General features: G+C 69.9%; 58 protein-coding genes, 1 rRNA gene and 1 pseudogene. 31 read left to right on the top strand and 29 right to left on the bottom strand.

The window, feature by feature from the left end; translation table 11 throughout:
* The first annotated feature begins 1 nt into the window (after position 1).
* Positions 2 to 553 carry a dihydrofolate reductase family protein gene (locus OU415_RS13700; RefSeq protein WP_270949094.1) on the top strand — a complete coding sequence of 184 codons (552 nt, stop codon included), beginning with the start codon at positions 2 to 4 and terminating at the stop codon, positions 551 to 553.
* A gap of 13 nt (positions 554 to 566) precedes the next feature.
* Here OU415_RS13700 and OU415_RS13695 read toward each other — a convergent pair whose 3' ends face one another.
* On the bottom strand, positions 567 to 1,205 hold the full coding sequence (locus OU415_RS13695) for a hypothetical protein (RefSeq protein WP_270949092.1): 639 nt from the start codon (positions 1,203 to 1,205) through the stop codon (positions 567 to 569).
* 193 nt (positions 1,206 to 1,398) lie between these two features.
* Here OU415_RS13695 and OU415_RS13690 point away from each other — a divergent pair, with 193 nt between their 5' ends.
* The 6 genes from OU415_RS13690 to OU415_RS13665 all read left to right on the top strand — a co-directional run bounded on the left by OU415_RS13690 (position 1,399) and on the right by OU415_RS13665 (position 7,221).
* Entirely contained in the window at positions 1,399 to 1,695 is a 297-nt protein-coding gene (locus OU415_RS13690) for a hypothetical protein (protein WP_270949091.1), read from the top strand.
* Positions 1,695 to 3,395, top strand: coding sequence for an alpha/beta hydrolase (locus OU415_RS13685; protein WP_270949090.1), 1,701 nt, complete (start codon positions 1,695 to 1,697; stop codon positions 3,393 to 3,395). The genes OU415_RS13690 and OU415_RS13685 overlap by 1 nt, the downstream gene beginning before the upstream one ends.
* A gap of 92 nt (positions 3,396 to 3,487) precedes the next feature.
* Complete coding sequence (locus OU415_RS13680) at positions 3,488 to 3,973, top strand: LppA family lipoprotein (RefSeq protein ID WP_270949088.1); 486 nt, start codon at positions 3,488 to 3,490, stop codon at positions 3,971 to 3,973.
* A 124-nt stretch (positions 3,974 to 4,097) separates the two neighbouring features.
* Positions 4,098 to 5,138 carry an L-threonine 3-dehydrogenase gene (tdh, locus tag OU415_RS13675; RefSeq protein ID WP_270949087.1) on the top strand — a complete coding sequence of 347 codons (1,041 nt, stop codon included), beginning with the start codon at positions 4,098 to 4,100 and terminating at the stop codon, positions 5,136 to 5,138.
* Positions 5,138 to 6,325, top strand: a complete 1,188-nt coding sequence (locus tag OU415_RS13670) for a glycine C-acetyltransferase (protein WP_270949086.1) — start codon at positions 5,138 to 5,140, stop codon at positions 6,323 to 6,325. The genes tdh and OU415_RS13670 overlap by 1 nt, the downstream gene beginning before the upstream one ends.
* Positions 6,322 to 7,221, top strand: coding sequence for a LysR family transcriptional regulator (locus OU415_RS13665; RefSeq protein WP_270949085.1), 900 nt, complete (start codon positions 6,322 to 6,324; stop codon positions 7,219 to 7,221). The genes OU415_RS13670 and OU415_RS13665 overlap by 4 nt, the downstream gene beginning before the upstream one ends.
* 1 nt (position 7,222) lies before the next feature.
* On the opposite strand, the gene OU415_RS13660 is transcribed toward OU415_RS13665, so the two are convergent.
* The 3 genes from OU415_RS13660 to OU415_RS13650 form a co-directional block, all read right to left on the bottom strand.
* Positions 7,223 to 7,903, bottom strand: a complete 681-nt coding sequence (locus tag OU415_RS13660; protein WP_270949084.1) for a DUF1028 domain-containing protein — start codon at positions 7,901 to 7,903, stop codon at positions 7,223 to 7,225.
* Between the two features lie 10 nt (positions 7,904 to 7,913).
* Positions 7,914 to 8,357: a GreA/GreB family elongation factor gene (locus OU415_RS13655; protein WP_270949083.1), complete on the bottom strand. Its 444-nt coding sequence runs from the start codon at positions 8,355 to 8,357 to the stop codon at positions 7,914 to 7,916.
* 367 nt (positions 8,358 to 8,724) lie between these two features.
* Positions 8,725 to 9,087: a DoxX family protein gene (locus tag OU415_RS13650; protein ID WP_270949082.1), complete on the bottom strand. Its 363-nt coding sequence runs from the start codon at positions 9,085 to 9,087 to the stop codon at positions 8,725 to 8,727.
* A gap of 157 nt (positions 9,088 to 9,244) precedes the next feature.
* Between OU415_RS13650 and OU415_RS13645 the strand changes: the two genes are divergently transcribed.
* The 3 genes from OU415_RS13645 (at position 9,245) to OU415_RS13635 (ending at position 12,219) form a co-directional block, all read left to right on the top strand.
* Positions 9,245 to 10,111, top strand: coding sequence for a hypothetical protein (locus OU415_RS13645; protein WP_270949081.1), 867 nt, complete (start codon positions 9,245 to 9,247; stop codon positions 10,109 to 10,111).
* Positions 10,112 to 10,215: 104 nt separating this feature from the next.
* Positions 10,216 to 11,058 carry a hypothetical protein gene (locus OU415_RS13640; protein WP_270949080.1) on the top strand — a complete coding sequence of 281 codons (843 nt, stop codon included), beginning with the start codon at positions 10,216 to 10,218 and terminating at the stop codon, positions 11,056 to 11,058.
* A 168-nt stretch (positions 11,059 to 11,226) separates the two neighbouring features.
* Positions 11,227 to 12,219, top strand: a complete 993-nt coding sequence (locus OU415_RS13635) for a hypothetical protein (protein ID WP_270949079.1) — start codon at positions 11,227 to 11,229, stop codon at positions 12,217 to 12,219.
* A 56-nt stretch (positions 12,220 to 12,275) separates the two neighbouring features.
* On the opposite strand, the gene hutI is transcribed toward OU415_RS13635, so the two are convergent.
* From hutI to hutU, 4 genes are all read right to left on the bottom strand, one after another.
* Positions 12,276 to 13,433 (bottom strand): imidazolonepropionase, encoded by a 1,158-nt coding sequence (gene hutI, locus OU415_RS13630; RefSeq protein WP_270949078.1) that lies wholly within the window; start codon positions 13,431 to 13,433, stop codon positions 12,276 to 12,278.
* 33 nt (positions 13,434 to 13,466) lie between these two features.
* Positions 13,467 to 14,780: a formimidoylglutamate deiminase gene (locus tag OU415_RS13625; RefSeq protein WP_270949076.1), complete on the bottom strand. Its 1,314-nt coding sequence runs from the start codon at positions 14,778 to 14,780 to the stop codon at positions 13,467 to 13,469.
* Between the two features lie 4 nt (positions 14,781 to 14,784).
* Complete coding sequence (locus OU415_RS13620; RefSeq protein ID WP_408641846.1) at positions 14,785 to 15,987, bottom strand: allantoate amidohydrolase; 1,203 nt, start codon at positions 15,985 to 15,987, stop codon at positions 14,785 to 14,787.
* A 135-nt stretch (positions 15,988 to 16,122) separates the two neighbouring features.
* Entirely contained in the window at positions 16,123 to 17,775 is a 1,653-nt protein-coding gene (hutU, locus tag OU415_RS13615) for a urocanate hydratase (RefSeq protein ID WP_270949074.1), read from the bottom strand.
* A 209-nt stretch (positions 17,776 to 17,984) separates the two neighbouring features.
* Between hutU and OU415_RS13610 the strand changes: the two genes are divergently transcribed.
* Positions 17,985 to 18,767: an IclR family transcriptional regulator gene (locus OU415_RS13610; protein ID WP_270949073.1), complete on the top strand. Its 783-nt coding sequence runs from the start codon at positions 17,985 to 17,987 to the stop codon at positions 18,765 to 18,767.
* Between the two features lie 71 nt (positions 18,768 to 18,838).
* On the opposite strand, the gene OU415_RS13605 is transcribed toward OU415_RS13610, so the two are convergent.
* The 4 genes from OU415_RS13605 to OU415_RS13590 are packed head-to-tail and all read right to left on the bottom strand — an operon-like array spanning position 18,839 to position 22,138.
* Positions 18,839 to 19,717: an ABC transporter substrate-binding protein gene (locus OU415_RS13605; protein WP_270949072.1), complete on the bottom strand. Its 879-nt coding sequence runs from the start codon at positions 19,715 to 19,717 to the stop codon at positions 18,839 to 18,841.
* Complete coding sequence (locus tag OU415_RS13600; RefSeq protein WP_270949071.1) at positions 19,717 to 20,397, bottom strand: ABC transporter permease; 681 nt, start codon at positions 20,395 to 20,397, stop codon at positions 19,717 to 19,719. Before OU415_RS13600 ends, OU415_RS13605 begins: the two co-directional genes overlap by 1 nt.
* Complete coding sequence (locus OU415_RS13595; protein WP_270949070.1) at positions 20,394 to 21,050, bottom strand: ABC transporter permease; 657 nt, start codon at positions 21,048 to 21,050, stop codon at positions 20,394 to 20,396. Before OU415_RS13595 ends, OU415_RS13600 begins: the two co-directional genes overlap by 4 nt.
* Entirely contained in the window at positions 21,047 to 22,138 is a 1,092-nt protein-coding gene (locus OU415_RS13590) for an ABC transporter ATP-binding protein (RefSeq protein WP_270949069.1), read from the bottom strand. Before OU415_RS13590 ends, OU415_RS13595 begins: the two co-directional genes overlap by 4 nt.
* Positions 22,139 to 22,289: 151 nt before the next feature.
* Here OU415_RS13590 and OU415_RS13585 point away from each other — a divergent pair, with 151 nt between their 5' ends.
* Entirely contained in the window at positions 22,290 to 23,831 is a 1,542-nt protein-coding gene (locus tag OU415_RS13585) for a bis-aminopropyl spermidine synthase family protein (RefSeq protein WP_270949068.1), read from the top strand.
* Here the strand turns inward: OU415_RS13585 and yczE are convergent.
* From yczE to OU415_RS13570, 3 genes are all read right to left on the bottom strand, one after another.
* Positions 23,814 to 24,434, bottom strand: coding sequence for a membrane protein YczE (yczE, locus tag OU415_RS13580; protein ID WP_270949067.1), 621 nt, complete (start codon positions 24,432 to 24,434; stop codon positions 23,814 to 23,816). The two genes, OU415_RS13585 and yczE, sit on opposite strands and share 18 nt — an antisense overlap.
* 150 nt (positions 24,435 to 24,584) lie before the next feature.
* Positions 24,585 to 27,407: a sensor domain-containing protein gene (locus tag OU415_RS13575; protein ID WP_270949066.1), complete on the bottom strand. Its 2,823-nt coding sequence runs from the start codon at positions 27,405 to 27,407 to the stop codon at positions 24,585 to 24,587.
* Between the two features lie 409 nt (positions 27,408 to 27,816).
* Positions 27,817 to 29,010 (bottom strand): NAD(P)-dependent malic enzyme, encoded by a 1,194-nt coding sequence (locus tag OU415_RS13570; protein WP_270949065.1) that lies wholly within the window; start codon positions 29,008 to 29,010, stop codon positions 27,817 to 27,819.
* Positions 29,011 to 29,443: 433 nt separating this feature from the next.
* Between OU415_RS13570 and OU415_RS13565 the strand changes: the two genes are divergently transcribed.
* The gene (locus OU415_RS13565) at positions 29,444 to 30,046 is read left to right on the top strand and encodes a dTDP-4-dehydrorhamnose 3,5-epimerase family protein (protein ID WP_270949064.1); all 603 of its coding nucleotides are present in this window, start codon (positions 29,444 to 29,446) and stop codon (positions 30,044 to 30,046) included.
* A 4-nt stretch (positions 30,047 to 30,050) separates the two neighbouring features.
* On the opposite strand, the gene OU415_RS13560 is transcribed toward OU415_RS13565, so the two are convergent.
* Positions 30,051 to 30,311 (bottom strand): S24/S26 family peptidase, encoded by a 261-nt coding sequence (locus OU415_RS13560; protein ID WP_270949063.1) that lies wholly within the window; start codon positions 30,309 to 30,311, stop codon positions 30,051 to 30,053.
* A gap of 133 nt (positions 30,312 to 30,444) precedes the next feature.
* Between OU415_RS13560 and sodN the strand changes: the two genes are divergently transcribed.
* Together sodN and OU415_RS13550 are read left to right on the top strand one after the other, a co-directional pair.
* Positions 30,445 to 30,852, top strand: coding sequence for a superoxide dismutase, Ni (gene sodN, locus OU415_RS13555; protein ID WP_270949062.1), 408 nt, complete (start codon positions 30,445 to 30,447; stop codon positions 30,850 to 30,852).
* Positions 30,853 to 31,473: 621 nt separating this feature from the next.
* Positions 31,474 to 32,337, top strand: a complete 864-nt coding sequence (locus OU415_RS13550; protein ID WP_270949061.1) for a P63C domain-containing protein — start codon at positions 31,474 to 31,476, stop codon at positions 32,335 to 32,337.
* A 613-nt stretch (positions 32,338 to 32,950) separates the two neighbouring features.
* Here OU415_RS13550 and OU415_RS13545 read toward each other — a convergent pair.
* Positions 32,951 to 33,382 (bottom strand): annotated as a pseudogene (locus OU415_RS13545) (NAD(P)H-dependent oxidoreductase); the annotation flags it as partial.
* A gap of 134 nt (positions 33,383 to 33,516) precedes the next feature.
* Between OU415_RS13545 and OU415_RS13540 the strand changes: the two are divergent.
* Positions 33,517 to 33,858 (top strand): hypothetical protein, encoded by a 342-nt coding sequence (locus OU415_RS13540; RefSeq protein ID WP_270949060.1) that lies wholly within the window; start codon positions 33,517 to 33,519, stop codon positions 33,856 to 33,858.
* A gap of 38 nt (positions 33,859 to 33,896) precedes the next feature.
* Here the strand turns inward: OU415_RS13540 and OU415_RS13535 are convergent, their stop codons facing one another.
* Both OU415_RS13535 and OU415_RS13530 read right to left on the bottom strand, forming a co-directional pair.
* Entirely contained in the window at positions 33,897 to 34,622 is a 726-nt protein-coding gene (locus OU415_RS13535) for a maleylpyruvate isomerase family mycothiol-dependent enzyme (protein ID WP_270949059.1), read from the bottom strand.
* On the bottom strand, positions 34,622 to 35,617 hold the full coding sequence (locus tag OU415_RS13530; protein WP_270949058.1) for an EamA family transporter: 996 nt from the start codon (positions 35,615 to 35,617) through the stop codon (positions 34,622 to 34,624). Before OU415_RS13530 ends, OU415_RS13535 begins: the two co-directional genes overlap by 1 nt.
* Before the next feature lie 81 nt (positions 35,618 to 35,698).
* Here OU415_RS13530 and OU415_RS13525 point away from each other — a divergent pair, with 81 nt between their 5' ends.
* The 6 genes from OU415_RS13525 to OU415_RS13500 all read left to right on the top strand — a co-directional run bounded on the left by OU415_RS13525 (position 35,699) and on the right by OU415_RS13500 (position 40,064).
* On the top strand, positions 35,699 to 36,172 hold the full coding sequence (locus OU415_RS13525; protein WP_270949057.1) for an Lrp/AsnC family transcriptional regulator: 474 nt from the start codon (positions 35,699 to 35,701) through the stop codon (positions 36,170 to 36,172).
* A 39-nt stretch (positions 36,173 to 36,211) separates the two neighbouring features.
* The gene (locus OU415_RS13520) at positions 36,212 to 37,246 is read left to right on the top strand and encodes an alpha/beta hydrolase (RefSeq protein WP_270949056.1); all 1,035 of its coding nucleotides are present in this window, start codon (positions 36,212 to 36,214) and stop codon (positions 37,244 to 37,246) included.
* A gap of 73 nt (positions 37,247 to 37,319) precedes the next feature.
* Complete coding sequence (locus OU415_RS13515) at positions 37,320 to 38,279, top strand: GlxA family transcriptional regulator (protein WP_270949055.1); 960 nt, start codon at positions 37,320 to 37,322, stop codon at positions 38,277 to 38,279.
* Between the two features lie 10 nt (positions 38,280 to 38,289).
* Entirely contained in the window at positions 38,290 to 38,916 is a 627-nt protein-coding gene (locus OU415_RS13510) for a DJ-1/PfpI family protein (RefSeq protein WP_270949054.1), read from the top strand.
* Between the two features lie 18 nt (positions 38,917 to 38,934).
* On the top strand, positions 38,935 to 39,531 hold the full coding sequence (locus OU415_RS13505) for an acid phosphatase (protein WP_270949053.1): 597 nt from the start codon (positions 38,935 to 38,937) through the stop codon (positions 39,529 to 39,531).
* Between the two features lie 65 nt (positions 39,532 to 39,596).
* Positions 39,597 to 40,064, top strand: coding sequence for a GNAT family N-acetyltransferase (locus tag OU415_RS13500; RefSeq protein WP_270949052.1), 468 nt, complete (start codon positions 39,597 to 39,599; stop codon positions 40,062 to 40,064).
* A 10-nt stretch (positions 40,065 to 40,074) separates the two neighbouring features.
* Here OU415_RS13500 and OU415_RS13495 read toward each other — a convergent pair whose 3' ends face one another.
* A complete protein-coding gene (locus tag OU415_RS13495) occupies positions 40,075 to 40,506 on the bottom strand; it encodes a hypothetical protein (protein ID WP_270949051.1) in 432 nt (143 codons plus the stop codon).
* Positions 40,507 to 40,920: 414 nt separating this feature from the next.
* Between OU415_RS13495 and OU415_RS13490 the strand changes: the two genes are divergently transcribed.
* Positions 40,921 to 41,847, top strand: coding sequence for a diacylglycerol/lipid kinase family protein (locus OU415_RS13490; protein ID WP_270949050.1), 927 nt, complete (start codon positions 40,921 to 40,923; stop codon positions 41,845 to 41,847).
* Between the two features lie 247 nt (positions 41,848 to 42,094).
* Positions 42,095 to 42,349: a WhiB family transcriptional regulator gene (locus tag OU415_RS13485; RefSeq protein ID WP_093157940.1), complete on the top strand. Its 255-nt coding sequence runs from the start codon at positions 42,095 to 42,097 to the stop codon at positions 42,347 to 42,349.
* 282 nt (positions 42,350 to 42,631) lie between these two features.
* On the opposite strand, the gene OU415_RS13480 is transcribed toward OU415_RS13485, so the two are convergent.
* Positions 42,632 to 44,125, bottom strand: coding sequence for a PAS domain-containing sensor histidine kinase (locus OU415_RS13480; protein ID WP_270949049.1), 1,494 nt, complete (start codon positions 44,123 to 44,125; stop codon positions 42,632 to 42,634).
* Between the two features lie 186 nt (positions 44,126 to 44,311).
* On the opposite strand from OU415_RS13480, the gene OU415_RS38355 reads away from it, so the two are divergent.
* Positions 44,312 to 44,386, top strand: a complete 75-nt coding sequence (locus OU415_RS38355) for a 50S ribosomal protein bL37 (protein WP_103908190.1) — start codon at positions 44,312 to 44,314, stop codon at positions 44,384 to 44,386.
* 79 nt (positions 44,387 to 44,465) lie between these two features.
* Here the strand turns inward: OU415_RS38355 and rsrA are convergent, their stop codons facing one another.
* Both rsrA and OU415_RS13470 read right to left on the bottom strand, forming a co-directional pair.
* Positions 44,466 to 44,798, bottom strand: coding sequence for a mycothiol system anti-sigma-R factor (gene rsrA, locus OU415_RS13475; RefSeq protein WP_270949048.1), 333 nt, complete (start codon positions 44,796 to 44,798; stop codon positions 44,466 to 44,468).
* On the bottom strand, positions 44,795 to 45,442 hold the full coding sequence (locus tag OU415_RS13470; protein WP_408641845.1) for a sigma-70 family RNA polymerase sigma factor: 648 nt from the start codon (positions 45,440 to 45,442) through the stop codon (positions 44,795 to 44,797). Before OU415_RS13470 ends, rsrA begins: the two co-directional genes overlap by 4 nt.
* Positions 45,443 to 45,668: 226 nt before the next feature.
* Between OU415_RS13470 and ybaK the strand changes: the two genes are divergently transcribed.
* Positions 45,669 to 46,145, top strand: a complete 477-nt coding sequence (gene ybaK, locus OU415_RS13465; protein ID WP_270949046.1) for a Cys-tRNA(Pro) deacylase — start codon at positions 45,669 to 45,671, stop codon at positions 46,143 to 46,145.
* A 293-nt stretch (positions 46,146 to 46,438) separates the two neighbouring features.
* Here ybaK and OU415_RS13460 read toward each other — a convergent pair whose 3' ends face one another.
* Genes OU415_RS13460 through OU415_RS13450 form a run of 3 tightly spaced genes read right to left on the bottom strand, consistent with a single transcriptional unit; the run spans position 46,439 to position 48,550 of the window.
* A complete protein-coding gene (locus OU415_RS13460; protein WP_270949045.1) occupies positions 46,439 to 47,050 on the bottom strand; it encodes an alpha/beta hydrolase family protein in 612 nt (203 codons plus the stop codon).
* Positions 47,047 to 47,763 carry an SOS response-associated peptidase gene (locus OU415_RS13455; protein WP_270949044.1) on the bottom strand — a complete coding sequence of 239 codons (717 nt, stop codon included), beginning with the start codon at positions 47,761 to 47,763 and terminating at the stop codon, positions 47,047 to 47,049. Before OU415_RS13455 ends, OU415_RS13460 begins: the two co-directional genes overlap by 4 nt.
* 22 nt (positions 47,764 to 47,785) lie before the next feature.
* Positions 47,786 to 48,550 (bottom strand): SOS response-associated peptidase, encoded by a 765-nt coding sequence (locus OU415_RS13450; RefSeq protein WP_270949151.1) that lies wholly within the window; start codon positions 48,548 to 48,550, stop codon positions 47,786 to 47,788.
* 177 nt (positions 48,551 to 48,727) lie between these two features.
* On the opposite strand from OU415_RS13450, the gene aroA reads away from it, so the two are divergent.
* From aroA to OU415_RS13430, 4 genes are all read left to right on the top strand, one after another.
* Positions 48,728 to 49,996 carry a 3-phosphoshikimate 1-carboxyvinyltransferase gene (gene aroA, locus OU415_RS13445; protein ID WP_270949043.1) on the top strand — a complete coding sequence of 423 codons (1,269 nt, stop codon included), beginning with the start codon at positions 48,728 to 48,730 and terminating at the stop codon, positions 49,994 to 49,996.
* A gap of 16 nt (positions 49,997 to 50,012) precedes the next feature.
* Complete coding sequence (gene rsgA, locus OU415_RS13440) at positions 50,013 to 51,017, top strand: ribosome small subunit-dependent GTPase A (RefSeq protein WP_270949042.1); 1,005 nt, start codon at positions 50,013 to 50,015, stop codon at positions 51,015 to 51,017.
* A 195-nt stretch (positions 51,018 to 51,212) separates the two neighbouring features.
* Entirely contained in the window at positions 51,213 to 52,073 is an 861-nt protein-coding gene (locus OU415_RS13435; protein ID WP_270949041.1) for a hypothetical protein, read from the top strand.
* A gap of 98 nt (positions 52,074 to 52,171) precedes the next feature.
* On the top strand, positions 52,172 to 52,981 hold the full coding sequence (locus tag OU415_RS13430) for a hypothetical protein (RefSeq protein ID WP_270949040.1): 810 nt from the start codon (positions 52,172 to 52,174) through the stop codon (positions 52,979 to 52,981).
* Between the two features lie 52 nt (positions 52,982 to 53,033).
* On the opposite strand, the gene OU415_RS13425 is transcribed toward OU415_RS13430, so the two are convergent.
* Entirely contained in the window at positions 53,034 to 53,537 is a 504-nt protein-coding gene (locus OU415_RS13425) for a DUF6912 family protein (protein ID WP_270949039.1), read from the bottom strand.
* 80 nt (positions 53,538 to 53,617) lie between these two features.
* Positions 53,618 to 55,054, bottom strand: a complete 1,437-nt coding sequence (locus tag OU415_RS13420) for a WS/DGAT/MGAT family O-acyltransferase (RefSeq protein WP_270949038.1) — start codon at positions 55,052 to 55,054, stop codon at positions 53,618 to 53,620.
* A gap of 84 nt (positions 55,055 to 55,138) precedes the next feature.
* Between OU415_RS13420 and OU415_RS13415 the strand changes: the two genes are divergently transcribed.
* Complete coding sequence (locus OU415_RS13415) at positions 55,139 to 55,900, top strand: TrmH family RNA methyltransferase (protein WP_270949037.1); 762 nt, start codon at positions 55,139 to 55,141, stop codon at positions 55,898 to 55,900.
* A 138-nt stretch (positions 55,901 to 56,038) separates the two neighbouring features.
* Here OU415_RS13415 and rrf read toward each other — a convergent pair.
* Positions 56,039 to 56,149: ribosomal RNA gene (gene rrf, locus OU415_RS13410) — 5S ribosomal RNA — on the bottom strand; the annotation flags it as partial.

Below are 56,149 nucleotides of genomic sequence, written 5' to 3'. Positions count from 1 at the left end.
CATGCGCAAGCTCATCTCGTTCACCGGCATCAGCCTCGACGGCTACTACAAGCGCACCAGCGGGGAGTTCGACTTCCCCCACGTCGACGAGGAGTTCTTCGACTTCTCCAACCGGCAGGACGCCTACCTCGACGCGCTGGTGTTCGGGCGCGAGACCTACGAGCACATGGCCGCGCACTGGCCGAACGCCACCGAGGGCGACCCCGAGATCATCGACTTCATGAATGGCGTCCCCAAGCTCGCGGTGTCCGACACCTTGGAGCGGGCCGACTGGAACAACACCACGCTGGTCCGCCGCGACGACATCGCCGGGACGATCAAGGACCTCAAGCAGCAGCCGGGCAAGGAGATCGCGCTGTTCGGCAGCGTGCAGCTGACCGCGAGCCTGCTCGAGCTCGGCCTGGTGGACGAGCTGCGGGTGATCGTGTTCCCGGTCCTCCTCGGAGAAGGTGTCTCGGCGTTCTCGACGCTCAGCGGGCAGGTCCAGCTCGAGCTGTGGCGGACCACGACCTTCCGCTCCGGCAACGTCCTGCTGGTCTACCGCCCCGCCTGACCCCGCGCGACGGTCAGCGCTGGTGGCGGGTGAGGCTGCGGCGCAGGCGGTAGAGGTTGCCCGTGGTCCCGTGCACGTCGTGGTGGGGACTGCTGGCCGCGGCGGTCTCGTCCGACCACTCCTCGTAGATCAGGACCCGGGTGCCGTCGGCGCTGATGTGGAAGTGGGCCGCGCGCAGGCCAGGCGGCAGATCGGGCGGAGTTCCGATCCGGGCCTGCGCGTCGGCCACCAGCCGACTCGCGTGCTCGAACCCGTCGCTGTCCGAGACGAACACCGCGACGACCTCACCGCGCGGCCGGTCCTCGGCGACGACGCTGCCGCGCAGGCGGTACCTGACCAGGCCAGGCCGCTCGATGCCCGGAACAGCTTCGTCGATCCCGCGCACCAGCGTCGGCCGGTAGGTGCGCACGAACTCGCGGTGCGCGTCGTCATCGGTCCACTGCGCGTAGTTCAGCACCGCCTCGCCGTCCAAGCTCACGAAGCAGTTCAACGACAAGAACGCTGCCGGCCAGGGCGCCACCTTCCACTCCGAGATGGTGGCGTCCACCGCGTCGCGCTGCCGCTGCGGCGTGCCGACGATCCAAGGACTCACCAACACGGTGCCGACATCGCTCCGGGTGATCTCCGGCAGCACGATGCGGTCAGAGCTCATCGCAGCCTCCACATGATCGACGAATGCTCCCCAACCACCCTCAAACCTCCACCAAGGAAGAGGTCAAGCCCGGATCGCGATGCAGCGGCGAAGGACTTCCCCTCCGTCCGCGCGCGCATTCGCGCGACTTGCCCTCCGAAACGGGCGAACTGGGCGTCGAGCATTGGTATGGTCCCCCGTTCGGGGAGGACAAATGACCTATCAGGTTCTGATCGGGGATCTTCGGAAGGCTTCGGACGCAACGCTCTCAGCGGTTGAACAAGCCCGGGAATCGAAGCTCGGCGCGGTGGGGGAAAAGATCAGCCAGGCGTTGCCCGGCTCAACGGCAGCCGCGGCCGCAACGAGCACTAGCCGCAGCTGGATGGACAGCGTGAAGCGGTGGTGCCAATCCGGCACAACGCACGCCGAAGCCCTGGCCCGGAGCGCTGCCACCTACGAGGCGACGGACCAGGGGGCTGCGTCGGACATCAACGCTGCGGGTGGTGCGTGATGACGACCGTCGCGAACATCCGCCAGTGGAAGCCGGCCCTGCTCGACGAAGCGATCGACGACCTGAAGCGGGAAGAAGACCGCCTGGTGCGGCTGGACGACGAACTCGCCACGTCCGGCAAACCAGCGGAGTGGCAGGGCGAGGCGGCCAAAGCCGCCGAGGACCGGCATCGCGACCTCGGCGAGAAGCTGCGAGAGCTCGTGGTCGAGGTGGCGGCGGTGCGCCGAGCCCTCATCGAGAACGTGGACGAGGTCCAGGCGGTGCAGCGGCAGCTGGCCGAGGCAGACTCCCTGGCGAGTTCCTACCGCTTCCGCATCTGCGACGACGGCCGGATCGAAGACCTGGAGCACGTGGTGGTCGGCGGCCCCGGCAGCCGGCTCGACGAGGAGGACCGCTACCGGATCCAGCAGGTCCGGCCCGACCTGGTGGACCGCGTCGAACGCCTGCTCGCCCAGGCCGACGACGCGGACGCCGAGCTGACCAAGGTGCTGCGGGACGCGGACCTGAACCTGATGGAAACCGGGGAGGGCGGCTCTCTCGCGGACGCCGCGGCCCTCGGAGACGCGCACGGCCTCGCCGAGACCGTCGAACCGCCGCCGCCGGGGACTCCGGCCGACAACGCCCGCTGGTGGGAATCCCTGCCCGCCGAAACGCGAGCGGCAATGGCAGAGGCACCACCACCGTGGCTGGGCAACATGGACGGCATCCCGGCCACGATCCGACACACGGCCAACGTCAATCGCCTCGACGACGAGCGCGTGATGCTCCAGGCTCAAGCAGCTCAGCTGCGGTCGAAGATGGACAAGCCGTACCCCGGGCCCGGTGGCAGGTTCAACAAATCACTCGACCAGGCAGAGCTCGATCGAGTCGATGCCAAGCTGAAGTCCCTGGACGAGATCGAGAAAGTCCTGGGCCCAGAACGAGATCAGCGCCAGCTCCTGGTCATGGACAGCTCCGGCGAACGCATGAAAGCAGCAGTAGCGACCGGCGACGTGGACACGGCCAAGCACGTGGCCGTCTTCACCCCGGGCCTGGAAAGCGCTGTGGAGAAGGGCAGCCTTCAGGACTACGACTTGGCAATGGAACAGCTCAGGCAGGACGCTCAGCGACAATCCTTCCGATACGGGGACAGCGGCGAAGTCGCCGCTGTGACCTGGATTGGGTACGAAGCGCCGCAGTTGAGCGAAATACCCGAGCCAAGCGATTCGGTCGCCTCTGCCAGTTCAGCCAAGCGTGGCGCGGAAGACCTGGCCAACTTCTACCGCGGGATCAACGAGTCCCGGTCGGATGACCCGCACCTTGTCGCGCTGGGGCATTCATACGGGTCAACGACTACCGGATACGCCCTGCAGCAGGAAGGCACCGGCGTGGACGATGCCGTGGTGATGGGCTCTCCTGGATTGGGCACGCCGCTCTACTCGGGAGTCAACGTTCCTGATGGGCACACGTACAACCTGGAATCCGACTGGGATCCTGTGGCCGACTTGGGCCGTTTTGGAGCAGACCCGTCGGACATGCCCAGCGTTGACAACCTGTCCACTCAAGAGTCCGTTTCAGCGGACGGCCAACAGCTATCGAGGTCGGTGGGCCACAACACCGGCGGCGGCACAGGATATCTGGATGCTGGAACTACAAGCCAGTACAACGTCAGCGTGGTGGTAAGCGGATTACCCGAGCGCGCTGTGGACGCGAAGGAGTGACGTAGCGGTTGTCAGTGGGGCTTTCGCGGATGAAAAGTCTGGTATTGGTCTTGTGCGCGACGCTTTCGGTCGCGGCATGTGGGGGGAAGCCGGTGACTTCTAGCTTCGAGGGTGATGAATCGGCGCAGCGGGAGGAGCTGATGCGGAGACCGAGCATCGAGGAGGTGACGGCTCGGTACCAGGAGATGCTGGGCCGGGTGAGAGATGCCTTGGCTTCCGAGTTCCCGTGGATTCAGTGGATGCAATCGGATGAGATCGGCCGTGCTGGGTGTGCGCAGTTTCCCGCATTCAGGTCGGACGGCGAGACTCGAACGCTTGGTATATGGACAGCGAATGGGAACCTCCCGGATGCGCAGTGGCCACGCGCCCAGCAGCTCACAGAGGCTGTTGCGCGCGAATACGGATTCGGTCCGGTACGTGCCATCGTCGATCGTCCATCGGACCACGAAGTCGTGAGCTTTGATCAGTACGGCGCCAACATCAAGATCGGCACCGCGAAGAACACCGTCCTCAGCGGCGGCACCGACTGCCACCTGCCGCAGGCGGTGAAGGAGCGGATCGCTTCGACCGGGCAGTAGCTGCGTCACTCGATCTGGTTGCTGTGCAGTGGGGCTTACCAGGCAGTGCAGAACTTCGCGATGGACGGTTGGGGCCGGTCGGGCCAGACTCCGTTTCGATGCAGACATCGAGAGCGGAGGAACCGTGCGCGCACTGGTGAAGACCTCGCCCGCGCCCGGCCTGGAGCTGGCCGAGGTCCCGGATCCGACCCCGGGCCCGAACGACGTGGTGGTGCGCGTGCTGCGCACCGGGATCTGCGGGACCGACCTGCACATCGCGTCGTGGGACGAGTGGGCCGCCCGGACCGTGCCGACACCGCTGGTGGTCGGGCACGAGTTCGCCGGGGAGGTCGTGGCGACCGGCAGTGCCGTCACCCGGGCCTCGGTGGGTGACTTCGTCAGCGGCGAGGGCCACATCGTGTGCGGGAAGTGCCGGAACTGCCTGGCCGGGCGCCGGCACCTGTGCGCGCACACCAAGGGGCTCGGCGTGCACCACAACGGGGCTTTCGCCGAGTTCGCGGTGCTGCCCGAGCAGAACGTGTGGGTGCACCGCAGCGAGATCGACCCGGACGTGGCCGCGATCTTCGACCCGTTCGGCAACGCCGTGCACACCGCGCTGAGCTTCCCGGTCGTCGGCGAGGACGTGCTGATCACCGGTGCCGGGCCGATCGGGCTGATGGCCGCCGGCGTGGCCAAGCACGCGGGCGCGCGGCACGTGGTGATCACCGACGTCAGCGAGCACCGGCTGGAGCTGGCGCGGCGGATCGGCGTCGACCTGGCGGTGGACGTGTCCAAGACGCGGCTCGCCGACGCGCAGCAGCAGCTGGACATGAGCGAGGGCTTCGACGTCGCGATGGAGGTGTCCGGGCAGCCCGCGGCGCTGCGGGAGACCGTGGCGAACATGTCGCACGGCGGCCGGATCGCGATGCTCGGGCTGCCCGCCGAGGAGTTCTCGGTGGACTGGAGCGCCGTGGTGCTGAAGATGCTCACCGTCAAGGGCATCTACGGGCGCGAGATGTTCGAGACCTGGTACTCGATGTCGGTGCTGCTGGAGTCCGGGCTGGACCTGTCGCCCGTGATCACGCACCGCTTCCCGTACACCGAGCACGCCGAAGCGTTCGAGACGGCCCGCAGCGGTCGCTGCGGCAAGATCATCCTCGACTGGACAGCGGAGGGTTCCGCCTGATGTACACGATCGCCGACGGACTGCGCGCCGAGCTGGACGAGATCCGCGCCGCGGGCCTGTACAAGGACGAGCGGGTCCTGGAGTCGCCGCAGAGCGCCCGGGTGGGCGTCGCCGACGCGGAGGTGCTGAACTTCTGCGCGAACAACTACCTCGGGCTGGCCGACCACCCCGCGCTGCTGGCCGCCGCCGAGCAGGCGCTGGCCAAGTGGGGTTTCGGGATGGCGTCGGTGCGGTTCATCTGCGGCACGCAGGCCCCGCACAAGGAGCTGGAGAAGCGGCTCTCGCAGTTCCTGAGCACCGATGACACGATCCTGTACAGCTCGTGCTTCGACGCCAACGGCGGGCTGTTCGAAACGCTGCTCGACGACCGCGACGTGGTGATCTCCGACGAGCTCAACCACGCGAGCATCATCGACGGCATCCGGCTGTGCAAGGCCCGCCGCGGCCGCTACCGCAACCGGGACATGGCCGATCTGGAGCGGTTGCTGCGGGAGAACTCCGACGCGCGGCGCAAGCTGATCGTCACCGACGGCGTGTTCTCCATGGACGGCTACCTGGCGCCGCTGGACGAGATCTGCGCGCTCGCCGAGGAGTACCAGGCGCTGGTCGTGGTCGACGACTCGCACGCGGTCGGCTTCACCGGTCCGAGCGGTGCGGGCACGCCGGAGCTGTTCGGGGTGACCGACAAGGTCGACGTCGTGACCGGCACGCTGGGCAAGGCGCTGGGCGGCGCGAGCGGCGGTTACGTGTCCGGGCGGGCGGAGATCGTGGAGCTGCTGCGGCAGCGGTCCCGGCCGTACCTGTTCTCGAACTCGCTGGCCCCGTCGATCGTGGCGGCTTCGCTGGCCGCGCTGGACCTGGTGGCCTCGAAGCCGGAGCTGCGGCAGCGGCTGCGGGACAACAGCGAGCTGTTCCGGCGGCGGATGACCGAGGAGGGCTTCGACCTGCTGCCCGGCGAGCACCCGATCATCCCGGTGATGATCGGAGACGCCGCCGAGGCGGCCCGGATGGCGGATCTGCTGCTGGCCGAGGGCGTGTACGTGATCGGGTTCTCCTACCCGGTGGTGCCCAAGGGCAAGGCCCGCATCCGCACTCAGATGTCGGCGGCGCACTCCGCCGCGGACGTGGAGCGGGCGGTTGCGGCGTTCGTCGCGGCCCGCGCCGGGATGGCTAGCATCGAAGGGTGATTGACCCGCGGCGGCTGCTGATCCTCCGCGCGCTCGCCGACCACGGCACGGTGCGCGCGGCGGCGGAGCGCCTGTACCTGACTCCGTCGGCGGTGTCGCAGCAGCTCACCGCGTTGGAGAACGAGGTCGGGCAGCCGCTGCTGGTGCGCCAGGGGCGGCGGGTCCGGTTGACCGCCGCCGGCGAGCTGCTGGTGGAGCACGCGAAGGCGGTGCTGGCCGAGCTGGAGCGGGCGGAGGCGAGCCTGGCGGCGTGCGCGGAGGGCACGGTCGGCACCGTCGAGGTGGCGTCGTTCGCGTCGGCCATCACGCAGGTGGTGGCCCCGGCGATCGTGGCGTTGCGCGGTCGCGCACCGGACGTCCGGGTGCTGGTGCGCGACGCCGAGGCGCACAACAGCCTGATGATGTTGCTGGCCGGGGAGATCGACATCGCGATCTCGATGGAGTACACCTCCACGTTGCAGGCCGACGCGCGCCGGGTGACCCGCTTCCCGCTCTACACCGAGCCGTTCGACGTGGTGCTCCCCCGCGATCACGCGCTCGCGGACGCGTCCGAGGTGGCGTTGGGCGAGCTGCGCGAGGCGGAGTGGATCGCGCCGCTGCCGGGCAACCCGTGCCGGGCGGTGGCCCAGGTGTGCTGCGAGAACGCCGGTTTCGTCCCGGACATCACGCACACCTCGGACGACTTCCACGCCGTCGAGGCGCTGGTGGCGGCGGGCACCGGGGTGGCGCTGGTGCCGCGCACGGCGATCTCCGGCGATCTCGGCGCGATCTCGCGTCCGGTGGCCGGAAAGGCGCCCACCCGGCGGGTTTTCGCCGCTGTCCAATGTGGACGAGACGAGCACCCGCTGGTGCGCGTGGTGCTCGACGCCCTGCTGGAGCACCCCGGCGCGGGGTGAGTCAGCCGAGCAGCTCGTCGAACCTGCCCCGCGGGTTCTCCCTGGTCGGGAGGGCCGCCACGAACGGCAGCAGCTCCTCCTTCGCGACCTCGTGGATCCGGCGCAGCTCGGCGACCGGTTCGGGGTGGTCGTCGACCCGCAGGTCGAGGTACGGGTACGGCGCGCCGTTGTTCACGTGCAGCGCGGCGCTCTGCTTCCCGCGCCGGTCCCCGCCTGCCCGCTGGCCCGCTTCGAGCGAAGCGAGCAGCCGTTCGTGCAGCGGTTCGCCCGCGGTGGCCTCGAAACGCTCGGCCATGGCGTCCACCGTCCGCGCGTCCACCAGCATGTTCCCGGCGACGGCGTACCCCGGTCCGACGCGGTGGCCGCGCCACGGATGCGTTTCCGGACCGGTGTGGGCCGCAGCGCGACCACACCGGTCCACGACGATCACCTGGCGGGACTCCGCGCCCGGGTCCGAAGCGAGGAGCTTGCCCAGCGCCTCCTCGGCCGAGTGGGTCCGGAGCAGTTCCAGGCCGTCGATCCCGAGCAGCGGGTTGATCAGCGCCTGGGTCGCGACGGCTCCGGAATCGGCGCGCGCGTGCACGGCCAACGACCCGATCGCCGGCATGCAGGTGCTGATCGCGACACCCGCGCAGCCGGCGGCCACGTCGTGGGCAACGATCGAGAACGTGCCCGCGTACACGCCGAACCGCTCAGCGGTGCTGCCCGTGGGGCACCGCGCGCACGAGCGTCACCTCGGCCGTTCCGCCGTTGGGGACGTCGTAGGTCCGCGTTTCGCCCTGGCGGGCTCCGGTCAGCGCGGCGCCGAGGGGCGATTCCGGCGAGTAGACGTCGAGGTCGTCATCGGCACCGTCGCGCGCGCCGAGCAGGAACGTCTCGGTCTCGCCGTCGTCGAAGCGGACGGTGAGGACCATGCCGGGCTCGGCGACGCCGTCGTCCGGCGGGGTTTCACCGACCACCGCGTTCCGCAGCAGCTCCTGGATCTCGCGGATCCGGGCGCGCCGCTGCCCCTCCTCGGTCAGCGGGTCGGCCTCGTCGCCACTGCCCTCGGCGCGGCGGGCGAGCAGGTCGTCGAGCTCGGCGCGCAGCCGGTCGTGCGCTTCCCTGGTCAGCCAGCGGGGTTGAGCAGTGGTCATGGTTACCTCGTGTTTCGATCGGTTCGGACGCGTTCGACTCGCAACGTTCGGATGCGCGGGGATGCCTCTTCGGCCGATCTGGCGGCCGGTGCGCGTTCTCCCTGGGGCCGAAATCGGCGGGCGCTCAGCGGGCTGTGGATTTCCCTCGCCGCGAGCAGCTGCATCGCATCGGCCGGAGGTCACCGGGTACGCGCCGATCACAGCGGACGTGCGCGGTTACGCAGACCATGACCAGCCCTCCCGTGTTTCGACACCGGCGTTCCAGACCGAGGATGGCCGAGCCACGAGTCACAGCTGTTGTCCGGAACGAACAAAAACTTGATCGAATTTGTCCGTTATCTCCATCAAGTTGCGGGCGGGAGTGTGCTTACGCGCGCGGGCACGACGCGAGGTCGAGGACCAGCGTGGCGACGGCGAACGCCAGGAAGAGACCGGGCCCGACGATCGTGCGGTACTGCCGGGTGCGCACGTGGGCGATGATCGCGCCGATGTAGAACAGGACGAGCCCGACGGCTGCGGCGATGCCGATGAACCGGATGCCCAGCAGGCCGATCAGGAGCCCGAGCGCGCCAGCGGCTTTGAGCGCGCCGAGCTTCGGCAACCACGACTGCGGCACCTGCACGGCCGCCGAGTTGGCGAGGACGAACTTCGCCCGGGCGAAGTCGGCGGCCGCGATGCCGGCGTTGAGCAGGATCGTGACGGACGCGACGACCAGGTGAGCTGCGTGCACGGAACTCCTCCTCCGCAGTTGCTCCGCACAGCTTGACGCGTCGCCGCGCCGCGTCCAACACCCGGATGTCACCCGGGTTCGCCGAACCGCCATCGCGGGTTCGAGTTGATCACTACGCTGCACGCCGTAACCACGGACGTTCGGAGATGTTTTACGGATGCTGCTCGCGGCCCTCGCCGTGCTGGCCGTCGTCGCCGTGTTCTGGACCGACACCCAGCGCGGCCGCAAGCTCCTGGTCAAGTGGGGCGTGCCCGAACCCTCGGAACCCCAGGTCAAGACGGCCCTGCACTACCGCCGGCTGCGATGGGCGTGCTACCCGTTCCTGCTCGCCGCAACAGCCCTGGTCACCGACTGGGTGGTCGGGGACGACGACTACTCGGGTCTCTCGATCCCGGTGGCACTGCTGCTCTCCGCAGCGATCGCCGAGCTGCTGGCACTCCCGACGAGTCGGCACGCGCCGCCCGTGCGGCACCCTTTGTTCTCGCTCGTCCCGAAGTGGGGCGTGGCGTTCTACAGCATTACGGTGCTGACCACGATCGTCCTCGGATTCGTCGATCTGTCCGTGGCGCAGTACGCGACGTCCATGCTGGCCGACAACATCGCCACCGGCGAGGACAGCCCGTTCGCGCAGCACGTGCCGTTCGTCGTCCCGCTGGTGGCGACCGCGGTGGTCCTGCTGGCCGTCGCCGTGGTGCTGCGGATGTCCGCGACGCGATCGTTCAGCGCGGATTCCGAAGTGGACCGCGCACTGCGCGTCCGGAGCGCGAGGGTCGCACTGGCGCTCGGCGCGGTGAGCCAAGTGTTCTACGCGCTCCCGCTGGCTTATTGGCGAATCCCGGCGATCGCCGGCAAATGGGGTTCACCACCGAATGACTCCGCAGTGGACTGGGCGCACCAGGTCGACGGCATCGCCACCCTTCCACTGGTCGTACTCGTGTACGGCACGCTGGCCTGCTGGCCGATGCTCGCCAGTCCGCCCAACCGCAGGGGCCTGTTCCACAAGCGCACCACCGGAGTTTCCTGAGCAGCAGCGGACCCAGTCGCAGCACCGAAAGTCCGAAACCGCCACCGCGGGTTCGAGTTGATCACTACTCTGCACGGCCGTAGCTCGCACGTTCGGAGGGCGACTTGGACCTGCTGTTCCTCTCACCGGTCGTGCTGGTCGTCGTCGCCCTGTTCTGGACCGATACCCAGCGCGGCCGCAAGCTCCTGGTGAAGTGGGGCGTGCCCGAACCATCGGAACCCCAGGTCAAGACGGCCCTGCACTACCGGCGACTGCGATGGGCGTGCTACCCGTTCCTGATCGCCGCAACAGCCCTGGTCACCGACTGGGCGGTCCAGCTCGAAAGCTACGAGATCCTCTCGATCCCGGCGGCGCTGCTGCTGTCCGCAGCCATCAGCGAGCTGCTGGCACTCCCGACCAGCAAGCACGCACCACCCGTGCGGCACCCGCTGTTCTCGCTCATCCCGCGATGGGGCGCCGTGCTGTACGGCATCGCGCTGCTGACCACGATCATCCTCGGGATCGTCGACCTGTCCGCGGTGGGCCTCGCGAGGTCCGCGCTGACCAGCGGTCCAGAAGGCCGCGAACCGATCACTTCGATCACCTTCCTGCTGGTGGCGACCGCGGTGATCCTGCTGGCCCTCGCGGTGGTGCTGCGGTTCTCCACAACACGATCCTTCAGCACCGACCCCGCGGTGGACCTCGCGCTGCGAACTCGAAGCGCACGGGTCGCGCTCGCGCTCGCCTTGGTGAGCCAGGCGGTGTACGTGCTTCCGCTGACCTGGTGGTGGATCCCGGCGATCGCCTTGCGCGTCCAGATGGTGTTAGACGACTCCACAATGGACTGGGCACGCCAGCTCAACTACGCCAGCGGAACGCTGCTGACGCCGTTCGTGCTCGCCACCCTGATCTCCTGGCCCCTGATCGCAAAACCTCGATCTCCCAGGGGAATCCTCCGCGAGCACTGATCTCGCCTTCGTGAGTGGCGATGGTTGCGCTTACCACCATCGCCACTCACGAGAACTCGACCAGCAACGAACTGTTCGTGTAACCGGAGTTGTCCACAGCAGTCAGCGTTATCCACAGATTCAGATAGGCCCCTGGCACCGGCGAAGATGCGCCTGGATCTTGGACCCATGTCGAAGAATCCGAAGTGGTCCGCTGACGTCTTCACCTCGCACGAGGATCGCGAGCGGTGGAGGAAGCTCGTCGATACGCAGTTCGGCGTCGTGAGCACCGCGCAACTCGCCGAGTTCGGCGTGTCCCGGAACGCGCTCCGGGCACAACTCGACGCACAACGCTGGCAACGAGTCCTACCCGCGGTGTACGCGGTCTTCACCGGCCCGCTGCCGAGATCGACCTTGATCTCAGCGGCCTTGTTGTACGGCGGACCGTGGGCAGTGCTCAGCCACCGGACCGCAGCCGAGGAATGGGGAATGCTCCCCATCAACTCGGACGGCCCCGCGCACATCACGGTTCCGTATAGCAGCTCAGCGGTTTCCAAACCGCCGCTGGTCCAGGTGCACCGCTCCCGCGCGTTCAAGCACATCGTCGCGCCATCAGATCCGCCGCGGACGAATCGAGAAGACACCATCATCGACGTGGCGGCCTCCGAGGCTTCCAAAGAAGCAGCGAGGAACACGTTCATCCAGCTCATCGGCGCGAACCGGATCCCGCTTCCACGAGTGCACGAGCAGCTGGAACGAAGACCACCGTTCCGCTATCGCAAGACTCTCGAGCACGCATTGGACATGATGCTCGGCGGCGCGGTCTCGGCATTGGAGGCGGAGTACCTGGTTCAGGTCGAACGCGCCCATGGCCTGCCCGAGGGGCTGCGCCAAGTGCCGTTCGACGTCGACGGGCTCGTGCTGTGGGAGGACGTCGCGTACGACTCATCCGGCGCGCAGCTCACCGTGCGTCTCGACGGTCGCGAGTTCCACTCCACGAATCGGATCGCCTTCCGCGATCGACGTCGTGACAACGCAGCGGAACTGGCCGGGCGCGCCCGCCTGGTCTACGGCTGGCACGAAGTCCACGAAAGCCCGTGCGATGTCGCTGCTGAGGTCGCCGCGATCCTGATGCGCGAGGGCTGGCGCGGGAGCATGGCGTCTTGCCGTAGGTGCAGGTAAGGACTCGTGAGTGGCGATGGTTGCTCTTACCACCATCGCCACTCACGAGAACTCGATCAGCGAACCCGGTTGCCCTTGCGCCAGACCGCTTGGGTGAGCGGGACGCCGGGGCGGTAGGCGAGCCAGGTGGTGCTGGGCGCGTTGAGGACGTGCACGTCGGCGCGGGCGCCTTCGCGCAGGACGCCGACAGCTCCTTCGCCGGTGTTGCGGCGCAGGGCCTTCGCCCCGCCGAGGGTTGCCGCGCGGATCGCTTCGTCGATGGTCATGCGCATCTGCAGGACCGCCGTGGTCACGCAGAAGGCCATCGACGAGGTGTAGGACGAGCCGGGGTTGCAGTTGGCGGCCAGGGCCACCGTCGCACCAGCGTCGAGCAGCGCTCGGGCGTCCGGGAGCGGCTGGCGGGTCGAGAGGTCGCACGCCGGCAGCAGCGTCGCGACCGTGTCGGAACCGGCCAGCGCGTCCACATCGGACTCGTTCAGGTAGGTGCAGTGGTCAACGCTCGCCGCGCCGACCTCGACGGCGAGCTTCACGCCGGGGCCCTGCTGGAGCTGGTTGCCGTGCACCCGGAGGCCGAGGCCGCGGGCCTTCGCCGCCTCCAGCACCCGGCGGGACTGGGCCTCGTCGAACGCGCCGTGCTCGCAGAAGACGTCGCACCAGCCCACATGCGGGGCCACCGCGTCGAGCATCTCGCCGCAGACCAGGTCCACGTAGCTGTCCGCGTCCTCGCCCGGCGGCACCAGGTGCGCGCCGAGGAAGGTCACCTCGTCGGCCTCGGCGGCGACCTTCGCCGAGCGCAGTTCGTCGGCGACCGTCAGGCCGTAGCCGGTCTTGGTCTCCATGCAGGTGGTGCCCTGCGCGGCGGCTTCGTCGAGGTGCGCGCGCAGGTTCGCGGCCAGCTCCTCGTCGGTGGCGGCGCGGGTGGCGCCGACGGTCACCGCGATCCCGCCCGCCTGGTAGGGCTTGCCGTCCATGCGGGCGGCGAACTCGCTGGTGCGGTCGCCGGCGAACACGAGGTGGCTGTGGCTGTCGACCCAGCCCGGCAGGACCGCGCGGCCGTCGACGTCGACCCGCTCGTCGGCGTCCGGAGCGTCCGATGCGGATCCGACCCAGGCGACGCGGTCGCCGTCGAGGACCAGGGCGGCGTCGGTGAGCGTGCCCAGTTCGTCGTCGTTCGTGGTCAGCTCGCCGATTCCAGTAATAACAGTGGTTGCCATCGCTTGCTGGTCCTTGCTCCTAGTACTTGCTGTTCATCGAGGTTTGCGCAGGTCGTTGATGGAATCGCGGAGCTCCCGCGCCGCATCGACCGCGCAGTGCGCCCGGTCGCGCACGATGCGTTGACCGTCCACGATCACCTCGCGCACGTCGTCGGCCCGCGCGACGGCCGGGACCGCCCCGGGCTCGGTTCCGGCGAGGCGGGTCGAACCGACGTCGATGGCGACGAAGTCGGCGCGGGCTCCGACTTCGAGCCGGCCGGCGTCGGTCCAGCCGAGGGACCGGTGGCCGGATTCGGCTGCCGCGTCGAGCAGTTCTCCGGCGCTGAAGTGGCCGCGGGTTTCGGCGTCCAGCCGCTGGTACGACTCGATCGCCTGGACTTCGGCGAACGGGTCGATCACCGAGTGCCCGTCGCTGCCGATCGACAGCCCGCTGCCGGCGGCCCGCAGCGCCGGGGCGGGACCGATGCCGTCGGCCAGGTCCGCTTCCGTCGTCGGGCACAAGCAGACCCCGGTCCCGCTGCCGCCCAGCAGCGCCACGTCGTCGGCGGCGAGGTGGGTGGCGTGGACGGCGGTGGTGTCCGGGCCGAGCACGCCGCGCGATTCCAGCAGCTGCGTCGGCGTGCAGCCGTGCGCGGCGAGGCAGGCATCGTTCTCGGCGCGCTGCTCGGACAGGTGGACGTGCAGCGGCTTGCGACGCGCCCAGTCGACGACGTCCGGGATCTGCTCGCTCGGCACCGCGCGGACCGAATGCACCGCAGCGCCGAGGCGGATCCCGTCACCGTCCACAGTGAACTCTCCTACCCGGGCTGCCCAGCCCGCCGCGTCCCGATCGGAGAACCGCAGCTGCACGCCTTCAAGGCCGCGACCGAAACCGCCTGCCAGATAACAGGTGTCCAGCAACGTGATCCGGATTCCCGCGTCCCGCGCCGCCTGCACCAGCGCCTCGCCCATCGCGTTCGGATCGGCGTAGCGGGCGCCGTTCTCCGCGTGGTGCAGGTAGTGGAACTCGCCGACGCAGGTGATCCCGGCCAGCGCCATCTCCGCGTACACGCCTCGCGCGAGCTGGTAGTAGCTGTCCGGGTCGAGCGCCTCCGCCACCTGGTACATCTGCTCGCGCCAGGTCCAGAAGGTGCCGCGCGCACCGGTGTGCCAGCCGCGCAGCGCGCGGTGGAAGGCGTGCGAGTGGGCGTTGGCGAGACCGGGCAGCACCATCCCCGGCAGCCGCTCGGCGTCACCGGCCGGAACGCCGACCGCCACCGCGGTGATCCGACCGCCGTCGACGTCGAACCGCACGTCCGGCTGCGGGCCCGACGGCAGCCAGGCCCATTCGCACCAGTAGGTCGTCACGGCTTCACCCCGCCAAGCGTTCCAGGACGCGCGCGAGCGCGTGCGCGCCTTCGGTGCAGTCGTCGGCTTCGGCGTGCTCTTCCGGGGCGTGGCTGATACCGGTCGGGTTGCGCACGAACAGCATCGCGGTCGGCACCTCGGCGGCGAGGACGCCCGCGTCGTGCCCGGCTCCCGTGGCCAGCGCCGGAACGTCGCCCAGCAAGCCGCTGAGCTGGTCGCGGAACGCCGGGTCGAAGTGCACGGTGTCGCCGTAGGACTCCTCGACGACCTCCACCTGGCAGCCCTCGGCGGCGGCGAGCTCCTGGGCTGCGCCGGTCAGATCCGCCACCATGGAACGGGTTCCCGCGTCCAACGGCGATCGCGCGTCCAACCAAACGTCCACAGTGGACGCGATGACGTTGGTGCCGCCCGGGGTCGGCACCAACCTGCCGACCGTCGCCCGGCCGTCGGCGACCGCCCCGGCGGCCCGGCGCGCTTCCACCACCAGCTGCGCGGCGGGCAGCATCGGATCCCGCCGGTCGGCCAGCAGCGTCGCGCCCGCGTGGTTGCCCTGGCCGCTGAACCGGAACCGCCACCGGCCGTGCGCCAGGATCGAGGATGCCACCGCGACCGGCCGGTCCAGGTCGATCAGCCCGCGCCCCTGCTCCACGTGCAGCTCGACGAACTGGCCGATGCGCCGCAGCGCCTCCTCGTCCCGCCCCACCAGGGACGGGTCCGCGCCGAAGGAGCTCATCGCCTCGGCGAAGGTGACGCCGCTCGGGTCGCGCAGCGCGCGGGCGCGGTCGGCGTCGATGGTCCCGGCCAGCAGCCGCGAACCCAGGCACGGCACGCCGAAACGGCCGCCCTCCTCCTCCGCGAACACCACCACCGCCAGCGGCCGCCGCGGGCGGAAACCCTTCGCCCGCAGCAGATCCACGGCGCTCAGCGAGCTGACCACGCCCAGCGGTCCGTCGAAGGCGCCGCCGCCGGGCACCGAGTCCAGGTGGCTGCCGGTGACCACCGCGGCGTCGCCCGGCTCGCCCCACCACGCCCAGATGTTGGCGTTGCGATCGGTCGTCACCCGCAGGTCTCGGGCCTCGGCCTGCTCGACGAACCACTCGCGCAGCTCCCGCTCGGCGTCGTCGAAGACGTGCCGCGAATACCCGCCACGCCTCCGATCAGCACCGACTCCGTCGATCGCCGCCAACAACGCATCAGGTGTGACCACCACGACCCCTTCCCACTCGCCTAAGGCTGACCGGTGCATTTCCGCAGGTGGAGACCCGTGAGTACTTTGAGGCGCTATAGCACCCCAAAGTGCTCACGGCCCTTGACCAGCAACGACGCATGCCTGCTCCGAAAATCACGTCACCAGCGGCGTGCGGACGCCGCGCTCCGCCGCGACCTGCTCGGCGCGCTGGTAACCCGCGTCGACGTGGCGGATCACCCCCATGCCGGGGTCGTTGGTCAGCACCCGCGCCAGCTTCCGCCCGGCCAGCTCGGTGCCGTCGGCGACGGTGACCTGCCCGGCGTGCAGCGAGCGCCCCATGCCGACCCCGCCACCGTGGTGCAGCGACACCCACGTCGCCCCGGAAGCCGTGTTGACCAGCGCGTTCAGCAGCGGCCAGTCGGCCACCGCGTCCGAGGTGTCGGCCATCGCCTCGGTCTCCCGGTACGGCGAGGCCACCGATCCGCAGTCCAGGTGGTCGCGGCCGAGCACCACCGGCGCCTTGAGCTCGCCGGAGGCCACCATCTCGTTGAACCGCTCACCGGCAGCGGCGCGCTCGCCGTAGCCGAGCCAGCAGATCCGCGCGGGCAGCCCCTGGAACGAGACCTTCTCCCCCGCCAGCCGGATCCACCGGGCCAGGTGCTCGTCCTCGCCGAACAGGTCCAGGATCGCCCGGTCGGTCGCGGCGATGTCGGCCGGATCCCCGGACAGCGCCGCCCACCGGAACGGGCCCTTGCCCTCGCAGAACAGCGGCCGGATGTAGGCGGGCACGAACCCCGGGTAGGCGAACGCGCGCTCGTACCCGGCGAGCTGGGCCTCCCCGCGCAGCGAGTTGCCGTAGTCGAACACCTCCGCACCCGCGTCGAGGAACCCGACCATCGCTTCGACGTGCTCGGCCATCGACTCGCGCGCCCGCTCGGTGAACTCGTCGGGCTTCGCGGCCGCGTAGTCGGCCCAGTCCTCCAGCGCGACGCCCTTCGGCAGGTAGGACAGCGGGTCGTGCGCGGAGGTCTGGTCGGTGACGACGTCGACCGGCACCCCGCGCCGCAGGACCTCCGGCAGCACCTCGGCCGCGTTGCCGATCACGGCGACCGAGTACGCGCGCCGCTGCTCCTTGGCGGCCACGGCCTTGGCGATCGCGTCGTCGAGGTCGACGGCGACTTCGTCGAGGTAGTGGTGCCGGACGCGGCGGTGCGCGCGCTCGGGGTCGCACTCCACGACCAGCGCCACGCCGTCGTTCATGGTCACCGCCAGCGGCTGCGCGCCACCCATGCCGCCAAGGCCGGCGGTGAGCGTCAGCGTGCCTGCCAGGGATCCGCCGAAGCGCTTCGCCGCGACCGCGCCGAACGTCTCGTAGGTGCCCTGCAGGATGCCCTGCGTGCCGATGTAGATCCACGAACCGGCGGTCATCTGGCCGTACATCATCAGGCCGAGCGCGTCGAGGCGGCGGAACTCCGCCCAGTTCGCCCAGTCGCCGACCAGGTTGGAGTTGGCGATCAGCACCCGCGGCGCCCACTCGTGGGTCTGCAGCACCCCCACCGGCTTGCCGGACTGCACCAGCAGCGTCTCGTCCTCGCGCAGGTCGGTCAGCTCGCGCACCATCGCGTCGAAGGACGCCCAGTTCCGCGCGGCCTTGCCCGTGCCGCCGTAGACCACCAGGTCATCGGGCCGCTCGGCGACCTCGGGGTCGAGGTTGTTCTGCAGCATCCGCAGCGGCGCTTCGGTGCTCCAGCTGCGCGCCGTCAGCGTCGTACCGCGCGGGGCGCGCACGGGTCGGGCTTGGCTCATGACACCCTCCACTTCACACGAACTCGGTGATGGCGGCGCGCACGGCGCCAGAGCGGCTCAGGTCCTCGACTTCGGCGATCTCCGGGGCGACGCGCGCAGGTCCCGCACCGCGCGTTGTCACGCATACCTCCATACCAACGCCACTGCGCGGTTCGCATAAGCCCGGATAGGGTGAGAGCGTCTGGCATTCCAGACGGTGGGAGGTTGCAGTGGGCGACAGCAGCGACGTGCCGGCCCTGCGGCGGGGTCTGGCGATCCTGCGGCTGCTGGCCGGGCGGGCCGGGCCGGTGTCGGCGGGCGTCATCGCCCGCGACCTGGACCTGCCGCGCTCCACCACCTACCACCTGCTGGGGGAGCTGGTGGCGGCCGGATTCGTCACCCACCTGCCCGAGGAGCGGCGCTACGGCCTGGGCATGGCGACCTTCGAGCTCGGCTCCGCCTACCTGCGCCACGACCCGCTGGAGCGCCTGGCCGGACCGCTGCTGCGCCGCCTGGTCGACCAGGTCGGCACCACCGCGCACCTGGGCGTCCTGCACGGCGGCGAGTCGCTCTACCTGCTCAAGGAGCGCCCGTCCCAACCGCAGACGCTGGTCACGGACGTCGGCGTGCGCCTGCCCGCCCAGCTGACGGCGTCCGGCCGGGCGATGCTCGCGCACCTGCCTGCGGCGCAGGTCCGCGCCCTGCTGCCCTCCAGCGAGGTGTTCGTCCGCCGGACCGATCGCGGCCCCCGCAACCTCCCCGAGCTCCGCCGCCTGCTCGGCACCGAGCAGCGCCGCGGCTGGGCCGTCGAGGACGGGTTCGTCACGGCCGGCTTCGCCTCGGTGGCATCAGCGGTGTTCGACCACGGTGCGCGCCCGATCGCGGCGATCAGCGTGACCTTCCGCCACCTCTGCGAAGGCCCGGAGTGCGGCGAGACCTGGCCCGACCTGGCCGCCCACGTCCACCGAACGGCAGCAGAGCTGACCACCAGGATCAGCGGCCGCCCCACCTGACCGCGCCCCTCGTGAGTGTTTTGGGTCGTTATAGCAACCCAAAACACTCACGAGCCCTTCGCATGCGGGGGTCACAGGCCTGCGCTGGAGACGAATTCCTTGGCGAGGTCCGCCGGGTTGGCCTTCTCCACCTCGAGGCGGCGGTTGAGGTCCGTGAGCTTGTCCGTGGTCAGGGCCGCGGAGACCTTGTTCAGGGCCTCGGCCTGCTGCGGGGTCAGCTTTCCCTTGTGCACCAGGGGAACCACGTTCTGGGCCGGGAACATGTTCTTCGGGTCGTCCAGCTTCACCAGCTTCTTCTCCCCGATCTGGGAGGACGTGGTGAACAGGTTCGCAACCTGGATCTGCCCGTCGACCAGTGCGTTCACCGTGATCGTGCCGGCCTCGACCGGGCGGATCTCCTTGAACGTGCAGCCGTAGTCCTCGGCGATCTTGGACTCCCAGCGGGACTTCCACTCCGCCGGGGCGCCCAGCACCAGCTCACCGCAACGCGGCCCGAGGTCGGCCATCGAGTGCAGCCCGCTGTCGGCGGTGGCCGAGGTGACGGTCAGGACGTCGGAGTCCTCCGCCGGGGACTGGGCGAGCAGCTCCATCTCGCCCGGCACGGTCTGCTTGAGCTGGTCGTAGACCTGCTGCGACTCGGTCGCCGAGGACTTCGGGTCCAGGTACTGCAGCAGGTTCCCGGTGTAGTCGGGTACCAGCGCGAGCTCGCCGTTCTTCACCGCGTTGACGTAGAACTCGCGGGCCCCGATGCGGGGTTTGGTCTCCACCTCGGCGCCGGTGGTCTTCAGCGCCTCGGCGTAGATGTGCATCAGCAGCTCGCTCTCCGCGAAGTCCGCCGAGCCGAGCACCAGGGTTCCGCCCTGGTCGCCGTTGTTCTGCAACGGGTTCTGCGATCCGCAGCCGGTCAGCAGCAGCGCCGCCGCAGCAGCGCACACCAGCAACCGCTTCATCAGTCGTTACCTCCTCGTCGAGCGGCCAACTGCAGACCGCGCGGCACCAGCAGCCGGGTCGCACCGGCCAACACCAGGTCGAGCAGCACCGCCAGGACCGCGATGACGATCGCGGCCGAGGCCATCTGCGCGTAGTCGCTGATCTTCAAACCGTCCAGCAGGATCCGCCCCAGCCCGCCGAGGCCGACGTAGGCGGCGACGGCCGCGGTGGCCACCACCTGCAGCATCGCGCTGCGCACCCCGCCGAGCACCAGCGGCAGCGCCGTCGGCAGCTCCACCTGCCACAACCGCTGCCCGGACGTCATCCCCATGCCCTTGGCGGCGTCCACCGCGTCGGCCGGGGCGTTGCGGATCCCGGCGTAGGTGCCGGAGAGGATCGACGGGATCGCCAGGACCACCAGTCCGGCCAGCGCGGGCAGTTCGCCGAGCCCGAAGCCCAGCACCAGGATCGTCACCACGCCCAGCGTGGGCAGTGCGCGCATCGCGTTGCTGAGCCCGACCACGAACACCGAACCGCGCCCGGTGTGTCCGATGTAGACACCGAGCGGCACGGCCACCGCGGACGCCGCCGCCACCGACACCACGCAGTAGTAGAGGTGCAGCAGGGTCTGCGCCAGGATCCCGCCCGGCCCGGTCCAGTGCGCGGGGTCGGTCAACCACGCGATCAACTCGCCGATCACGCCGCCTTCACCCCCGCTCGCGCCCACGGGGTGAGCAGTCGCCACAGCACCACCAGCAGCAGGTCCACCACCAGCGCCAGCAGCAGGGTCAGCACGATGCCGATGAGGATCTGCTCGGGGTAGTCGCGCTGGAACCCGTCGGTGAACAGCCGGCCGAGTCCGCCGATGCCGACCAGCGCACCGACGCTGACCAGGCTGATGTTGCTGACCGAGGCCACCCGGACCGCGGCGGCCAGCACCGGGACCGACAAGGGCAGTTCGACGGTGAGGAACCGCCGGGTGGGCCGGAAGCCCATCGCGGTGGCGGCGGCGACGATGTGCGCGGGCACCGAGTCGAGCGCGTCCATGACCGGGCGGACCAGCAGCGCCGCGGTGTAGAGCGTCAGCGCGATGATCACGTTGACCGGCGACAGCAGCGGGGTGCCCAGGATGCCGGGGATCAGCACGAACAGCGCCAGCGACGGGATCGTGTAGACCACGTTCGAGGTGCCTTGCAGCGGGCCGCGCAACCAGCGCACCTGCTGCGCCAGCCGCCCCAGCGGCAGCGCCAGCAGCACGCCGAGCACCAGCGGCACCAGCGCCAGGTAGACGTGTTGGGCGAGCTGGCCGAACACCAGCTCGCGGTTGCTCGGGCTGCCGAAGTAGTCGATCACGGCAGCCCCTGGGGTCGGCGCTGCCGCTCGATCACGTCGAGCACGTGCTCCGCGGTGACCACGCCGACGTACCCGCCGTCGCCGTCGACCACCACACCCAGCCCGGTCGGCGCCGACAGCGCGGCGTCCAGCGCACCGCGCAGCGGAGTGCCCCGCGTGTACAGCGATCCGCCCGCGACGAGCCGGTCCTCGGCCAGCTCACCGTCCACTTCGGTCTCCGGCGGCAGCCAGCCACGCGGCCGGCCGGACTCGTCCAGCGCCAGCCGCCACAGCTCCTGCCGGTTCACCCGGGCGCCGAGCTCGACCGTGTCCACCTGCTGCGGCCGGAGACCGTCGGAGTCCACGAAGGACAGTCGGCGGTAGCCGCGGTCGCGACCGACGAACGCGGTCACGAAGTCGTCGGCCGGTTCGGCCAGCAGGTCGTCGGGCTCGGCGTACTGGGCGAGGTGCCCGCCCTGCCGCAGCACCGCGACCTTCTCCCCCAGCTTGATGGCCTCGTCGATGTCGTGCGTGACGAACAGGACCGTCTTGTCCAGCTCGTCCTGCAACCTCAGCAGCTCGTCCTGCAGCCCCTCGCGCACCACCGGGTCGACGGCGCTGAACGGTTCGTCCATCAGCAGCACCGGCGGATCGGCCGCCAGCGCCCGGGCCACCCCGACGCGCTGCTGCTGACCACCGGAGAGCTGCGCCGGGTAGCGCTTGCCCAGCTCCGGCTGCAACCCGACCAGCTCCAGCAGCTCCCCGGCGCGCTTGCGGGCCTCCTGCTTGCTGCGCCCGTGCAGCAGCGGCACCGTCGCGATGTTGTCGAGCACGTTGCGGTGCGGGAACAACCCCGCCTGCTGGATCACGTAACCGATGCCGCGGCGCAGCTCCGCCGGGTCGCGCTCGCGCACGTCGGTACCGCCGACGAGCACCTTGCCCCCCGACGGTTCGATCATCCGGTTCACCATCCGCATCAACGTGGTCTTTCCGCACCCCGAAGGGCCGACCAGCACGGTGATGGTGCCCGTCCGCACCGACAGGCTGAGCTCGTGGACGGCGACGGTGCCGTTCTGGTACTCCTTGCGCACGGCTTGGAACTCGATCAAGCGAGCCCCCTCAAGTAGTCGCGGTCCGCTTTAAACCCGGCCGACCCTAGCTGGATCGATAGCATCCTGCGATCGACGAGACACACGCGTGATCTCGTTCCGCCTGCTGGGAGCGCGACGCCGGAGCGGGGCCCGTAAGCTGATTCACCCGATGAACACTGCTCCGCATGCCGCTACTCCTGACCCGATCGACGCCGTGCGAGGGTTGCTCGCCGACGCCGGTGTCCTCGCGCGCCACCTCCGCGAAGTCCTCGCGCAGCTGACCGGCGAACCCGTCGAGCTCGACGAGCTGATCCGCCGCACCGCGGTGGCGCGGCGGACCGTCGAGGACCTGCTCGCCGCGATCGGGACCGATCTCGAGACCACCGGCAGCGCGCACCGGCTGTCCGCGCAGGCCCGCGAGCGCTACCGGGAGAGCTTCGCGCTGGACGAGCTGGGCACGACTGCGCCGTCCGGGGCCGAGCAGTTGGCGCTGATGCGCGAGTTCGTCGAAACCGGTCCGCGGCCGGCTGCGGCGCTCGACCACGTCACCGCCACTCCGGAAACCGCGCTGCGCCGCGCCGAATGGCTGCGCGACAACTACGACCTGCGCGGCGCCAACCTCCTCTGCCTGGGCGACCACGACCTGACCTCGCTGGCACTGGGGCTGGTGGTGCCGTCGGTCTCGGTGACCGTCGTGGACCTCGACGAGCGGATCCTGCAGCACATCGACGCCGTTGCCGCCGAACGCGGCTTCGACGTCCGCACCCTGCACACCGACCTGCGCTTCGCAGTGCCGTCGGCGGTGGAGGCCTGGGCCGACCTGGTGTTCACCGACCCGCCCTACACCCCGGAGGGCATCGGCCTGTTCGCCGCCCGCGCCGCCGAGTGCATGGCCGGGCCGAACAGCCGCCTGCTGGTCGCCTACGGCTACAGCACGCGGACGCCCGCGCTGGGGCACAAGGTGCAGCAGGAACTGCTGCGGCTGGGCATGGTGTTCGAGGCGATCCTGCCGCAGTTCCACCGCTACTTCGGCGCGCAGGCCATCGGCAGCGCCAGCGACCTGTACGTGTGCCAGCCGACCGCGCACACCCGCAAGCTCGCGCTGCGGCAGGTGCCCGGCATCTACACGCACGGCCCGCAGTCGGTGGAGGCGGTCGAGGCGACGGCGTCCCCGGAGTTCCTGGGCGCGATCGGCGAACGCCTCGGCAGCCCGGTCTCCTCGCTGCGCGAGCCCGGCTGGTCGAAGCCGATCCGCAGGCAGCCGCAGCCGCCGGTGTACGACCTGCGGTCGGATCCGGGCCCGTGGCTGGCGCGGATGCTGCTGGCGGGCAACGCCGACCGGGTCGCGTTCCTCGTCGACAACAACCACCCGGACATCACCAGCGAACGCGCCCAGCGCGCGCTGTCCGAGCTGGTCGGGGCGAAGTACCAGCTGCGCTTCCACCGCAGCACGCCGGACTCCAAGCACGCCCTCGTGGTGGCCGACCTGGTGGAACCGGACTCGGTGGCGGGCTACCTGCTGCAGCGCGCGCACGGCAAGCTCGGCAACGTCTGGCGCGAAGCCCTGATCGCCCACGTCGACCCGGAGCTCACCAAGCGCGAGGCCAAGGAGCGGGTCGCCGCCCTCGCCCCGGTACCGGCCGACCTGGACCTCCGCCTGATCGACCTCCCCCGCCACCGCATCGCGGACCTGCTAACCGTCACCGGCTAGCCGGACGGTGGTGAAGCGGAGGAACTGCTGGACCAGCGGGCCCAGGACCACGGCGATCAGCACGGTGCCGAAGCCGGCGGTTCCACCCAGCAGCCAGCCGACGGCCAGCACGACGAGTTCGATCGCGGTGCGCACCAGCCAGATCGGCTTGCCGGTGACGCGGACCGCGCCGGTCATCAGGCCGTCGCGCGGCCCGGAACCGAACCTGGCGCCCAGGTAGACCGCGTCGAAGAAGGTCAGCATCAGCAGGCCCAGCAGGAGGTAGCCGACCTGCTGGGCCGGCGAGCTCGGTGCGGGCACGAAGAGCGCCGCGAGGTCCGCCGAAGTGCCGACCAGGACCACGTTCAGGAAGGTGCCCAGCCCCGGCAGCTCGCGCAGCGGGATCCAGCAGAGCAAGACGGCCACCGCGATCAGGTTCGTCGCCCACCCGAACGACAGCCCGGTGCGCAGCGACAACCCCTCCGACAGCACGCTCCAGCTCGCCGCCCCCAGGGAGGACTCGACCAGGAAGGTCAGCGCCGCCCCGTACCCGACGAGCCCGATGAGCAGCTGGACCAGCCGCCAGGCCTTCTTCTCCGCCCGCAGTTGCTCTCGGGCCGTCATCCGCCTGGCCACGAATTGGCCCGGCTTCGCTTGCGGTACCGCAGTCACAGGTGTCCTCGAACGTCCGATGGTTCCGGGGATCCGGATCTCCCCGATCCTCGAACCGGCCGCCGCTCCCGGCGAGGGCCACCTGGAGATCGCTGGCCTTCGTCAGACCCCGGGGATCGGCATCGGGCCGCGGGCGACGAGGTCGCGGAACTCGCGGGCCGGGAGGGCGCCGGAGAACAGCCAGCCCTGGTAGGCGTCCACGCCGACGCCGGAGAGCACGTGGAACTGGGTGGCGGTCTCCACGCCTTCGGCCACGCACTTCCGGCCCATCGCGCGGGCCATGTCCACCACCGCGCGCGCCACCGCGAAGTCCGAGGCGTCGCCGCCGACACCGGCGACGAACCGGCGGTCCACCTTGATGATCTGCGCGGGCAGGTCCTTGAGCCGCGCCAGCGACGAGTAGCCGGTGCCGAAGTCGTCCACCGCGAACCGCACCCCGCGCTCGACCAGCTCGGCCATCTCGTGGCGGGTCCGCGACGGCAGGTCCGCCAACGCGGTCTCCACCAGCTCCAGGATCACCCGCTTCCAGCAGATGCCGCTCTCGGCGACGACGTCGGCGACAGCGTCGACGAACTCCGGTCCGCCCGGCACCAGCCCGGCCAGGTTCACCGCCACGCCCACCGACCGGCCGCCGCTGAGCGGCCAGGTCGCCGCCTCCTTCAGCGCGGTCCGCAGCACCCACCGGTCCAGCTCGCGCAGCAGGTCGCCCTGCTCGGCGACGGGCAGGAACGCGTCCGGCGCGAGCATCCCCCGGTCCGGGTGCGGCCAGCGCACCAGCGCCTCCGCGGTGACCACCACGCCGTCGGCGTCGACCACCGGCTGGTAGTGCAGGGCCAAGCCGTCGCTGTTCAACGCCTCCCGGAGCTGCCCCTCCAGGTGCAGCTGCCGGTCCGCCGACGCCATCAGCGCCGGGCTGGCCAGCGAGACCTTGCCCGCGCCGCGGCCCTTCGCCTCGAACATCGCCGCATCGGCGAAGCGCAGCAGGTCCTCGCCACCGGAGGCGGCGCCGTCGGGCACCGCGGCACCGATCGACGCCGACACCCGGATCAGCTGGCCGTGCACCGGAACCGCGGTGCGCAGCAGGCTGGAAACCCTGGTGGCCAGCGAATCGACGCCGCCGACCGCCTCGATGTCCGAGCAGATGATCACGAACTCGTCGCCGGACAGCCGGGCCGTCGTGCACCCCTCGGGCAGCCCGCCCTCCAACCGGCGGGCCAGCGCCACCAGCAGCTCGTCACCCGCGTCGTGGCCCAGTGAATCGTTTACCCGCTTGAAGTTGTCGATGTCGCAGAACAGCACCGCGACCCGGTCCGAATCGGCCCGGCCCAGCAGCTTGTGCAGCAGGTCCTTGACCGCGGTCCGGTTCGGCAGGCCGGTGAGGTCGTCGTGGTTGGCCTGGTAGCGCAGGGCCTCGGCGGTGCGGCGCCGCTCGGTGATGTCCTGGAACACCACCAGCCAGAAGTGGGTGCCGTCGTCCTGCACCGAGGCGGAGGTGCGCAGCTCGCAGTACACCGGTTCGCCGTCGGAGCGCACCAGCACCCGCTGCGGCACCCGGCGGCGGATCCCGGAGTTCTCCGCCGGGGTGGGCAGGCTGGTGTTCTGCTCGTCGGGGTGGGTGATGTCCTTCGCGGTCATCCCGCGCAGCTGGTCGAGCTGGTAGCCGAGCAGGTCGCACAGCGCGTCGTTGGCGTCGACCAGCCGCTCCGCCCGGTCGAACAGGCCGATGCCGACCGGGGTGATGCTGACCAGGTCGCTGAACCGCTGGCTGGAGCGCTCCATGCGGGTCACCACGGCCCGCTGCTCGGTGACGTCCTGCGCGGTGCCGACCAGCAGGTTGCGGCCGTCGGCGTCCTTGATCGCGGTGCCGTGCAGCCGCAGGATCCGGGTCGTGCCGTCGATGCGCAGGTAGCGGTGCTCGACCTCGATCGGATCGTGCTCCTCGACCAGCGGCTGCCAGGCCCGCTGCACCCAGCCCCGGTCGTCGGGGTGCACCCGGTCCAGGTAGCTGTCGAAGGTGATCGGCGTGCTGGCGGGTTTGCCGATGATCTCGTGCAGCATGTTCGACAGCCGCATGACGTTGGACTGCGGGTCCCACTCCCAGGTGCCCAGCCGGGCGATCCGCTGCGCATCCTGCAGCTTGCGCCGCTCGTCGCGCAGCTGCCGCTCCAGCGCCCGGTGCTCGGTGACGTCCTGCACGGTGCCCTGCACCCGCTCGACCCGGCCGGCCCGGTTGTACTCGGCCCGCCCGGTGCACAGGTAGACGCGCTTGCCCGCGTGGTCGCGCAGCTCCACTTCCAGCAGCTCGTCCTCGGGGGCGGTGAGCACGTCGAGGTAGAACTGGCGGGCCCGCTCCCGGTCGTCGGGGTGGGTCGCCTCGATCATGGCCGCCACGCCGGTGGCGTCCTGCGCGCCGGAATCGCCGAGGAACTCGCCGAGCACCGGGCTGCGGTAGAGCTCCACGGTCTCCGGGTAGAACACCCAGCTGCCGACCTTGGCGATGCGCTGCGCCTCGATCAACCACCGGCGCTCGTTGCCCCGCTCGGCCTGCACGTGCGCCGAGTCGCGCCCGCTCTCGGCCAGGTCCGAGACGTCTACCAGCACCGTGACGCGCAGCCGTTCGTCATCGGCGTGCGGCCAGCTCAGCGGCCGGACCGGGTACTCACCGCTCCTGGCGCGCAGCAGCGAGATCTGGCCGTCGCGGGTCACCAGGTCCGTGAGGCGGCAGCCGATCAGCGCCGCGGGCGAGGTCTCGCCCGCCAGCTTCGCCGCCTGCTCGGTGGCCCGGACGATGATGCCGTCCGGGGTGCTGAGCAGCGCGGGCGCGTCCGGCAGCGGCAGCAGGGCGAACTCCTGGGAGCGGGCACCGGCAAGGCCGAGTCCGCCGGAACTCGTCCGAGTCCTCTCGCTCCGCTCGGTCAACAGCACCCCTCCCGCGTAGCAGCCGCGCGACCGCCCGCCCGGTTTGCACACCACCCCACTGATGAGTGATCTACAACACAACGGGTCGTGCGGCCGACAATACCGGTCAACGCACCGGCGGTGACGCCATGGTGCCGTGCGCAGGACCGGATTCCCTGGAGAGGTGACGCTCGTCGCCCGACCTGATGACGCCATGTGGCGAAAGTCAACGGGTGTTGATGCAACGAGCCCCGTCCGGGCTGCGACCACGAGGCACGACCGGCACCGAGCACCGGGGGAGGACGGAAAAACCCCAACGGGGCCGGGGAGTCGGATCGACTCCCCGGCCCCGTCTGGCACAACTCCGGCCCGGCGCCGCGCGGTCCGGCCGCGGCAGCGCCGACTGCTCGGCAGGCCGTCGTGCGCATCAGTGCGATCAGGCCCTGGCGACGCTTTCGGCCCGGGCCGCCTTGGCCACCGCGGCGCTGACCTCGGGCGCGACCCGCGGGTCCAGCGGGCTGGGCACGATGTAGTCGGCGCTGAGGTCGTCGGCGGCGACCGCGGCGATCGCCTCGGCGGCCGCGACCTTCATCCCGTCGGTGATCTTGCGGGCGCCGACGTCGAGCGCGCCCTTGAAGATGCCGGGGAAGGCCAGCACGTTGTTGATCTGGTTCGGGAAGTCGCTGCGCCCGGTGGCCACCACGCTGGCGTGCTTCTTCGCGACCTCGGGGTGGATCTCCGGGTCCGGGTTGGACAGCGCGAACACGATCGCCCCGTCGGCCATGGTGGCCACCAGCTCCTCCGGGAGCTGCCCGACCGAAACGCCGATCACGACGTCGGCGCCGTTGAGCGCCTCGGCCTGACCACCGGTGATCCCGCGCGGGTTGGTGAACTCCGCCAGCTCTTCCTTGATCGGGGTCAGCCCGTCCCGGCCCGCGCTGATGATGCCGCGCGAGTCGAGCACGACGATCTCGCCGACACCGGCGGCGTGCAGGATCTTCGCGCAGGCGACGCCGGCCGCACCGGCGCCGGAGATGACCACGCGCAGCGAGCTCAGCTCGCGGTTGGTGACCCGGGCGGCGTTCTTCAGCGCGGCGAGCACGACCACGGCGGTGCCGTGCTGGTCGTCGTGCATGACCGGGCAGTCCAGCGCCTCGGAGACCCGGCGCTCCAGCTCGAAGCAGCGCGGCGCGGAGATGTCCTCGAGGTTGACCGCGCCGAACGACGGGCGCAGCCGGACCAGGGTCTCGACGATCTCGTCGACGTCGGTGGTGTCCAGCACCAGCGGGATCGAGTCGAGTCCGGCGAAGGTCTTGAACAGGGCGGACTTGCCCTCCATGACCGGCAGCGAAGCTCGCGGGCCGATGTCGCCCAGCCCGAGCACCGCGGTGCCGTCGCTGACCACGGCCACCAACCGCTGCGTCCAGGTGTAGCGGTCGACCAGCGTCGGGTCGCTGGCGATGGCCCGGCTGACCTGCGCCACGCCCGGCGTGTAGGCGATCGAGAGGTCCCGCGCGGTGCTCAGCGGCGCGGTCACCTCGACGCCCAGCTTGCCGCCTTCGTGCGCGGCGAAAATTTCTTCGTTGGTCAATTCAGCACCGTTGTCGGTGCGGTCGTTAACGGCGGTCACGGCGTCCCTCCTGTAGCCATGCCTTCGGCCCGGGCACGTACCGGGCCGGGCGGTGGGTGACGCGAAAGCCACCCGGGTAACACCACCACACCGGGCGTTCCGGTCTGGTGGTGCGTGAATGAACCGAACACAGCTGCCCCGGTCGGACAGCGGCTCGGCGGACGCTGCGGTTCGAACAGTGTGCCAGGCCTCCAGATCAATGTCAGCGACCGGGATCACACAAGCTCACCAGCAACTTCAACAAAATGTCAACGGATTCTCGCAGTACGGACGTCCTATTTCGATTCGAAAAGGCCAGTACGTACGTACGGTTTTCATAATTTGCGGAGGCCGGAACGAACTCGGGTTTTTTCCCGGCCTTGTGCAGTACGCACGTTCTGCTGCCACCGCCCCTTGAGAACCGTCCCCCGACCGGACCCATAGGCTTTCGGACGTGCAGGCACGTCGACTTGAGAACACGGGCGCGTTCGAGTTCACCCCGAAGTCCTTCCCGGACCACCGCGGCCTCTTCGTCGCGCCGTTCCAGGAACCGGCGTTCACCGAAGCCGTCGGACACCCGCTGCGGGTCGCGCAGACCAACCACAGCGTGTCCGCGCGCAACGTCATCCGCGGCGTGCACTTCTCCGACGTGCCGCCCAGCCAGGCCAAGTACGTGTACTGCCCGCAGGGCGCGCTGCTCGACGTGGTGGTCGACATCCGGGTCGGCTCGCCCACCTTCGGCCGCTGGGACGCGGTCCGGCTGGACTCCACCGAGTACCGCGCGCTCTACGTGCCGGAAGGCCTCGGGCACGCCTTCGTCGCGCTGACCGACAACACGGTGATGAGCTACCTCTGCTCCACCCCGTACAACCCGGGCGCCGAGCACGGCATCAACCCGCTCGACCCGGAACTCGCGCTCCCCTGGGACGAAGTGGACGGTGAACCGGTCCTGTCCGAGAAGGACCGCACCGCCCCCACCCTCGCCGAAGCCGCCGAGCAGGGCCTGCTTCCGCAGTACGAAACCTGCCTGGCCCACTACGAAACCCTGCGCGCCTGACAGATCAGCGCAGGCGCCCCGGATTCGGCCACAGCCGCCAGCGGACGACGCCGAGGACTTCGGCCGGGCCCAGTTCGCGGGAATCCGTCGAGCCGAAGCTGTTGTCGCCCTCGACGTGCCAACCGCCGTCCTCGCGGCGCACCGCGCGCTTGACCGACAGCTGCCCCGGCCGCTGCGCCCACCGCACCAGGACGACGTCGCGCGGGCGGGCGCGACCGCGAAGCCGCAGCAGCACGACATCGCGGTCCCGCAGTGTGGGAACCATCGAAGGGCCCCGCACCAGCAAGCGGCGCCACGGCCACCGCCCGAGCGATCTCACAGCCCACCTCCAGTAGGACGTCGAGGATCTTCCAGAGTAGGGTCGGCCCTGTCGGAGCACTCACTGTCAGGGAGGAAAAATGCGACTGCTGTCGCGCATCCTCAGCCCCCGCCTCGAGGCCACCGCGCACTGCGACCTTCCGTGCGGCGTGTACGACCCGGCCCAGGCGCGCATCGAGGCTGAGTCCGTCAAGGCGGTCCAGGAGAAGTACCAGGCCAATGAGGACCCGGAGTTCCGCACTCGCGCGATTCTGATCGCCGAGCAGCGCTCCGAGTTGGTCAAGCACCACCTGTGGGTGCTGTGGACCGACTACTTCAAGCCGCCGCACTTCGAGAAGTACCCGCAGCTGCACGAGCTGGTCAACAAGGCCACCAAGGCAGCCGGTGCCGCTGGCACCAAGGGTTCGATGGACCCGCAGAAGGGCCAGGAACTGCTGGACCACATCGCGGAGATCGAGAAGATCTTCTGGGAGACCAAGCAGGGCTGAGGCACCTAGCTTGACCAAGGCGCCGACCAGCGAAAACACCCTTTCGTTGGTCGGCGTCTTTTTTCATCTTTCGGCCTGCTTCCACGGCCTGACGACGGTCCAGATTCATCCTATGTAGACGCCGCCAGACGAGCGCTCCCACGAGAACTGGCAAGCTGGCCACTCATGCAGAGTGCCCAACGCCGACCTCTCAAACTCGTCCGGTAGACCAGATGCAGTCTGGACATCCGCATCTACTTCAGCGGCTCCTTCAGGCCCGCCTACTCTCCACTCGCGGCCGCGCTCGCATAGAGCAGGCAAGTGGCCCCGCAGCGGCCGCGCTTGACCAGGCTAGGCAGCGCGGGGCGATCTCACTCAGCCCGACGAAAGGTCAGGGCTGCCCCTCCGGATCGTCGCACAACTGGCCATGTGAGCAGGCCCAGCCGGCCTGGCCCCTGTGCAGCATCACCAGAACTATTTAACGACGGGCGCGGAGGCCATACGGGGCCTCTCACCACCTGCACTAGGCCAAACGGGGGGCGCTGCGAAATATCACTCATGTTGCCCCTCGCCTGTCAGCCCCTCCCGCTATGGTCGCTCCACCAATGCGAAGCGCACCCGATCCCAAGGAAGCCGCCAGACGTGGCAAAGCCAAAGAACCCCCTACCGCGAAGTCCATTCGCAAAACACGTCGGCCAGATCCAGCTTGGAAATAACGATCTAGACTGCTATGTTCTCGACTCGGAAATTCGAGTACTCGCTCTTAGGTCGGCGGTTCGAGCACTGACAGGAGTCGACGGAAGCGACCTGGACAGCTACATCGGAGTCCAAAACCTGCGAGACCATCTCGACAGCCGTCGAATCCTGGCAAGCGCAGTCGAATTCTCCATTCCGGGAACACAGTTCACCGGCAAGGGAATTCGCGCTGACGCATTTCTTGATATCTGTCGAGCCTATGTAAACGCACACCAGGACGGAAAGTTGACCACGCCACGCCAGCAGGAGCTGGCGATGAAATCAGCAGTCCTGCTCGCCGCATGCGCAAAGGTTGGCCTGGACGCCCTCATCGATGAGGCGACAGGCTACCAGTACGAGCGAGCCGAAGACGCCCTCCAGGTCAAGTTGCGAGCGTACGTCCTTGACGAGCTGCGCGACTGGGAGAAGACTTTTCCAGACGCATTGTGGGAAGAGTTCGGACGACTAACAAACTGGAGCGGACCACTTCATTCCAGGCCAAGATGGTGGGGGAAGCTGGTCCTCGCTCTCATCTACGATGCGCTAGATCCAGACGTGGCCAACCATCTCCGCACAACAAAACCAACCCCACAAAAAGGGCAAAACTACCATCAGTGGCTTACCGAAGATATCGGTCTCCAGGCACTAATCACGCACATTCATCAGGTCATCGGTATCGCAAAAACCTGCAACACAATGAACGAGTTGAGAGAGAAAGTTGCATTTCACTATGGCAAGAAGCCAGTTCAGCTGCCACTGGAACTGAACTAAGGTCAAGCACAGTTGAACGTGTGTCAGTCAGCACCACTTTACCCGGCTGTTCACCAAGGAAATCGGCGCCAGCCCGGGCCGCAACCTCAGGCGGGCGCGCGTCAAAGCGGCTTGCCCGCTACTCGAAACGGACCAGCGCGGTGTCGCTCGGCGCTGTAGCTTCGGCAGCGCCGAGACCATGCGTCATACCTTCATCAAGGGAGATTCCTCTAGCTGGCACCTTTTTCGCATCCGAGGCGGAAACGCTAACGCCCCGATACTGAGATGTCCACAATCGACTGTCGTGGACGTAGTGGAACCGGTCCGCCTTGGACAACACCGGCTTTCCGGTGGCTGGAATCTCGCCCGTGCCGAATGGGGTCGGAGGACGGGACTCCCCGTACTTCTCTGCCCCGGCGCGGCGACGGGTCGTCGGCTCGGGTTCGGCACCGACCTCGCCGATGCGCTCGGCATCCGGTTGATCTCAGTCGACTGCTCCGGGCTCAGGCCTCGCCGGGCCGCTGATTGCCTCCGACCCGGCCGCTGCCGAGCAGTCCTTCGTCGAGTTCGGCAGCGCCGATGCGTTGTGGCAGCTGATCACCAGGTTCAGCCCGGAGGTCAACCTGGCCGTCTACTAGGCGTCGTTATTCGGACCGGTCTTCCGGCAGGCGACGGTTTCGCTCAGGCTCCCTGCTTTGGACGCACGCAGAAGCGGTCCTGCGCGCGCTGGTGGGTGCCGACCGCTGAGCCGGTCGGCACCCACCGGTTCAGCGGTCCAGGAACTGCTACGCCGCCGCGTCGAATCGGTCATCACCTGCTCGGCGTCCGAGGTTTCGAGGTCGTGGATGAGCCGGAGTTCCGCGTCCTCGATCCCGCAGAAGTTCGAGATGCCGACCCGCAGCTGCACGTCCATCGTCTCGGCGAGTCCCACCTCCGCGTAACCCTCGCTCGACCCACTGGCCGGTCCCAGCCACAGCATGCGCTTGCCGGCCAACCGCGGTTCGCTACGCCCGTAGGCGAACCGGTAGTTCCGCACGCGGTCGATCCAACCCTTGAGGATCGCCGGAGGGGCGAACCATCACACCGGGAAGATCACCACGACCATGTCCACAACGTCGATCCGGGCGATGTGGGCGCGGCCCTCGGGCGAGTAGGTCTTGTCCCGGTCGCCCCAAGTCCGGTTCGTCCGCGCGGGTTCGCTTGTGGTCAGCTGTAGCAGCGCCAGCTCAGCTGGAGCGCCGAGCCGGCGACCTGCCCGGTGTCGCCCTGACCGAGCTCGGCTTCATCACCGAGCAACGCGCCGACGCCCAGGCCGCGACCCGCTTCCACACCGAGGGTCTCCCCGGCGCCAAAGCACTCGTCGGCGACACCAGAGCTGCCGCGCACCTGCTCGGAAGGGCAACGGCGATCCGCGATGCGGTCGGTGCGCCCCCGGCAGAACGCGCCGACGTCGACCGCATCACCGCCCGGGCACCCGAATCCACCCCAGAAACCTTCGCAGCGGCCTACGCAGCAGGACACGCCGAGCAACCCCTGCCCTGATCCCCCGCCCGCGATCGATCGGCGGAGATCGCGACCGGTCAACCGGCAGCGAGTTGATCCGCCCACTCCCGCTCGTTCGGGTCCAGCGGCAGCCGGGTCCGGCCCCACAGGTCGAGGTACAGATCCTCGGCGGTGGCCGCGATCCGCGCGTCGCAGGATTCGCCCGGCGCCGCCGCTCTGGTGCGCACAGACGCGGCAGCGGTCTCCACCAGCCAGCGGTCACCGGTGTCCGTGCTGTGCACCTCGATCCGGCCGGTGCGGGCGAAACGCCTGCCGTCGCGGACCCCGGCGGCCAGGTGGACCGCGAGGATCTCGTCCACGCCGTCGGCTGCGACCTCCGCGGGAATCGCCAGCGACTCCCCCACCGCATCCGCGATGTCCCAGCCGTGGACGAACGCCTCGTGCGTGAGGCACCGCGGCCAGAAGGCGACGATGTGCGGCTGGGTGGACCAGTTCCACGCGGCGGCGAGGGGATCGGCTGCGGCGAGGCGGTCCAGAACCCGGTCCCACTCCTCGGCAGCCCACTCGATCAACCGCTCGTCGGGACGCATCTCGGCGTCGGTGAACTCAGGTTCGCCGACGCCCTGCTCGACGCAGGCGCGGATGAAGGAAGCCACGTTGCCGAGGTGGTGGACGACGTCGCGGATCCGCCATTCCGGGCAGGCGGGCACGGCGGCGTCGAGCCGGTTCTCGGCCATGCGCCACACTTCCGCCCCCACGGCCCGGGTCGCCTCGACGTGGCGTGCGGTGTCCAGGGGGTTCATCAGCGTGAGCCTTTCGGTAGCGCGGGTCCGGCGGAGGGGCGGGGCGAGTCGTTCGGCAGCGGGGTCCGGCGGCGGAGGCGCTGCGTCACGGCCTTGCCGCCGACGATGAGCACCACCGCGCTGACGATGATGGCCCCGCCGAGCAGCACGTTCGGGCTGAGCGCCTCCTCGCCGAGCAGGGCCCCGAGCACGACGGCGACCACGGGGTTGACGTAGGCGTAGGTGACGACGACGTCGTTGGGCAGGGTGGCGTTGGCGTAGCTGTAGGCGGTGAAGGAGATCATGGATCCGGCGACGACCAGCCACAGGAAACCGGCGATCGAACCGGCGGAGATCTCCGCGAGGTCGAGGCGGCCGAACTCGCCCGTCGCGGCAGCGGCGGCGACCAGCAGCAGCCCGCCGATGATCATCTCCACCGAGGCCACCACGAGCGGGTGCGGGGGCAGCGGGGCGCGGCGGGCGTAGACCGAACCCGCCGCCCAGCACAGCGATCCGATCAGCACGGCGGCCGCACCGCCGACGTCGACGCTGGCACCGGGCCCGCCGACGAGCACTGCGACTCCCACCGTGCCGAGGGCCAGCGCCAGCACCATGGCGGCCGTGATCCGCGTCCGCGTCACAGCCGCGTTGATCAGCACCATCCAGACCGGCACGGTCGCCACGACGAGCGCGGCCAGCCCGGAATCGACGCTCGTCTCGCCCACGCTGAGCAGGCCGTTGCCGCCGACCAGCAGCAGGGCGGCGATGATCAGAGCGGAGCGCAGGTGCCGAACGGTCACGCGCTGGGCCCCGCGAGCGTGGCGCGGCCCGACGAGCGCGAACAGCACCGCGCCGGCGGCCAGGAACCGGAGGCCGGCCATGAGCAGCGGCGGGATCGTGTCGACCGCCAACCGGATGCCGAGGTAGGTGGACCCCCAGACGATCCACACGGTGATCAGCGCCAGCCAGGGGAGCAGGGAGTGATGAGATGACTTTAAATTAGCCTTGTCAGGCATATCGCCTCATTAAACAAGGAGTATTCGACAAGATGCTTTCGAGAGACTAGGGTAACCGACCATGAAGGGCAAGTTCTCGACATGACGCGACAGCTGGACGACATCGACCGGACGATCCTGCGAGCGGTGACGGCGGACGGCAGGCAGACCGTCCGGGCGCTCGCGCGGACGGTCGGGCTCTCCGAACCATCGGTGCGGGATCGCCTGCAACGGCTCGAACGCGACGGGGTGATCACCGGCTACCACGCGGACCTCGACCCGGTGAGCGTTGACGCGGGCACGGCGGCGTTCATCGCGCTCCGCTTCGAGCCGGGGGAAGCCGCGAAGGCGGTCGTCAACGAGCGGCTCGAACGCGAGGCCTGCGTGCTCGAAGTGCACGAAGTGGCGGGCGAGGACTGCTACCTGCTGAAGGTGCGCGTGCCCGGGACGGGCGAGCTCGCGGAAGCGCTCGACCGCATCCGCGCCATCCCACCGGTCATCAGCACGAACACGACCATCGTGCTGCGCACCGTTGTCGAACGGCCGTTGGGCGTGGACGCGGCTTGCCCCGAGTAGCACCACGATCGACACCACTTCCCGAACCGGAGGACATCGATGTGGCCTTGGTCAGCCGATCTCGGCGGTCGGCTCGAGCACCGGACGATCGACAGCGCAGTGCTGCGCGGCAACCCGCTCGGCGACCCGCACGAGCGGCCGCTGCTCGTGCACCTGCCGCCGGGCTACGACGACGAGCCCGAGCGCCGCTACCCGACGATCTTCTGGCTGCCCGGCTACAGCGGGCACATCGGGATGTCGCTCAACCGCCCGGCCTTCCGGCAGGCCTACCCCGAACTGATCGACGCGATGTTCACCAGCGGAGACGTGCCTCCCGCCATCGTCGTCTACTTCGACGCCTGGACGTCGCTCGGCGGCAGCCAGCACCTCGATTCGCCGGCCACCGGCCGGTACCACACCTACCTCTGCGACGAGGTCGTGCCGTGGGTGGACGCGAACTACCGGACCATCCCCGACCGGGACCACCGCGCGATCGCCGGCAAGTCCACCGGCGGGTACGCCGCGATGGTGACCCCGATGCTGCGACCCGACGTGTTCGGCGCCCTGGCCACCCACGCCGGTGACGCACTCTTCGAGACCGGTTACCGGGCCGAGCTGCCCCGCCGGTTCCGGATGCTGCGCGACGAGTACGGCGGATCGTACGAGAAGTTCCTCGCCGACTTCCGGAGCCGGATCCCCGGCACCAAGCCCAGCGACCTCGAGCTCATCGAGGTGTACGCCTACGCCGCGGCCTACTCGGCCGACGAGGACGGCACCGTGCGCCTGCCGTTCGACGAGATCGGGGCGATCGTCCCCGAGGTCTGGCAGCGGTGGCTCGCGTGGGACCCGGTGCTGATGGCCGCGCAGCCGGAGTACGCGGACGCACTGGGCTCCCTGCGTGCTCTGTGGATCGATGCGGGCAACCGGGACGAGTACCACCTCGACGCCGGAGCGGCGGCGTTCCGGCGAGCGGTATCGGCCGCCGGAGTACCGGACAACCGGGTCCACTTCGAGCTGTTCGACGGCGGGCACGGCGGGATCGAGTACCGCTACCCGCTCTCGATCGGCTGGCTGAGCAGGATGCTGGCCGACTGACAGCCCGCACCTGTCCTGATCGGTGGGGTGCTCGTCCTTGAGGACGTCCCGCGGCGCGGCCAAGCTCGGTGACGTGGGCAGGAACCGAGTGGTCATCGTGGTTTACGACGACGTCCAGCTGTTGGACGTCGCGGGACCGCTGGAGGTGTTCGACGGCGCTCGGCACCTGGTCAGCGATGGCTACGAGGTGCTCCTGGCCTCGCTCAGCGGCGACGACGTGGTCACCTCGTCGCGCGTCCGGCTGGGCGTGGACGCCGCGCTGCCGGACGTCGACGAGCTCGACACCCTCGTGGTGGCGGGCGGCTGGCAGTTCCGCGAAGCCGCCGGTGATCCCGCGCTGGTCCAGCAGCTGCGCCGGCTGTCCGAGCGCGCCCGGCGGACCACCTCGGTCTGCACCGGCGCGTTCCTGCTGGCCGAGGCCGGGCTGCTGGACGGGCGCCGGGCCACCACGCACTGGGCGAAGTGCGCCGAGCTCGCCGAGTCCTACCCGGACGTCGTGGTGGAACCGGACGCGATCTACGTCCGCGACACCCCGGTGCTCACCGCGGCCGGGGTGACCGCCGGGGTCGACCTCGCGCTCGCCCTCGTCGAGGACGACCACGGCCCGGAGGTCGCCCGCTCGATCGCCAAGTGGCTCGTGGTGTTCCTCCAGCGCCCGGGCGGGCAGTCGCAGTTCAGCGTGTGGAACTCGGCGAAACCGGTCCGCGACCGCGCGCTGCACGACCTGCTCGCCGAGATCGCCGCGAACCCGGCGGGCGATCACCGGATCCCGGCGATGGCCGACCGGATGGCCATGAGCCCGCGGCACTTCACCCGCCTGTTCACCAGGGAAGTCGGCACCAGCCCGGGCCGCTACGTCGAGCGGGCGCGCGTCGAAGCGGCCCGCGCGCTGCTCGAGACCGGCCAGCGCGGCATCGCGCGGCGCTGCGGTTTCGGCAGCGCCGAGACCATGCGCCGCGCCTTCGTCCGCCAGCTCGGAATCCCGCCCAGCGCCTACCGCGACCGCTTCCGCACCAGCACCGACGCACCTTGAGGAGACCACTGTGGACATCGCCTTCGTGCTCTACGACCGCTTCACCGCGCTGGACCTGATCGGCCCGTACGAGGTCCTCGCCGGCCCGGACAGCACGACCCCGCACTTCGTGGCCGCCACCCGCGACACGGTGGTCTGCGACTCCGGCCTGCCGATCCAGCCGACCACGACCTTCGCCGAGCTGACCAGCGCGGACGTCGTGGTCGTCCCCGGCAGCTCCCAGTGGCGCACCGCGCTGGAGCACACCGAGCTGATCGACTGGCTGGCCGCCGTGCACCCGACCACCACCTGGACGGCATCGGTCTGCTCCGGATCGACCCTGCTGGCCAAGGCGGGCATCCTCGACGGCCGACCGGCGACCACGCACTGGGCGGTCCGCGACGCGCTGGCCGAGCTCGGAGCACGTGTCAGCACCGATCGCGTGGTGGTGGACGGCGACGTGATCACCGGCGCCGGGGTGTCGGCGGGCATCGACATGGCGCTGCTGCTGGCGGCGCGGTTGTGGGGCGAGGACGCCGCGAAGCTGATCCAGCTGGCCCTGGAGTACGACCCGCAACCGCCGTTCGACGCGGGCTCGCCCGACAAGGCCGGACCCGAGCTGGCGGCCGCGGTCCGCGAAGGGGTGCTCCCCGCGTAGCGCGGTTACGCTCTGGCCGTGGCACAGGACGAGCACCGCGTTTACCTCCTCCGACACGGCACCACCCGGTGGTCCCAGACCGGTCAGCACACCAGCCGCTCCGAGATCCCGCTCACGGTCGAAGGCGAACTGCGGGCCCGCCAAGCCGGGCAGACCCTGTCCGCGCTGCGCCCGCCCGGACCCGTCACCGTGCTCGCGAGCCCGCGCCAACGCGCGCAGCGCACAGCGGTGCTGGCCGGTCTGGACGACATCGTCACCGAACCGCTGCTCGCGGAGTGGGACTACGGCGACTACGAGGGCCTGACCACGCCGCAGATCCGCGAGCAGGTCCCGGACTGGACGGTGTGGACGCACCCCTGCCCGGGCGGCGAGACCTCGGCGCAGGTCACGGCGCGCGCCGACGACGTGCTGGCGCGCATCGCGGACGCCGCGTCCGATGTGGTGCTGGTCGGGCACGGCCACTTCAGCCGCTGCCTGGTCGCCCGCTGGCTCGGGCTGCCCGCCACCGATGGCGCGCGCTTCGCCCTGGACCCGGCCGGGATCACCGTGCTGGGCTGGGAGCGCGGCGTGCCGCAGATCGTGCGCGCCAACATCCCGCCCTGGCAGCAGGGCTGATCCCCTCCACCGGCCCACCGGCGCCGAATATGCTGCTCCGGTAGGCAGAACCCGTGGAGGTACCGATGATCCGCCGTGCGACCGAAGCCGACGTTCCCGCCATGGTCGAGCTGGTGCACGAACTCGCGCTGTACGAGAAGGCGCCCGAGAAGTGCCACCTGACCGACCAGCAGCTGCGCGCGGCGCTGTTCGGCCCGAACCCGGCGCTGTTCGGGCACGTGGCCGAAGTGGACGGTGCGGTCGTCGGTCTCGCCCTGTGGTTCCTGAACTTCTCCACCTGGGAGGGCGTGCACGGCGTCTACCTGGAGGACCTGTTCGTGCGTCCCCAGCAGCGCGGCAGCGGTCTGGGCAAGGCCCTGCTGCAGGCGCTGGCGAAGGAGTGCGTCGACCGCGGCTACGCGCGGCTGGAGTGGCAGGTCCTGGACTGGAACGAGCCGGCCATCAACTTCTACAAGGCCGCCGGTGCGATCCCGATGGACGAGTGGACGACCTTCCGCCTGACCGGCGAAGCCCTGGACGCCTTCAGCGCCTGAAAAACCGCAGTCAGTCCTCGGGGTCTGCGTCGGGGGCGGCGTTGCCGTAGTAGGACCACTGCCGCCCCTCGCGGTTGAACATGAAGTAGAGGACCGCGATCGCGGGGATGGCGAGAGCCAGGCCGATCACCGGCTGCCCGGAGGGCCCGAACGCGTACCAGGCGGTGCCCAGGAGCATCAGCTGCAGCAGCAGCGCCGGGGTCCGCGCCCAGTGCTTGCCCTTGAGCATGCCGATGCCCGCCGCGAGCACGCCCGCCGACAGCAGGGCGTAGTACCCGGCCTCGCCGTAGGTCTGGCCGCGACCGAACTCCCCGACCCCGCCGATGTCGGCGGCGGTGCTGCGGATCAGCAGCGCGGCGACGAAGATCAACCCCGCCACGGCCTGCAGCGTGGTCAGGACGCCGGCGATGCGCACGCTGCGCGGGACGACTTCGGTCAACACAGTCGCTGCTGCCCTTCCGGAAAAGCCGAATTCGGTGACTCTGCGTATGCCCTTCCGATGGTAATACCGCCCGAACGTCGCATGGCTGCGACCACGGTCACCGCGCGATGATCGACTCATGGCTGCCACGGCGATCGCGGATATCGGGGTGTCCGCTGCATCGTCCGCGCGCCCGACCGGCTCGGGTGGACGACGAGCGGATGCGCTCCGGGGTTGCGCATCCGGGTTCCACCGGGTCCCGGCGGAGGTCAGCGGCACGGCGCACCCGCTCCTGGTGCTTCAGCCGACCCGCCCCGCCCGCGTCGGGCACGGCGGCCGATCCCACTGCCGATCGCGGCGGAAGGGGGCCCTGCCGGAGAGCTGAACCGCTGGACGGTGCACGGACGCCCGGAGGCCTTCCCCTAGGCTGCGGGTGTGCGCGCCGTACTCGTCGTCAACCCGCAGGCGACGTCCACCACTGCGGCCGGCCGGGATGTTCTCGCCCACGCGCTGGCCAGCGAGCTGAAGCTGGACGTCGTCGAAACGCAGTACCGGGGTCACGCCGCCGACGCCGCCCGCGCGGCCGTCCAGGACGGCGCCGACCTGGTGATCGCGCACGGTGGCGACGGCACGGTGAACGAAGTGGTCAACGGCATGTTCGCGGCAGGCGAGGTCGGTGACCGCGAGATGCCGACGCTGGGCGTGGTGCCCGGTGGTTCGGCCAACGTGTTCGCCCGCGCCCTGGGGCTGCCCAGGGATCCGGTCGAGGCCACGCACCGCCTGCTGCGCGCGGTCGACGAGCGCAGCTCCCGGTGGGTCGGGCTGGGCCGCGCCGATGAGCGCTGGTTCACGTTCAACGCAGGTGTGGGATGGGACGCAGAAGTCGTCGCCGAAGTGGAGCGGCTGCGCTCGAACGGCCGCAACGTCACCCCCGCGCTCTACGCCCGCACGGCACTCGCCTGCTACTTCCGGATGGCTCGGCAGGAGCCGCAGATCGGATTGCAAATCGGCGACGAATTGCAGGTCAGCGGGTTGCACAGCGTGTTCGTCTCGAACACCGACCCGTGGACGTACCTGGGGTCCCGACCGGTCCGGATGAGCCCCGAGACCAGCTTCGACACCGGTTTGGGCGTCTTCGCGCTGAAGAACATGCGTGCTTACCCTGTGTTACGACATGTAGCGGAAATGCTGCGCGGTAGAGCGAAACCACACGGAAGAAACTCAATTGAGCGTGCGGACGTGGCCCATCTTTGCGTAACCTGTACGGAGCCGTTGCGCCTGCAGGTCGATGGTGATTGCCTGGGTGAGCGTTCGGAGATCGAGTTCTTCTCAGTCCCGGATGCTCTCCGCGTCTCCGTATAACCTTCACGTAACGGATGGACGTCGTTGCCGACTCGCGACCCCCATCTGCGACCGGTGACACACTGAAACCCCTGGTCAAGCTCTGTCGATCTTTCGGGTGAGCTCCCTCACCACACGAGATCGAACTCTTGACATCGCGGCAGTTCGTGAAAGTATTCACAAGCACACGGACTCCGTGAAAGCATTCACAAACACCCCGAACGTACGAGCGGCGCGCGTTGGCGCGCCTAGCGAGGAGCAAGGAACGATGGACTGGCGCCACGATGCGGTTTGCCGTGACGAGGACCCGGAGCTGTTCTTCCCCGTCGGGAACAGCGGTCCTGCCGTGCTGCAGATCGCCGAGGCGAAGGCCGTTTGCCGCCGTTGTCCGGTCGCCTCCGAGTGCCTGGCTTGGGCACTGGAGAGCGGGCAGGACGCCGGCGTCTGGGGCGGTATGAGCGAGGACGAGCGGCGTGCCCTCAAGCGGCGCAACGCTCGCACCCGGGCCCGCACCAACGCCTGAGTAGCGAAGCTCGCTGAAGACGCAGCGGGTCGATCGCACCCCCGGTGATCGACCCGGCGTCTTCGCCCCGGTCGCGAAGAACGGCCATCGCACCGAACAACCCGCACACCCCGACGAGACCCGGCTGATCAGCGTCGACGTCGGAACCGGAAGAACCGCTCAGCTCACAGCTCGTTCGAGCCGGCGGATCCGGAGCTCCGATGAGATCGGTCGAGATGCGACACCCGACCGCCGCATCACAGCATCGACGCACCGCGCGGCGCCCGACCCACCGGGCAGACGTCAGCGCCGGTACTTCAGCGGAACTCGCAACACCGCCTCGGTACCCCGCTGCCGCCCGCGACCGCGCAAGCTCAACGACCCTCGGAGCTCGGATTCCACGAGGGTCCGCACGATCTGCAGGCCGAGGCGTTCGGCGCGTTCGAGGGAGAAACCCTTCGGAAGGCCCTGACCGTCATCCGAGATGACGACGTCCAGCCAACGCGCCGAACGCTCCGCCTGCACCACGACTTCGCCGCCCTGCCCTTCCGGGAAGGCGTGCTCGAAAGCATTCTGCACCAGCTCGGTGAGCACCATCACCAGCGGGGTCGCCAACTCGGCGGACACCACCCCGAACCGGCCTTCGCGACGCACCTTCACCCCGGTCTCGGCCGCGGCGACGTCGCTCATCATCGGGATCACACGATCCACCACGTCGTCCAGGTCGACCCGCTCGTCCACCGACATCGACAACGTCTCGTGCACCAGCGCGATCGACGTCACCCGCCGCACCGACTCGTCCAGCGCTAGGCGCGCCTCGTTGTTGCCGGTCCGCCGCGACTGCAGCCGCAGCAGTGCGGCCACCGTCTGCAGATTGTTCTTGACCCGGTGGTGGATCTCGCGGATCGTCGCGTCCTTGGACATCAGCGCGCGATCCCGCCGCTTGACCTCCGTGACGTCGCGGACCAGCACCAGCGCACCGGCCTGCTGCCCGCGCGGGCGCAGCGGCAGCGCCCGGAACAGCACCGTCGCACCGCGCGCCTCGGCTTCGATGCGCATGCTGGGCTGACCGCCCATCGCGCGCCGCACCCGCTGCGCCACCTCGTCGGCGTCGAACGGATCGTTGAGCAGCGACCGGGTCAGCGGCGCGAGCTGCGCGCCGACGAGGTCCGCGGCGTGGCCCATCCGGTGGTAGGCCGACAGCGCGTTCGGGCTGGCGAACACCACGGTGCCGGAGCTGTCGAGGCGGATGAGCCCGTCGCCGACCCGCGGGCTGGTGTGCACGTCGGGCGCCGGCTCCGGCGTCGGGAAGGTGCCGTCGGCGACCATCTGGCACAGGTCCGCGGCGCTGCCCAGGTAGGAGATCTCCAGCGGGCTCGGCACCCGCGGCACCGCGAGGTTGGTGTCGCGGCTGAGCACCGCCACCACCTCGTCGCCGAGCCGGACCGGGATCGTCTCGCGGCGCACCGGCACTCCGAGGTGCCAGCGCGGGTCCTCCTCGCGGCAGATCCGGCCTTCGCCGGCCGCGCGCCGCAGCTGCGGGTGCTCGTCCTGGGTGACCTCGGTACCCACCACGTCCTCCGGGTGGGCGGTGGGGGCCGTCGTCGGCCGGGCCTGGGCCACGCACATGAAGCGGGCCTCGGGATCCTCCTGGGGGCCGATCGGCACCCACAGCAGGAAGTCGGCGAAGGACAGGTCCGAGAGCAACTGCCACTCGGCGACCACGAGCTGCAGGTGGTCGGCCGCAGTACCGGACAGCCCGGTGTGCTCGGCGAGCAGGTCACTCAGCGTGGACAAGATCAGCCCCTCTCCTCACCGCGGCCCGGTAGGCCCCTGCTTAGGAAACCACGACCGGAACCACCCGCCAGCGGCAGGTGGTGGGCATGTCAAACTGGGAGCTCGAAACCCCAGCGGAGACCGGGTCGGCCGCGACGGCCAGACAGGTCACCGGACTGGTCGGACAGCAGAGCTCGAGGAGGCGCCATGGGCAAGCGGGCCCGCAAGAAGAAGGACCGTAAGAAGAACAAGGCCAACCACGGCAAGCGCCCCAACTCGTGAGCGCCGGCGGCACCAGCCGTCGAACACGCGAATGGCCCCGGACCTTTGATTTGGTCCGGGGCCATTCAGCATTCTGAGGTCATTCGATCGAGGTTCGTTTGGTCCGTACCTCGACGGAGGTGCCGTCGGGACCCTGCTCGACGGTCACCTCGGCCTTGCTCAGGACGGCTTCCCTGATCGAGCTCCGGAGCCGTTCCTTCAGCTCCGTCGGCGCGTGCTCACCGCTGCACTTGCGGTGCAGCAGGGCCTTGATGTGCTCCTCGATGCCGAAGTGCTCCAGGCAACTCCCGCAACCGTCGAGGTGCTCCTGCACCGCAGCACGTCGCTGCTGGTCGCACTCGTTGTCCAGGAACAGCCACACCTCGGCGAGCACGTCCTCGCAAGAGGCTTCGTCGGACCCGCCGCAATTCATGAAGTGCTCACCTCCCGCTGGGTCTCCCGCAAGAAACCGCGATCGCGGGCGACGTCGGTGAGCATCTCACGCAGCTGCCTGCGACCACGGTGCAGCCTCGACATGACGGTGCCGATGGGCGTGCCCATGATCTCGGCGATCTCCTTGTACGCAAAGCCTTCCACGTCCGCGAGGTAGACCACCATGCGGAACTCCTCGGCCAGCTGCTGCAGCGCGGCCTTCACATCGGTGTCCGGCAACCGGTCCAGCGCCTCGACCTCGGCCGAGCGCAACCCGCTGGAGGTGTGGTTCTCCGCCTGCGCGAGCTGCCAGTCGGCGATCTCATCCGTCGGCTGCTGCTGAGGCTGGCGCTGCCGCTTGCGGTAGCCGTTGATGTAGGTGTTGGTGAGGATGCGGTACAGCCAGGCCTTCAGGTTCGTGCCCTGGGTGAACGACTTGAACGCGGAGAACGCCTTGAGGTAGGTCTCCTGGACCAGGTCCTCGGCGTCCTGGGCGTTTCGCGTCATGCGCAGAGCCGCACCGTAGAGCTGGTCCAGCAGCGGCATCGCGTCCTGCTCGAAACGCGCGGCGCGCTGCTCTTCGGTCTCCTCGGTGCGGTCGGAGTCGCGCCCAGTCACGTCCGGGTGCTCTGGGGTGCTTGGCACCGGGCTCCTTTCCCGCCGCCTGGACGGAGTGACAGCAGGCGACGAACCCATGCGCTCGTTCGCATGGTCCAGGTTCGAGGATACGCGCGCCCTACTGCGACTACCTGTCGGTGACGGCCGTTCGCGCTCGGGGCGCTCCAGCACGCAGGTGTTCGTCGAATCCATGGTCACAGCCCGTCCAACGGACTCCCGCGACCTGTTATTCCGGCCTTCTAGAGTGACGCGCATGGCAGGTAAGGGCACTCCCGCTACGGCGCTGCTGGCCAAGCGCAAGGTTCCGCACGAGGTGCACGCGTACGAGCACGATCCGCGCGCCGATTCCTACGGGCTGGAGGCCGCCGAGGCGCTCGGCCAGGCTCCGGAACGGGTCTTCAAGACGCTGGTCGCGGAGGTGGACGGCAAGCTCGCGGTCGGCGTCGTGCCGGTCACCGGGCAGCTCGACCTCAAGAAGCTCGCGGCGGCGCTGGGCGGGAAGAAGGCCAAGATGGCCGAGGTGGCGGCGGCCGAGCGCGCCACCGGTTACGTCGCGGGCGGCATCTCGCCGCTCGGGCAGAAGAAGCGGCTGCCGGTCGTGATCGACTCCTCCGCCACCGGCTTCGACACGATCTGCTGCAGCGCGGGGCGGCGCGGCCTGGAGATCGAACTCGCCGCGGCGGACCTCGCCGGGTTGCTCGACGCGGTGCTCGCCGACATCTCCGCTTGATCAGCGCGCGGGGGAGTGGCCCGGCGGACGATGACGAACCACTCCCCCGACGCTGGTGCCACTGCCGCGCAACAGTCGCACCGGGGAACCGAACGGGCTTGGGGGATGGCGCCCAGTCCGGGAGGTGGGGAGTCCGCTGCGCGAAACCGGATCGCGGTCGGGGGGCGCCGAACTCTCCGCATGATCGTCCGAAGTTGACGCGAACGGAGCAACGCCCTCAATTTCAGATGGTGATTGTCGCAGGTCGGAGACCTGCGAGATCACTCGTTCAGGGAGCTGCGCTCTCGAACGGGCTAGTCGATCAGGCGGAGGACTCGGCCCAGCCATTCCTGGGTCGCGCGGAAGACCGCGTCGACGTCGGCCTTCAGCGAGTGGTCGCCGGGCACCAGGACGACCTCGCGGTTGTGCGACGGCTCGGGCTGGCCGAAGGCGTCCCGCTCCCCCTGCACCACCAGCACCGGCGCTTCGACGCCGTCGAGCTCCGACATCCGGGACTTCTCCGGCTTGCCGGGCGGGTGCACCGGGAACGCCAGGCACAGCACGGCCGAAGCCGCCCCGTCCTCCGCGGTCCGGCACGCCACCCGCGCGCCGGAAGACCGGCCGCCGAAGAGCAGCGGGAGATCGGCGAACCACCGCTCGCCCAGGTCCTCGGCCACCGCGAGCCACGCCGCGTCCAGCTGCTTGGCCGGGGCCGGGGCCCGTCGGCCGGCCACCCGGTACGGCTGCTCGACGAGCGCCACGTGCACGCCGGCCTCGGTGGCCGCGCGGGTCGCCGCCACCAGGTCGGGCGCGGCGATGCCGCCACCCGCGCCGTGCCCGAGCAGCAGCGCGGCGCGCCCCTCTTCGGCGCAGTGCAGCTCGGCCCGAGCCGGGCCGTGCGGAGTTTCGACCTCGACCCTGGTCATGACTCGAACAGCGCTGCCTGCTCGGCCGGTTCGGGCACCGGATCGGTCTGCCGCAGCAGGTCCGGGTGGTTGTTGCGCATGCTGTTCACCTCGGTGGAGACGGGGTGGAGCACCAGATCGTCGAGCATCCCCTCCGCCGGGGTCAACAGCTCGCTGATCTCGCTCCGCTGCGGGTCGAGCCAGTCCGCCCACCGGTCCTGCGGCAGCACCAGCGGCATCCGGTGGTGCACGTCGGCCAGCTCCCCGAGCGCGTCGGTCGTGACCACGGCGCACGTCACCAGCGGCCGGTCGGTGGAGTCCGGCGCCCACCAGGCGGAGAACACCGCGGCCATCGCCAGGCTCGCCCCGTCGCGGCGCCGGCACAGGAACGGCTGCCGCCGCCGGTCGCCCGGCTTCCACTCGTACCAACCGGTCGCGGGCATCAGGCAGCGGCGGCGCCGCGCGGACTCGGCGTAGGCGGGTTTGGTGGTGATGGACTCGGCACGGGCGTTGATCATCGGCGGCCCGCTGTTCATGTCCTTCGCCCACGTCGGCACCAGACCCCAGCGCACCGGGCGGATGCTGCGCTCGGCACCGCGCTGGACGACGATCGGCACCGTCTTCGTCGGTGTCACGTTGAAGTCCGCGAGCACCTCACCGCCGGTGCGATCAGCTGCCGCGAACTGCTCGGCCAGCACCGCCGGATCGTGCTCGACGGCGTACCGACCACACATCAGAACTCCACCCCGCGTCGACTCACTTCAGCCCGGGGTCCAAACCTACCGCCTGCGGTTGCGGCTCGAGCGGCACGCGTTCGACCAGTTCGGCACCGTTGTTGCGGACGTTGTTGACCGCGGTGGACACCGGCCGCAGCTCCAGCCCGGCCACCAGTTCCTCCGACGGCGGCGCGAGCAGGTCGGACACGTCCGGCTGGTCCGGGTCGAGCCAGTGCGCCCAAGCGCTGGACGGCAGCAGCAGCGGCATCCGGTCGTGCACCTCGGACAGCTGCCCGATCGCGCCGGTGGTCAGCACCGAGCAGGTCACCAGCGGTTCGGCGTCCTCGACCTTCGGGTCGCGCCAGGTCGCGAAGATGCCGGCCATCGCCAGGCTGGAGCCGTCCGGGGAGGTCATGAAGAACGGTTGCTTGCGGTCGCCTTCGCGCTTCCACTCGTACCAACCGTCGGCCGGCACCAGGCACCGGTAGCGCTTGATCGAGGTGCGGAAGGCGGGTTTGGTCGTCACGGTCTCGGATTTGGCGTTGATCATCCGGCTGCCGATGGACTTGTCCTTGGCCCACATCGGCACCAGGCCCCAGCGCATCACGCGGACGCTGCGCTCGGTCCGCTCGAGGTCCTTCTCCCCTGCCTCGTCCTGCGGGTGCCGCTGCACCACGGTCAGCACGCGCTTGGTCGGCGCGACGTTGAAGTCCGCGCCGGGGGCCGCACCACCGGTGCTGTCCAGGGCGGCGAACTCGGCCGCGAGCTTGCCCGGATCCTTCGTGGAGGCATACCTGCCGCACATGCCCGGTCGAACCTCCGTCACCTCGCAGTGGTGTGGTCGATCCCATCCTGGCAGTCCGGATCGTCGCAGGCGAGCGGCGCGAACAGATCGCAGCGGCGAGATGCCACTCCAGCAACTCGCGGCGCCAACGCGCACCCGGCGCTGAATTCTCCGGGCGAGGTGGGGGATCATTGGCCCATGACCCAGCTCTGGCCTGCTCCAACCGCCTCCGGCGCGGTGCGCGCGACCGTCCCGGTGCCCGGTTCGAAGTCGATCACCAACCGGGCTCTGGTCCTCGCCGCGCTCGCCGACGGTCCGTCGACGCTGCGAGCCCCGCTGCGCAGCCGGGACACCGAGCTGATGGCCGGCGCGCTGCGCGCACTCGGCGTCGAGGTGCTGGACGGGCCGGACGGCTCGTGGCAGGTCACCCCCGCTGAGCTGCGCGGACCGGCCGAGGTCGACTGCGGCCTGGCGGGCACGGTCATGCGGTTCGTGCCGCCGATCGCCGCGCTCGCCTCCGGGCAGATCACCTTCGACGGCGACCCGCACGCCCGCAAGCGCCCGCTCGGCACGGTGCTGGACGCGCTGCGCTCGCTCGGCGCCGACATCGACGGCGATGCGCTGCCGTTCCTGGTGCGCGGAACCGGGAAGCTGCCCGGCGGCTCGGTGACCATCGACGCTTCCGCGTCCTCGCAGTTCGTCTCCGGGCTGCTGCTGTCGGCGCCGCGGTTCGAGCAGGGCGTGGTGGTCCGGCACTCCGGCGAGCCGGTGCCGTCGCTGCCGCACATCGAGATGACGGTGTCGATGCTGCGCGCCGCAGGTGTCGAGGTCGACGACCAGGAAGCCGACACCTGGCGAGTGACCCCGGGCCCGATCCGCGCGCTCGACCTGGACGTCGAGCCGGACCTGTCCAACGCCACCCCGTTCCTCGCCGCCGCGGCCGCCACCGGCGGAACCGTCACCGTCCCCGGCTGGCCGGCCCGGACCACGCAGGCCGGCGACGCGATCCGCGACATCCTCGCCGAGATGGGCGCGCAGGTGCAGCTCACCGAGGACGGCCTGACCGTCACCGGCCCCGCCGAGATCAATGCGGTCGACCTCGACCTGCACGACGTCGGCGAGCTCACCCCCACCGTCGCCGCGCTGGCCGCGCTCGCGACCGGCCGCTCCCAGCTGCGCGGGATCGCGCACCTGCGCGGGCACGAGACCGACCGGCTCGCCGCGCTGCAGACCGAGCTGACCAAGCTGGGCGGCGCAGTCGAGCAGACCGAGGACGGCCTGATCATCGAGCCCCGGCCGCTGCACGGCGGGAACTGGCACTCCTACGCCGACCACCGGATGGCCACCGCCGGCGCGATCCTCGGCTTGCGAGTCCCCGGAGTGCTGGTCGAGGACATCGCCACCACCGGCAAGACCATCCCCGACTTCCCCGGGATGTGGGCGGAGATGCTCGGGGAGTCGGTGTGAGCCCGGAGGCGGTCCGATGAGCAAGCGGGGCTGGAGCCACCTCGACGAGTCCGACGTGCGGGTGCGCCCCGGCAAGGGCAGCCGGCCGCGCAGCAAGCAGCGCCCGAAGCACGCCGACGCCGAGTCCGCGATGGTCGTCGCCGTCGACCGCGGCCGCTGGACCTGCGCGCTGGACGGCCGACCGGACCGGATCGTCACCGCCATGCGCGCCCGCGAGCTCGGCCGCACCCCGGTGGTGGTCGGCGACCTGGTGGACCTGGTCGGCGACACCTCCGGCAAGCCCGACACGCTGGCCCGGATCGTGCGCGTGGCCGACCGCAACAGCGTGCTGCGCCGCACCGCCGACGACACCGACCCCTACGAGCGGGTCGTGGTGGCCAACGCCGAACAGCTGATCATCGTCACCGCGCTCGCCGATCCGCCGCCGCGCCCCGGGTTCATCGACCGCTGCCTGGTCGCCGCCTACGCCGGCGGTCTCGCGCCGGTGCTGTGCCTGACCAAGTCCGACCTGGCCGAGCCCGGCGAGTGGATCAGCACCTACCGCTCGCTGGACATGCCGATCGCGATCACCAGCCTCGACGCGGAACCCGAGCAGCTGCGCGAACTCCTCGCCGGCCGGGTGTCCGCGCTGGTCGGGCACTCCGGGGTCGGCAAGTCCACCCTGGTCAACCGGCTGGTGCCGGACGCCGACCGCGCGACCGGTGAGGTCAGCGGAGTCGGCAAGGGACGGCACACCTCGACGTCAGCGGTGGCCCTGGCGCTGCCCGAGCGGGGCTGGGTGGTCGACACCCCGGGCATCCGCTCGTTCGGCCTGGCGCACGTGACCGCCGACGACGTGATCGCGGCCTTCGAGGGCTTCTCCGAAGCAGCGGAGGAATGCCCGCCGAACTGCGGGCACCTGGGCGGTTCCGACGACCCGGACTGCCACCTGGACACCTTCGCGGCCGACGGCGGCGGCGCGGAGCAGCTCGCCTCGCTGCGCCGCTTGCTGCGTTCCCGAGCGGGCCTCGACGAGGCCTGACCGCGGAAAAACGCGAATCTCGGCCCATATTTCCCCCGTTCGGGACGCGATCGTCCCCTGTGGCATGACGACTTCGTTGTTAGCGTGGTTCGCGGTCGGCGTGAGCGGAGGATGTTTTCGCAGCTCACGCATGCCGTCGCACGGTTCTCCGCCGTGCGAGCCGAAGAGCCGCCAACGGCCCGAGGAGCGCGCCCGATGTCCCGAGCCCGCACCAGGACCGCGGTGATTTCCGCTGGTCTCACCCTGATCGCAGCACTCGGCGGATGTTCCGGAGAACCACCGGTCCCGACGAACGCCATCGCCGCCAACCCCGATCCCCGTCCCACCGCCGACGCGATGTTGTCCCAGGTCATCAGCAGGATCGACGAACGCGGCAGCACGCGCAGCCAGATCCGCGGCAGCCTCGGCGTGGTCGGCGACCTCACCGCCGACGGCGTCGTGCGCTACCGCGGCCAGCAAACCGATCTCGCGCTCAACGGCCAGACCCGCGGCACCGGCAACCAACCACCGCAGCGGATCGCTCTGTCCATCGTGGATGGAACCGGTTACCTGCAGACCCCGCTGGCCCGCCCCGCACCGGACAAGCCGTGGCTGCGGATCTCCCCCGGCGCGGGCGATTTCGGCTCCAAGCTGCTCAGCCCCGCCCTGGACCAGGTGCAGGAGGCCGTCGACCCGCGCGCCACGTTCAGCGGCGTCGAGAAGGCCACCCGCATCCAGACCAGCGCGCCGGACCAGGTCGACGGCAAGCCCACCACCCGCTACCAGCTGCGCATCGTCACCGCGCAGGCCGCCGACGCGGCCACCGATCCGCAGCAGCGAACCCGGTTCCAGAAGGCCGCCGACGCCGGTGAACCCGAGCTCGAATACCAGCTGTGGCTGGACGAATCCGGCCTGCCCGCGCAGTTCGCGGCCACCGGACAGGTCGCCCAGGCCGGCCAGGTGTCGCTGACCTCGACCTACCGGGATTGGGGCGCTCCCACCGAAATCCGCGTCCCCCCGGCCGAGAAGATCGGCGTGTTCCAGGACGTCCCGCCGCAGGCGCAACGACCGAGGTGACCGGACATACCCAACGAATTGCACCGAAAGTGCGACCTACCGGATCAATGCGCTGTTACGTTCGTCGTATTGCATTCTCCACGCAGAGAGGACGATTCGTGCGTCGCATTGCCACCGCCCTGTCCGCTGTCGCTCTGGCAGCCTCCCTCGGGGCCTGCAGCCAGGGTGGGTCGCCGTCCGGCTCGAACAACGCCGGCGAGACCAACTCCGGTTCGTCGATCACGGACGTCTCGTCCCTGGTCACCGCGGCGAAGAGCACCATGGACGAGAAGAAGACGGTCACCGTCTCCTTCGAGGGCACCGGCCCGCTCGCCCAGATGTACGAGAACATGAAGTGCCAGGTCGACGTCGAGAAGGCCGCGATGGGCTGCGGCGGCGGTGCCGTCGAGATGACGATCAACGGCGACGGCATCTTCATGAAGAGCCCGCAGATGGCACAGCTGGCCGGTGACCCGAGCAAGCAGTGGGTCAAGATGCCCGCGACCGAGGAGATGACCCAGCAGTTCGGCGAGCTGGGCAAGATCAGCGACCTCCAGGCCATGCTGCCGGCCGGCTCCAGCATCCAGTCGAGCGCCGAGGAGCAGGTCGACGGCAAGGACGCGACCCGCTACGAGGTCGTGACCGACCTGAAGAAGGCCGCCGAGGAGGCCCCGGAGGCCAAGAAGGCCGGCTTCAAGGTGCTGCTGGACTCCGGTGTCACCGAGCTCAAGCAGACCGTCTGGGTCGACGCCGACAAGCTGCCGCTGAAGGTCGCCATGACCAGCCCGGCGATGAAGGTCCAGGGCCAGGACATCCCGGAGACGAAGCTGACCGTGCGCTACGCGGACTGGGGCAAGCCGGTGGAGATCACCACGCCGCCGGCCGACCAGGTGCAGGACATGCCGAGCACCCCGGGTCTGCCCGGCTGACGGCCGCTGATGTCCGCCGGGCGGTCCAGCACCGCCCGGCGGACCCACCCCGCTACATCAACTCCAGCAAGAACGGCACTTCCTGCGGCGCGTACCAGGCGAGTTCGTGGTCCTCCGCGTCGCCCAGCGCGAACTCCGCATCCGGATCGCCGAGATCGGCGGCGTCGATCACCGCCGCCGCCGCGCGCACCGCGTCTTCAGCTTCCGTCGCGTCCACGTGCACCGCGGCGATCTGCTTCCACTGCACCGGCCCGGACACCTTCACCACCGCGTGGTCCAGATCCGGGCGCAGCGTCACGTCATCGACGTCGGCGGAGATCACCACCCGCCGCATCTCCGGCTTCTCATCAGCGCTCGGCTCGCCGGCGATCAGCCGCAGCGACGCCCGCGACGCCTCCCGCATCGCCGCGTACTCGAGCTCTTCGGTGTCGCCGCTGGCGTAGGACTCGCGCAGCGCAGGCGTCAGCGCGAACGCAGTCCCGCCCAGCGGCTGGAACTGCTTGTCGGCCACCAGTTGCCGAAGCATCGGCAGCGTGGCAGGCAGGTAAACCCTCATGCCTCGACCATCCCCATCTCGTCCTCCACTGCATCAGCTCCGGCTGGAACGCGACCACGACCGGCGGGCGGGGGAATCCCTCACGCCTCGACCGTGCCGATCATCTCGTCCACCGCTTCCCCGATCATCGCCGCCAGCACGTCCACATCGGGCATCGCATCCCGATCGGCGTTCAACCCGAAGTACACGCCGCCGTCGTAGGAGGTCACCCCCACCGACAGCGACTGGTTCTTGGCCAGCGGCACCACCGGGAACATCTCCATCATCCTCGCCCCCGCCGCGTACAGCGGCACCTGCGGTCCGGGAACGTTGGTCACCAGGACGTTGAACAACCGGTCCGAGAACTGGTTGGCCACCCTCGCCCCCAACGCGTGCAGCGTCGGCGGCGCGAACCCCGACACCTTGACCAGCGCCCCCGCCGCCACCGACTGCCCGGACTCCGCGTGCGCCCGCATGGCATGGCTGACCTGGTGCAACCGGACGGTCGGGTTGCCCTCGCCGACCGGCAGGTCGACCAGGTACGCCGAGACCTTGTTGCCCACCGAACCGACCGGCAGGCTGCTGGTCTCCGGGTAGGTCGCGCGCGCCTCGGCGTCGTCGGAGCGGACCGACACCGGGACCATCGCGCGAACCGTGGTCGACGGCGCGACCACCTCACCGCGGGACAGCAACCAGTTCCGCAGCGCCCCGGTGACCACCGCCAGCACGACGTCGTTGACCGTGCTGCCGTGCGCCCGCCGCACGGCCCGCAAGTCCTCGAGCCTCGCCCGCGCGACGGCGAACCGGCGCTGCGCGGAGGTCGGCGCGTTCAAGGGCCCGCTGGGAGCGGGAACCACCGCAGTGCGCAGTGCCGAGGCAACACCGCCCAACGCGCGGGTGACCTTCTGCGCCGTGGCTGTCACGTCCACCATCGCCGCCCGGACGTTCTCGACCACCTCGCCCGGTCGCTGCACGGCGTCGGTCATCGCCTCCACCACCAGCTCGGCCAGGGTCGGTTCCGGTCTCGGCATCCACAGCTCGTCGACGTCCGGGACCTCCCGGTTGCGCTCCACGTCGAAGATCACCTGGCCGATGTCGAGCGCACCGATGCCGTCCACCATCGCCTGGTGGGTCTTCGTGATCACCGCGACCCGGTTCTTCGACAGGCCCTCCACCAGGTACACCTCCCACAGCGGGCGGGCGTGGTCGAGCTTGCGCGACATCAACCGGGCGGCCAGGTCGTACAACTGCGCGTCGCTGCCCGGCTTGGGCAGCGCCGAGCGGCGGACGTGGTAGGTGAGGTCGAAGTCCTGGTCGTCCACCCACACCGGCCGCGCCAGCTTCCCCGGCACCGGCATGACCCGCTGCCGGTAGCGCGGCACGAACCCCAGCCGGCGGTCGATCAGCGACAGCACCCGGTCGTAGTCGAATCCGCTGCGCGGACGCCGGAACACCGCAACACCACCGACGTGCATCGGCGTGGTGTAGTCCTCCAGGTAGAGGAAGGACGCGTCTACTGCGGAAAGACGATCGGACATGTCCGCGATCCTGGCACACAACCCGCCCCGCACCGAGGGGTTCCAGTGGCCAGCCGCCCGCAACCGCATGTGACACTTGGTGACGTGACCAGCGAAGTTTCCCCGAAAGACCGATTCGTCACCGTCTACGGCCGCAAGCCCGTGCTGGAGGCGCTGACCGACCACGACCTCCGCGTCGACAAGGTGGTCCTGGCCGAGGGCCTGCGGGGACCGATCATCGAGGAGATCAAGGAAGCGGCCGCCGACCGAGCGGTCCGCGTCCACCGCGCGAGCGCGCACCGGGTCAAGGTGCTGGCCGGCAACGGCCGCCACGACCAGGGCGTGCTGGCCGACGTGGTGGCCCGCAAGATGCGCCCGCTCACCGACGCCCTCGAGGACCCGGCAACCGCGCCGGGCAAGATCCTGCTGCTGGACGGCCTGACCACGCCGGCCAACGTCGGCATGATCCTGCGCACCGCGACGGCCGCCGGGATCGACGGCATCGTGGTGCCGCACCGAGGAGTCGCCAGCCTCGACCCGCTGGTCATCAAGGCCTCGGCCGGCGTCGCGTTCCACGCCCCGGTGCTGCGGACCCGCACCGCTGGTGAAGCCGCGGAGATGCTGAGCGACGCGGGATACCCGCTGTACGCGCTGGAAGCGGACGCCCCGGACACGATCTACGGCACCGAGTTCGGTTCCCGCGCGGTGTTCGTGCTGGGCAGCGAGACCGCGGGCCTGTCCGAAGAGGTGCAGTCCCGGATCACCCAGCCGCTGGCCATCCCGATGGCGGGCGGTGTCGAGTCGCTCAACGTCGCCAGCGCCGCCTCGGTGCTCTGCTTCGAACTCCTCCGCCGCAAGCTCTCCTGAGGCGAACGACCGCGCTTTTGTGCGGGGAACTCACGACGATTCCCCGCACAAAAGCGGTCGGCTAAAGGTTCTGGGGATAGAAGAAGGGCCCCGTTCCCTGGACGAATCCAGAGGGAACGAGGCCCTTCTCAATTAGTGTGTCGGCGGTGTCTTACTCTCCCACACCCTGTCGAGTGCAGTACCATCAGCGCTGGGGAGCTTAGCTACCGGGTTCGGAATGGGACCGGGCGGACCCTCCCCGCCATCGCC

The sequence above is a fragment of the Saccharopolyspora oryzae genome (genome assembly GCF_027853915.1).
Classification (GTDB): Bacteria; Actinomycetota; Actinomycetes; order Mycobacteriales; family Pseudonocardiaceae; genus Saccharopolyspora; species Saccharopolyspora oryzae.
This window is presented reverse-complemented; position numbering and strand designations above follow the sequence as displayed.

Coding starts and splice junctions, on each gene's coding strand:
- OU415_RS13690 (WP_270949091.1), top strand. CDS start 1,399: ATGACCTATCAGGTTCTGATCGGGGATCTTCGGAAGGCTTCGGACGCA.
- OU415_RS13525 (WP_270949057.1), top strand. CDS start 35,699: ATGACGCGACAGCTGGACGACATCGACCGGACGATCCTGCGAGCGGTG.
- ybaK (WP_270949046.1), top strand. CDS start 45,669: ATGGCAGGTAAGGGCACTCCCGCTACGGCGCTGCTGGCCAAGCGCAAG.
- OU415_RS13645 (WP_270949081.1), top strand. CDS start 9,245: ATGCTGCTCGCGGCCCTCGCCGTGCTGGCCGTCGTCGCCGTGTTCTGG.
- OU415_RS13420 (WP_270949038.1), bottom strand. CDS start 55,054: ATGTCCGATCGTCTTTCCGCAGTAGACGCGTCCTTCCTCTACCTGGAG.
- OU415_RS13425 (WP_270949039.1), bottom strand. CDS start 53,537: ATGAGGGTTTACCTGCCTGCCACGCTGCCGATGCTTCGGCAACTGGTG.
- OU415_RS13535 (WP_270949059.1), bottom strand. CDS start 34,622: ATGAACCCCCTGGACACCGCACGCCACGTCGAGGCGACCCGGGCCGTG.
- OU415_RS13560 (WP_270949063.1), bottom strand. CDS start 30,311: ATGGTTCCCACACTGCGGGACCGCGATGTCGTGCTGCTGCGGCTTCGC.
- OU415_RS13520 (WP_270949056.1), top strand. CDS start 36,212: ATGTGGCCTTGGTCAGCCGATCTCGGCGGTCGGCTCGAGCACCGGACG.
- OU415_RS13530 (WP_270949058.1), bottom strand. CDS start 35,617: ATGCCTGACAAGGCTAATTTAAAGTCATCTCATCACTCCCTGCTCCCC.
- rsgA (WP_270949042.1), top strand. CDS start 50,013: ATGAGCAAGCGGGGCTGGAGCCACCTCGACGAGTCCGACGTGCGGGTG.
- OU415_RS13670 (WP_270949086.1), top strand. CDS start 5,138: ATGTACACGATCGCCGACGGACTGCGCGCCGAGCTGGACGAGATCCGC.
- aroA (WP_270949043.1), top strand. CDS start 48,728: ATGACCCAGCTCTGGCCTGCTCCAACCGCCTCCGGCGCGGTGCGCGCG.
- OU415_RS13450 (WP_270949151.1), bottom strand. CDS start 48,550: ATGTGCGGCAGGTATGCCTCCACGAAGGATCCGGGCAAGCTCGCGGCC.
- OU415_RS13455 (WP_270949044.1), bottom strand. CDS start 47,763: ATGTGTGGTCGGTACGCCGTCGAGCACGATCCGGCGGTGCTGGCCGAG.
- OU415_RS13695 (WP_270949092.1), bottom strand. CDS start 1,205: ATGAGCTCTGACCGCATCGTGCTGCCGGAGATCACCCGGAGCGATGTC.
- hutI (WP_270949078.1), bottom strand. CDS start 13,433: ATGGCAACCACTGTTATTACTGGAATCGGCGAGCTGACCACGAACGAC.
- OU415_RS13700 (WP_270949094.1), top strand. CDS start 2: ATGCGCAAGCTCATCTCGTTCACCGGCATCAGCCTCGACGGCTACTAC.
- yczE (WP_270949067.1), bottom strand. CDS start 24,434: ATGACGGCCCGAGAGCAACTGCGGGCGGAGAAGAAGGCCTGGCGGCTG.
- OU415_RS13585 (WP_270949068.1), top strand. CDS start 22,290: ATGAACACTGCTCCGCATGCCGCTACTCCTGACCCGATCGACGCCGTG.
- sodN (WP_270949062.1), top strand. CDS start 30,445: ATGCGACTGCTGTCGCGCATCCTCAGCCCCCGCCTCGAGGCCACCGCG.
- OU415_RS13605 (WP_270949072.1), bottom strand. CDS start 19,717: ATGAAGCGGTTGCTGGTGTGCGCTGCTGCGGCGGCGCTGCTGCTGACC.
- OU415_RS13435 (WP_270949041.1), top strand. CDS start 51,213: ATGTCCCGAGCCCGCACCAGGACCGCGGTGATTTCCGCTGGTCTCACC.
- OU415_RS13460 (WP_270949045.1), bottom strand. CDS start 47,050: ATGACCAGGGTCGAGGTCGAAACTCCGCACGGCCCGGCTCGGGCCGAG.
- OU415_RS13500 (WP_270949052.1), top strand. CDS start 39,597: ATGATCCGCCGTGCGACCGAAGCCGACGTTCCCGCCATGGTCGAGCTG.
- OU415_RS13635 (WP_270949079.1), top strand. CDS start 11,227: ATGTCGAAGAATCCGAAGTGGTCCGCTGACGTCTTCACCTCGCACGAG.
- hutU (WP_270949074.1), bottom strand. CDS start 17,775: ATGAGCCAAGCCCGACCCGTGCGCGCCCCGCGCGGTACGACGCTGACG.
- rsrA (WP_270949048.1), bottom strand. CDS start 44,798: ATGAATTGCGGCGGGTCCGACGAAGCCTCTTGCGAGGACGTGCTCGCC.
- OU415_RS13485 (WP_093157940.1), top strand. CDS start 42,095: ATGGACTGGCGCCACGATGCGGTTTGCCGTGACGAGGACCCGGAGCTG.
- OU415_RS13685 (WP_270949090.1), top strand. CDS start 1,695: ATGACGACCGTCGCGAACATCCGCCAGTGGAAGCCGGCCCTGCTCGAC.
- OU415_RS13655 (WP_270949083.1), bottom strand. CDS start 8,357: ATGACCACTGCTCAACCCCGCTGGCTGACCAGGGAAGCGCACGACCGG.